The sequence below is a fragment of the Nocardioides sp. genome, assembly GCF_047602075.1.
GTDB lineage: Bacteria > Actinomycetota > Actinomycetes > Propionibacteriales > Nocardioidaceae > Nocardioides.
Genome location: NZ_JASGIF010000002.1, coordinates 1 through 53,183, shown reverse-complemented (window position 1 = coordinate 53,183; position 53,183 = coordinate 1). Strand labels below are relative to the sequence as shown.

General features: G+C 70.0%; 68 protein-coding genes and 3 tRNA genes (1 of these 71 running past the window's edge). 54 read left to right on the top strand and 17 right to left on the bottom strand.

Going from position 1 to position 53,183, the window contains the following annotated elements:
• Positions 1 to 377, bottom strand: the 5' portion of a protein-coding gene (locus tag QM714_RS12950) for a TetR/AcrR family transcriptional regulator (RefSeq protein ID WP_415101214.1). The gene continues 169 nt to the left of window position 1, outside the view; 377 of the gene's 546 nt are visible here — the first part of the coding sequence; it begins with the start codon at positions 375 to 377; its stop codon lies off the left edge, out of view.
• 173 nt (positions 378 to 550) lie between these two features.
• Between QM714_RS12950 and QM714_RS12945 the strand changes: the two genes are divergently transcribed.
• The 4 genes from QM714_RS12945 (at position 551) to QM714_RS12930 (ending at position 6,376) form a co-directional block, all read left to right on the top strand.
• Positions 551 to 2,176, top strand: coding sequence for a carboxyl transferase domain-containing protein (locus tag QM714_RS12945; protein WP_415101212.1), 1,626 nt, complete (start codon positions 551 to 553; stop codon positions 2,174 to 2,176).
• A gap of 5 nt (positions 2,177 to 2,181) precedes the next feature.
• Positions 2,182 to 4,251 carry a biotin carboxylase N-terminal domain-containing protein gene (locus QM714_RS12940; protein ID WP_415101210.1) on the top strand — a complete coding sequence of 690 codons (2,070 nt, stop codon included), beginning with the start codon at positions 2,182 to 2,184 and terminating at the stop codon, positions 4,249 to 4,251.
• Entirely contained in the window at positions 4,251 to 5,189 is a 939-nt protein-coding gene (locus tag QM714_RS12935; RefSeq protein WP_415101208.1) for a hydroxymethylglutaryl-CoA lyase, read from the top strand. Before QM714_RS12940 ends, QM714_RS12935 begins: the two co-directional genes overlap by 1 nt.
• A gap of 89 nt (positions 5,190 to 5,278) precedes the next feature.
• The gene (locus QM714_RS12930; protein WP_415101206.1) at positions 5,279 to 6,376 is read left to right on the top strand and encodes a hypothetical protein; all 1,098 of its coding nucleotides are present in this window, start codon (positions 5,279 to 5,281) and stop codon (positions 6,374 to 6,376) included.
• A 50-nt stretch (positions 6,377 to 6,426) separates the two neighbouring features.
• Here the strand turns inward: QM714_RS12930 and QM714_RS12925 are convergent, their stop codons facing one another.
• The gene (locus tag QM714_RS12925) at positions 6,427 to 7,116 is read right to left on the bottom strand and encodes a hypothetical protein (protein WP_415101204.1); all 690 of its coding nucleotides are present in this window, start codon (positions 7,114 to 7,116) and stop codon (positions 6,427 to 6,429) included.
• 50 nt (positions 7,117 to 7,166) lie between these two features.
• Here QM714_RS12925 and aat point away from each other — a divergent pair, with 50 nt between their 5' ends.
• Positions 7,167 to 7,841, top strand: a complete 675-nt coding sequence (aat, locus tag QM714_RS12920; RefSeq protein ID WP_415101202.1) for a leucyl/phenylalanyl-tRNA--protein transferase — start codon at positions 7,167 to 7,169, stop codon at positions 7,839 to 7,841.
• Here the strand turns inward: aat and QM714_RS12915 are convergent.
• Positions 7,838 to 8,068, bottom strand: a complete 231-nt coding sequence (locus QM714_RS12915; RefSeq protein WP_415101200.1) for a hypothetical protein — start codon at positions 8,066 to 8,068, stop codon at positions 7,838 to 7,840. The two genes, aat and QM714_RS12915, sit on opposite strands and share 4 nt — an antisense overlap.
• A 97-nt stretch (positions 8,069 to 8,165) precedes the next feature.
• Here QM714_RS12915 and QM714_RS12910 point away from each other — a divergent pair, with 97 nt between their 5' ends.
• Positions 8,166 to 9,032, top strand: coding sequence for an Fpg/Nei family DNA glycosylase (locus QM714_RS12910; protein ID WP_415101198.1), 867 nt, complete (start codon positions 8,166 to 8,168; stop codon positions 9,030 to 9,032).
• Positions 9,033 to 9,035: 3 nt separating this feature from the next.
• Here QM714_RS12910 and QM714_RS12905 read toward each other — a convergent pair whose 3' ends face one another.
• A complete protein-coding gene (locus tag QM714_RS12905) occupies positions 9,036 to 9,722 on the bottom strand; it encodes a hypothetical protein (protein ID WP_415101196.1) in 687 nt (228 codons plus the stop codon).
• Positions 9,723 to 9,999: 277 nt separating this feature from the next.
• Here QM714_RS12905 and QM714_RS12900 point away from each other — a divergent pair, with 277 nt between their 5' ends.
• The 3 genes from QM714_RS12900 to QM714_RS12890 all read left to right on the top strand — a co-directional run bounded on the left by QM714_RS12900 (position 10,000) and on the right by QM714_RS12890 (position 13,095).
• Positions 10,000 to 10,206: a hypothetical protein gene (locus QM714_RS12900; protein ID WP_415101194.1), complete on the top strand. Its 207-nt coding sequence runs from the start codon at positions 10,000 to 10,002 to the stop codon at positions 10,204 to 10,206.
• 143 nt (positions 10,207 to 10,349) lie between these two features.
• Positions 10,350 to 11,525 carry an ATP-binding protein gene (locus tag QM714_RS12895; RefSeq protein WP_415101192.1) on the top strand — a complete coding sequence of 392 codons (1,176 nt, stop codon included), beginning with the start codon at positions 10,350 to 10,352 and terminating at the stop codon, positions 11,523 to 11,525.
• Between the two features lie 355 nt (positions 11,526 to 11,880).
• Positions 11,881 to 13,095 (top strand): LssY C-terminal domain-containing protein, encoded by a 1,215-nt coding sequence (locus tag QM714_RS12890; RefSeq protein WP_415101190.1) that lies wholly within the window; start codon positions 11,881 to 11,883, stop codon positions 13,093 to 13,095.
• Positions 13,096 to 13,118: 23 nt separating this feature from the next.
• Here QM714_RS12890 and QM714_RS12885 read toward each other — a convergent pair whose 3' ends face one another.
• Positions 13,119 to 14,222: a DNA glycosylase AlkZ-like family protein gene (locus QM714_RS12885; protein ID WP_415101188.1), complete on the bottom strand. Its 1,104-nt coding sequence runs from the start codon at positions 14,220 to 14,222 to the stop codon at positions 13,119 to 13,121.
• A 79-nt stretch (positions 14,223 to 14,301) separates the two neighbouring features.
• Between QM714_RS12885 and QM714_RS12880 the strand changes: the two genes are divergently transcribed.
• The 9 genes from QM714_RS12880 (at position 14,302) to QM714_RS12840 (ending at position 23,825) form a co-directional block, all read left to right on the top strand.
• The gene (locus QM714_RS12880) at positions 14,302 to 15,087 is read left to right on the top strand and encodes a maleylpyruvate isomerase N-terminal domain-containing protein (protein ID WP_415101186.1); all 786 of its coding nucleotides are present in this window, start codon (positions 14,302 to 14,304) and stop codon (positions 15,085 to 15,087) included.
• A 111-nt stretch (positions 15,088 to 15,198) separates the two neighbouring features.
• Positions 15,199 to 15,696, top strand: a complete 498-nt coding sequence (locus tag QM714_RS12875) for a hypothetical protein (RefSeq protein ID WP_415101184.1) — start codon at positions 15,199 to 15,201, stop codon at positions 15,694 to 15,696.
• The gene (locus QM714_RS12870) at positions 15,593 to 16,495 is read left to right on the top strand and encodes a cytochrome P450 (protein WP_415101182.1); all 903 of its coding nucleotides are present in this window, start codon (positions 15,593 to 15,595) and stop codon (positions 16,493 to 16,495) included. Before QM714_RS12875 ends, QM714_RS12870 begins: the two co-directional genes overlap by 104 nt.
• Entirely contained in the window at positions 16,492 to 16,647 is a 156-nt protein-coding gene (locus tag QM714_RS12865) for a hypothetical protein (protein WP_415101180.1), read from the top strand. Before QM714_RS12870 ends, QM714_RS12865 begins: the two co-directional genes overlap by 4 nt.
• A 3-nt stretch (positions 16,648 to 16,650) precedes the next feature.
• Positions 16,651 to 18,462 (top strand): 1-acyl-sn-glycerol-3-phosphate acyltransferase, encoded by a 1,812-nt coding sequence (locus tag QM714_RS12860; protein ID WP_415101178.1) that lies wholly within the window; start codon positions 16,651 to 16,653, stop codon positions 18,460 to 18,462.
• Between the two features lie 2 nt (positions 18,463 to 18,464).
• The gene (locus QM714_RS12855) at positions 18,465 to 19,898 is read left to right on the top strand and encodes an HAD-IB family hydrolase (RefSeq protein WP_415101176.1); all 1,434 of its coding nucleotides are present in this window, start codon (positions 18,465 to 18,467) and stop codon (positions 19,896 to 19,898) included.
• 288 nt (positions 19,899 to 20,186) lie between these two features.
• Positions 20,187 to 20,966, top strand: coding sequence for a glycerophosphodiester phosphodiesterase (locus QM714_RS12850; protein ID WP_415101174.1), 780 nt, complete (start codon positions 20,187 to 20,189; stop codon positions 20,964 to 20,966).
• Between the two features lie 11 nt (positions 20,967 to 20,977).
• Positions 20,978 to 21,910 carry a DUF5926 family protein gene (locus QM714_RS12845; protein WP_415101172.1) on the top strand — a complete coding sequence of 311 codons (933 nt, stop codon included), beginning with the start codon at positions 20,978 to 20,980 and terminating at the stop codon, positions 21,908 to 21,910.
• 184 nt (positions 21,911 to 22,094) lie between these two features.
• The gene (locus QM714_RS12840; protein WP_415101170.1) at positions 22,095 to 23,825 is read left to right on the top strand and encodes a sulfatase; all 1,731 of its coding nucleotides are present in this window, start codon (positions 22,095 to 22,097) and stop codon (positions 23,823 to 23,825) included.
• 117 nt (positions 23,826 to 23,942) lie between these two features.
• Here QM714_RS12840 and QM714_RS12835 read toward each other — a convergent pair whose 3' ends face one another.
• Positions 23,943 to 24,944, bottom strand: coding sequence for a sulfotransferase family protein (locus QM714_RS12835; protein WP_415101168.1), 1,002 nt, complete (start codon positions 24,942 to 24,944; stop codon positions 23,943 to 23,945).
• A gap of 106 nt (positions 24,945 to 25,050) precedes the next feature.
• Here QM714_RS12835 and QM714_RS12830 point away from each other — a divergent pair, with 106 nt between their 5' ends.
• Positions 25,051 to 25,866, top strand: coding sequence for a CPBP family intramembrane glutamic endopeptidase (locus tag QM714_RS12830; RefSeq protein WP_415101166.1), 816 nt, complete (start codon positions 25,051 to 25,053; stop codon positions 25,864 to 25,866).
• Between the two features lie 13 nt (positions 25,867 to 25,879).
• Here the strand turns inward: QM714_RS12830 and QM714_RS12825 are convergent, their stop codons facing one another.
• Together QM714_RS12825 and QM714_RS12820 are read right to left on the bottom strand one after the other, a co-directional pair.
• The gene (locus QM714_RS12825; RefSeq protein ID WP_415101164.1) at positions 25,880 to 26,470 is read right to left on the bottom strand and encodes a TMEM165/GDT1 family protein; all 591 of its coding nucleotides are present in this window, start codon (positions 26,468 to 26,470) and stop codon (positions 25,880 to 25,882) included.
• 52 nt (positions 26,471 to 26,522) lie between these two features.
• Positions 26,523 to 27,362, bottom strand: a complete 840-nt coding sequence (locus QM714_RS12820; protein WP_415101162.1) for a prephenate dehydratase — start codon at positions 27,360 to 27,362, stop codon at positions 26,523 to 26,525.
• Positions 27,363 to 27,444: 82 nt separating this feature from the next.
• Here QM714_RS12820 and QM714_RS12815 point away from each other — a divergent pair, with 82 nt between their 5' ends.
• Positions 27,445 to 27,852: a DUF4446 family protein gene (locus tag QM714_RS12815; protein ID WP_415101160.1), complete on the top strand. Its 408-nt coding sequence runs from the start codon at positions 27,445 to 27,447 to the stop codon at positions 27,850 to 27,852.
• 13 nt (positions 27,853 to 27,865) lie between these two features.
• Here the strand turns inward: QM714_RS12815 and QM714_RS12810 are convergent, their stop codons facing one another.
• Entirely contained in the window at positions 27,866 to 29,440 is a 1,575-nt protein-coding gene (locus QM714_RS12810; protein ID WP_415101158.1) for a diacylglycerol kinase family protein, read from the bottom strand.
• A 101-nt stretch (positions 29,441 to 29,541) separates the two neighbouring features.
• Between QM714_RS12810 and serS the strand changes: the two genes are divergently transcribed.
• The 4 genes from serS to QM714_RS12790 are packed head-to-tail and all read left to right on the top strand — an operon-like array spanning position 29,542 to position 33,210.
• A complete protein-coding gene (serS, locus tag QM714_RS12805; RefSeq protein ID WP_415101156.1) occupies positions 29,542 to 30,822 on the top strand; it encodes a serine--tRNA ligase in 1,281 nt (426 codons plus the stop codon).
• On the top strand, positions 30,815 to 31,663 hold the full coding sequence (locus QM714_RS12800) for an HAD family hydrolase (protein ID WP_415101154.1): 849 nt from the start codon (positions 30,815 to 30,817) through the stop codon (positions 31,661 to 31,663). Before serS ends, QM714_RS12800 begins: the two co-directional genes overlap by 8 nt.
• Positions 31,660 to 32,484 carry an HAD family hydrolase gene (locus QM714_RS12795; RefSeq protein ID WP_415101152.1) on the top strand — a complete coding sequence of 275 codons (825 nt, stop codon included), beginning with the start codon at positions 31,660 to 31,662 and terminating at the stop codon, positions 32,482 to 32,484. Before QM714_RS12800 ends, QM714_RS12795 begins: the two co-directional genes overlap by 4 nt.
• Positions 32,485 to 32,541: 57 nt before the next feature.
• Positions 32,542 to 33,210, top strand: coding sequence for a hypothetical protein (locus tag QM714_RS12790; protein ID WP_415101150.1), 669 nt, complete (start codon positions 32,542 to 32,544; stop codon positions 33,208 to 33,210).
• Between the two features lie 6 nt (positions 33,211 to 33,216).
• Here QM714_RS12790 and QM714_RS12785 read toward each other — a convergent pair whose 3' ends face one another.
• The 4 genes from QM714_RS12785 to QM714_RS12770 all read right to left on the bottom strand — a co-directional run bounded on the left by QM714_RS12785 (position 33,217) and on the right by QM714_RS12770 (position 35,832).
• Positions 33,217 to 33,831, bottom strand: coding sequence for a bacterial proteasome activator family protein (locus QM714_RS12785; RefSeq protein WP_415101148.1), 615 nt, complete (start codon positions 33,829 to 33,831; stop codon positions 33,217 to 33,219).
• Positions 33,832 to 33,880: 49 nt separating this feature from the next.
• The gene (locus QM714_RS12780) at positions 33,881 to 34,861 is read right to left on the bottom strand and encodes an NAD(P)H-quinone oxidoreductase (protein ID WP_415101146.1); all 981 of its coding nucleotides are present in this window, start codon (positions 34,859 to 34,861) and stop codon (positions 33,881 to 33,883) included.
• Between the two features lie 4 nt (positions 34,862 to 34,865).
• On the bottom strand, positions 34,866 to 35,189 hold the full coding sequence (locus QM714_RS12775) for a DUF6457 domain-containing protein (protein WP_415101144.1): 324 nt from the start codon (positions 35,187 to 35,189) through the stop codon (positions 34,866 to 34,868).
• Between the two features lie 76 nt (positions 35,190 to 35,265).
• Positions 35,266 to 35,832, bottom strand: coding sequence for a molybdenum cofactor guanylyltransferase (locus tag QM714_RS12770; RefSeq protein ID WP_415101142.1), 567 nt, complete (start codon positions 35,830 to 35,832; stop codon positions 35,266 to 35,268).
• 85 nt (positions 35,833 to 35,917) lie between these two features.
• On the opposite strand from QM714_RS12770, the gene QM714_RS12765 reads away from it, so the two are divergent.
• From QM714_RS12765 to QM714_RS12750, 4 genes are all read left to right on the top strand, one after another.
• Positions 35,918 to 36,709, top strand: a complete 792-nt coding sequence (locus QM714_RS12765; RefSeq protein WP_415101140.1) for a carbon-nitrogen hydrolase family protein — start codon at positions 35,918 to 35,920, stop codon at positions 36,707 to 36,709.
• 172 nt (positions 36,710 to 36,881) lie between these two features.
• Positions 36,882 to 37,937, top strand: coding sequence for a hypothetical protein (locus QM714_RS12760; protein WP_415101138.1), 1,056 nt, complete (start codon positions 36,882 to 36,884; stop codon positions 37,935 to 37,937).
• Positions 37,938 to 37,994: 57 nt separating this feature from the next.
• Entirely contained in the window at positions 37,995 to 38,228 is a 234-nt protein-coding gene (locus tag QM714_RS12755; RefSeq protein ID WP_415101136.1) for a biotin/lipoyl-binding carrier protein, read from the top strand.
• Between the two features lie 60 nt (positions 38,229 to 38,288).
• Positions 38,289 to 38,380 (top strand) — tRNA-Ser (locus QM714_RS12750).
• 70 nt (positions 38,381 to 38,450) lie between these two features.
• On the opposite strand, the gene QM714_RS12745 is transcribed toward QM714_RS12750, so the two are convergent.
• On the bottom strand, positions 38,451 to 38,729 hold the full coding sequence (locus QM714_RS12745) for a hypothetical protein (RefSeq protein ID WP_415101134.1): 279 nt from the start codon (positions 38,727 to 38,729) through the stop codon (positions 38,451 to 38,453).
• Positions 38,730 to 38,923: 194 nt separating this feature from the next.
• Here QM714_RS12745 and QM714_RS12740 point away from each other — a divergent pair, with 194 nt between their 5' ends.
• The gene (locus QM714_RS12740) at positions 38,924 to 39,370 is read left to right on the top strand and encodes a hypothetical protein (protein WP_415101132.1); all 447 of its coding nucleotides are present in this window, start codon (positions 38,924 to 38,926) and stop codon (positions 39,368 to 39,370) included.
• Positions 39,371 to 39,472: 102 nt separating this feature from the next.
• Positions 39,473 to 39,562: transfer RNA gene (locus QM714_RS12735), tRNA-Ser, on the top strand.
• A 508-nt stretch (positions 39,563 to 40,070) separates the two neighbouring features.
• Here the strand turns inward: QM714_RS12735 and QM714_RS12730 are convergent.
• A complete protein-coding gene (locus tag QM714_RS12730) occupies positions 40,071 to 41,063 on the bottom strand; it encodes a LuxR family transcriptional regulator (RefSeq protein ID WP_415101130.1) in 993 nt (330 codons plus the stop codon).
• Positions 41,064 to 41,253: 190 nt separating this feature from the next.
• Between QM714_RS12730 and QM714_RS12725 the strand changes: the two genes are divergently transcribed.
• Positions 41,254 to 41,326, top strand: a tRNA-Arg gene (locus QM714_RS12725).
• Here the strand turns inward: QM714_RS12725 and QM714_RS12720 are convergent.
• Complete coding sequence (locus QM714_RS12720; protein WP_415103022.1) at positions 41,285 to 41,602, bottom strand: helix-turn-helix domain-containing protein; 318 nt, start codon at positions 41,600 to 41,602, stop codon at positions 41,285 to 41,287. The two genes, QM714_RS12725 and QM714_RS12720, sit on opposite strands and share 42 nt — an antisense overlap.
• Before the next feature lie 106 nt (positions 41,603 to 41,708).
• On the opposite strand from QM714_RS12720, the gene QM714_RS12715 reads away from it, so the two are divergent.
• From QM714_RS12715 to QM714_RS12605, 23 genes are all read left to right on the top strand, one after another.
• On the top strand, positions 41,709 to 41,891 hold the full coding sequence (locus QM714_RS12715) for a helix-turn-helix domain-containing protein (protein WP_415101128.1): 183 nt from the start codon (positions 41,709 to 41,711) through the stop codon (positions 41,889 to 41,891).
• A 276-nt stretch (positions 41,892 to 42,167) separates the two neighbouring features.
• Complete coding sequence (locus QM714_RS12710) at positions 42,168 to 43,187, top strand: hypothetical protein (protein ID WP_415101126.1); 1,020 nt, start codon at positions 42,168 to 42,170, stop codon at positions 43,185 to 43,187.
• A gap of 22 nt (positions 43,188 to 43,209) precedes the next feature.
• Complete coding sequence (locus QM714_RS12705; RefSeq protein WP_415101124.1) at positions 43,210 to 44,235, top strand: N-acetylmuramoyl-L-alanine amidase; 1,026 nt, start codon at positions 43,210 to 43,212, stop codon at positions 44,233 to 44,235.
• A complete protein-coding gene (locus tag QM714_RS12700; protein WP_415101122.1) occupies positions 44,232 to 44,486 on the top strand; it encodes a hypothetical protein in 255 nt (84 codons plus the stop codon). The genes QM714_RS12705 and QM714_RS12700 overlap by 4 nt, the downstream gene beginning before the upstream one ends.
• Entirely contained in the window at positions 44,486 to 44,647 is a 162-nt protein-coding gene (locus tag QM714_RS12695; protein WP_415101120.1) for a hypothetical protein, read from the top strand. Before QM714_RS12700 ends, QM714_RS12695 begins: the two co-directional genes overlap by 1 nt.
• Positions 44,647 to 45,381, top strand: coding sequence for an endonuclease/exonuclease/phosphatase family protein (locus QM714_RS12690; RefSeq protein WP_415101118.1), 735 nt, complete (start codon positions 44,647 to 44,649; stop codon positions 45,379 to 45,381). The genes QM714_RS12695 and QM714_RS12690 overlap by 1 nt, the downstream gene beginning before the upstream one ends.
• A gap of 95 nt (positions 45,382 to 45,476) precedes the next feature.
• Positions 45,477 to 45,617, top strand: coding sequence for a hypothetical protein (locus QM714_RS12685; protein WP_415101116.1), 141 nt, complete (start codon positions 45,477 to 45,479; stop codon positions 45,615 to 45,617).
• Positions 45,618 to 45,784: 167 nt separating this feature from the next.
• A complete protein-coding gene (locus tag QM714_RS12680; protein WP_415096396.1) occupies positions 45,785 to 45,934 on the top strand; it encodes a hypothetical protein in 150 nt (49 codons plus the stop codon).
• A 26-nt stretch (positions 45,935 to 45,960) separates the two neighbouring features.
• Positions 45,961 to 47,130 carry a hypothetical protein gene (locus tag QM714_RS12675; protein WP_415101114.1) on the top strand — a complete coding sequence of 390 codons (1,170 nt, stop codon included), beginning with the start codon at positions 45,961 to 45,963 and terminating at the stop codon, positions 47,128 to 47,130.
• A 3-nt stretch (positions 47,131 to 47,133) separates the two neighbouring features.
• The gene (locus QM714_RS12670) at positions 47,134 to 47,352 is read left to right on the top strand and encodes a hypothetical protein (protein WP_415096392.1); all 219 of its coding nucleotides are present in this window, start codon (positions 47,134 to 47,136) and stop codon (positions 47,350 to 47,352) included.
• Between the two features lie 22 nt (positions 47,353 to 47,374).
• Positions 47,375 to 47,893 (top strand): hypothetical protein, encoded by a 519-nt coding sequence (locus QM714_RS12665; protein ID WP_415096390.1) that lies wholly within the window; start codon positions 47,375 to 47,377, stop codon positions 47,891 to 47,893.
• Positions 47,894 to 47,992: 99 nt separating this feature from the next.
• Positions 47,993 to 48,289 carry a hypothetical protein gene (locus QM714_RS12660; RefSeq protein ID WP_415096388.1) on the top strand — a complete coding sequence of 99 codons (297 nt, stop codon included), beginning with the start codon at positions 47,993 to 47,995 and terminating at the stop codon, positions 48,287 to 48,289.
• A gap of 31 nt (positions 48,290 to 48,320) precedes the next feature.
• A complete protein-coding gene (locus QM714_RS12655) occupies positions 48,321 to 48,458 on the top strand; it encodes a hypothetical protein (protein ID WP_415096386.1) in 138 nt (45 codons plus the stop codon).
• Position 48,459: 1 nt separating this feature from the next.
• Entirely contained in the window at positions 48,460 to 48,786 is a 327-nt protein-coding gene (locus tag QM714_RS12650) for a hypothetical protein (RefSeq protein ID WP_415096384.1), read from the top strand.
• Positions 48,783 to 49,376: a LysM peptidoglycan-binding domain-containing protein gene (locus QM714_RS12645; protein WP_415101112.1), complete on the top strand. Its 594-nt coding sequence runs from the start codon at positions 48,783 to 48,785 to the stop codon at positions 49,374 to 49,376. The genes QM714_RS12650 and QM714_RS12645 overlap by 4 nt, the downstream gene beginning before the upstream one ends.
• Positions 49,377 to 49,379: 3 nt before the next feature.
• Entirely contained in the window at positions 49,380 to 50,045 is a 666-nt protein-coding gene (locus QM714_RS12640; RefSeq protein ID WP_415096380.1) for a hypothetical protein, read from the top strand.
• Positions 50,042 to 50,782: a hypothetical protein gene (locus tag QM714_RS12635; RefSeq protein WP_415100899.1), complete on the top strand. Its 741-nt coding sequence runs from the start codon at positions 50,042 to 50,044 to the stop codon at positions 50,780 to 50,782. The genes QM714_RS12640 and QM714_RS12635 overlap by 4 nt, the downstream gene beginning before the upstream one ends.
• Positions 50,779 to 51,162, top strand: coding sequence for a hypothetical protein (locus QM714_RS12630; RefSeq protein WP_415100897.1), 384 nt, complete (start codon positions 50,779 to 50,781; stop codon positions 51,160 to 51,162). Before QM714_RS12635 ends, QM714_RS12630 begins: the two co-directional genes overlap by 4 nt.
• The gene (locus tag QM714_RS12625; RefSeq protein ID WP_415096374.1) at positions 51,159 to 51,722 is read left to right on the top strand and encodes a hypothetical protein; all 564 of its coding nucleotides are present in this window, start codon (positions 51,159 to 51,161) and stop codon (positions 51,720 to 51,722) included. The genes QM714_RS12630 and QM714_RS12625 overlap by 4 nt, the downstream gene beginning before the upstream one ends.
• Positions 51,719 to 51,937 carry a hypothetical protein gene (locus tag QM714_RS12620; protein WP_415096372.1) on the top strand — a complete coding sequence of 73 codons (219 nt, stop codon included), beginning with the start codon at positions 51,719 to 51,721 and terminating at the stop codon, positions 51,935 to 51,937. Before QM714_RS12625 ends, QM714_RS12620 begins: the two co-directional genes overlap by 4 nt.
• On the top strand, positions 51,934 to 52,113 hold the full coding sequence (locus tag QM714_RS12615) for a hypothetical protein (RefSeq protein ID WP_415096370.1): 180 nt from the start codon (positions 51,934 to 51,936) through the stop codon (positions 52,111 to 52,113). Before QM714_RS12620 ends, QM714_RS12615 begins: the two co-directional genes overlap by 4 nt.
• Positions 52,110 to 52,265: a hypothetical protein gene (locus QM714_RS12610; protein WP_415096368.1), complete on the top strand. Its 156-nt coding sequence runs from the start codon at positions 52,110 to 52,112 to the stop codon at positions 52,263 to 52,265. The genes QM714_RS12615 and QM714_RS12610 overlap by 4 nt, the downstream gene beginning before the upstream one ends.
• A 166-nt stretch (positions 52,266 to 52,431) precedes the next feature.
• Entirely contained in the window at positions 52,432 to 52,662 is a 231-nt protein-coding gene (locus QM714_RS12605; protein ID WP_415101110.1) for a hypothetical protein, read from the top strand.
• On the opposite strand, the gene QM714_RS12600 is transcribed toward QM714_RS12605, so the two are convergent.
• Complete coding sequence (locus tag QM714_RS12600; RefSeq protein ID WP_415096364.1) at positions 52,659 to 53,093, bottom strand: hypothetical protein; 435 nt, start codon at positions 53,091 to 53,093, stop codon at positions 52,659 to 52,661. The genes QM714_RS12605 and QM714_RS12600 overlap by 4 nt on opposite strands.
• Positions 53,094 to 53,183: the final 90 nt, after the last annotated feature.

Genomic DNA, 53,183 nt, shown 5'->3' with positions numbered 1-53,183 from the left:
CACAGGTCGACGTACTCCCGCTGCAGCGTGCGCACCCGCTCGCGCGCGTCGTCGGGCAGCGACTCCCAGTCGCGGTCCTGGACGACGATCAGCGCCCGGTGGTGCAGGGCGAAGTCGACGTGCCAGTCGACCAACGCGTCGAGAGCCTCCGTTGGTCCGGCGGAGTCGGCGACTCGACGGCTGCCCTCGGCCAGCAGCTCCTCGCTGATCGAGACGAGCATCTCGGCGAGGATCGCCTCCTTGCCGGCGAAATGCTTGTAGAGCGCGGGGCCTGAGATACCGCAGGCGGCGCCGAGGTCGGCCACCGAGACGCCGTGGAATCCACGGGTCGCGAACAACTCTGCAGCCGTCGCGAGGATCTGGTCACGGCGGCTCACCCCGCCACGCTATCGCCGCTCCCGCACCGCTTCGGTGGTGGCCGCCGATGACATTGCGCCGAGGTCCTCGCATCGACAACATCGGACGGGGCGAGGTACCGTGGTTAGCGATCGTTAACCTAACTCGGGGCGCCTCATCCGACGAGGCGAGCACGCTCTTCTAAGGAGGTTCGATGGGCGCCGAGCTGCGCGACCTGGTCGACCAGCTTCGCGAGCGCCTGGCCGTCGCTCGTCAGGGCGGCTCGCAGCGCGCCCGCGACCGCCACGTCGCGCGCGGCAAGCTGCTCGTCCGCGATCGGGTCGATCGGCTGCTCGACCCCGGCAGCCCGTTCCTCGAGCTGAGCCCGCTGGCGGCGTTCGGGATGTACGGCGAGGAGGGCGAGGACTACGCCGTCCCGTCGGCCGGCGTCGTGACCGGGATCGGGATGATCAACGGGCGCGAGTGCATGGTGGTGGCCAACGACGCGACGGTCAAGGGCGGCACCTACTACCCGATCACGGTCAAGAAGCATCTCCGCGCCCAGCGGATCGCCGCCGACAACCTGCTGCCCTGCGTCTATCTGGTCGACTCGGGCGGGGCGTTCCTGCCCCTGCAAGACGAGGTCTTCCCCGACCGCGAGCACTTCGGTCGGATCTTCTTCAACCAGGCCAACCTGTCCGCCCGCGGCATTCCGCAGATCGCGGCGGTGATGGGCTCCTGCACGGCCGGCGGCGCCTACGTGCCCGCGATGTCCGACGAGACCGTGATCGTGCGCAACCAGGGCACCATCTTCCTGGGCGGCCCACCCCTGGTGAAGGCCGCGACCGGTGAGGTCGTCAGTGCCGAGGATCTCGGCGGTGGAGACGTGCACGCGCGCACCTCCGGCGTCGTCGATCACCTTGCCCGCGACGACGCTCACGCCCTCGCCATCGTCCGGTCGATCGTCGACACGTTGCCCGCCGAAGGCTGCCGTTTGGGCCCAAACCGCAACCCGGAGGCCGAAATCTCTGCCGTTTGGGCCCAAACCGCAACACTTTCCGCGGCACCGGAGGAGCCCCACGACGACCCGGGGACGTTGGCGGAGGTGGTGCCGACGGACACCCGGACGCCGTACGACGTCCGCGAGGTCATCCGCAGGATCGTGGACGGGAGCAGGCTGCACGAGTTCAAGAAGCTCTACGGCGAGACCCTGGTCTGTGGCTTCGCGCGCATCCACGGGTACGACGTCGGCATCGTCGCCAACAACGGGATCCTGTTCAGCGAGTCGTCCCTCAAGGGCGCTCACTTCATCGAGTTGTGCAACCAGCGCGGGGTGCCGCTGCTCTTCCTGCAGAACATCACCGGCTTCATGGTCGGCCGGGAGTACGAGAACCGGGGCATCGCCCGCGACGGCGCCAAGCTGGTCACCGCGGTCGCGTGCAGCGTCGTCCCGAAGCTCACCGTCGTCATCGGCGGATCGTTCGGGGCGGGCAACTACGGCATGTGCGGCCGCGCCTACGACCCACGGTTCCTCTGGATGTGGCCTAACGCTCGGATCTCGGTGATGGGCGGTGAGCAGGCCGCGTCGGTCCTGGCGACCGTGCGCCGGGATGGCCTCGAGGCGGCCGGACGGGAGTGGAGCGCCGAGGCGGAGGAGGAGTTCAAGGCACCCATCCGGGAGCAGTACGAACACCAAGGCTCCCCCTACTACTCCACCGCCCGGCTCTGGGACGACGGCATCATCGACCCGGCCGACACCCGGCGCGTGTTGGGGATGGCGCTCGCGGTCGCCGGCCGGACACCGATTCCAGCGCCGTCGTACGGCGTGCTCCGGATGTGAACGCGGTGACGACCGAGCCCCACCCAGCCCCCCACACCCTGGTGATCGCCAACCGCGGTGAGATCGCCAGACGGGTCGGTGCCGCCGTCGAGGACTGGCCCGGGTGGCGGACGGTGGCCATCCACACCGCCGAGGAGCCGGACGCCCCCCATGTGCGAGCCGCCGACGAGGCGAGGCTGGTGCCGAGCTACCTCGACATCGACGCCATCGTCGCTGCGGCCGTCGACGCCGGAGCGACGCTCGTCCATCCCGGCTATGGCTTCCTCTCCGAGCGAGCAGCCTTCGCCCGTGCCGTCGCGGAGGCCGGGCTGACCTTGGTCGGCCCGAGCGCGGACGTCATCGAGCTGATGGGGGACAAGGCGGCCGCCCGACGCGTGGCCGAGCGGGCGGGTGTCCCGGTGGTGCCGGCGTACGACGTCGCCGCCGACCCTGATGACCTCGACTACCCGGTCATGGTCAAGGCCGTCGCCGGCGGTGGCGGCAAGGGCATGCGCATCGTCCGGTCCACCGCCGAACTGCCGGCCGCGCTCGCCGCAGCCGGGCGAGAGGCCGCGAGCGCCTTCGGTGACGACCGGCTGCTCATCGAGAAGTACGTCGAGCGCGGCCGCCATATCGAGGTGCAGGTCTTCGGGGACACCCACGGCAACGTCGTCCATCTCGGTGAGCGGGACTGCTCGGTGCAGAGGCGGCACCAGAAGGTGGTCGAGGAGGCCCCCGCCCCGACCATCACCGACGACCAGCGGCGCATCGTGACCGAGGCCGCCGTGGCGCTGGCCCGCGCGGTCGGCTACGTCAACGCGGGCACGGTGGAGTTCCTGCTCGACACCGCCAGCGGAGCGGCGTACTTCCTGGAGATGAACACCCGCCTCCAAGTCGAGCACCCGGTCACCGAGCTGGTCACCGGACTGAACCTGGTCGAGTGGCAGCTGCGCGTCGCGACCGGTGAGCCGCTGCCGCTGGGGCAAGACGAGATCCACCCGCGCGGCCATGCGATCGAGGCGCGGATCTATGCCGAGGACCCGTACGCCGGCTTCCTGCCGCAAGCGGGCACGGCGACGTACGTCGCGTGGCCCAGCGAGCCGAGTCGCCGCTACGCCAAGCACGTCGACGACGACGCGATCCGGGTCGATCACGCCCTGGAGTCCGCGCAGGAAGTCTCGGCGCAGTTCGACCCGATGCTGGCCAAGGTGATCACCAGTGGTGCGGATCGGGAGGAGGCCCGCCACAGCCTGCTCCGCGCCCTCGACGACACCGTGATCGCCGGGTTGACCACCAACACCGGCTTCGTCCGCGCGCTGGTCGCCTCCCAGGACTTCCGCGACGCCACGATCGACACCGCGTGGCTGGACCGGGGCGATGGCGCGGACCTGCTCGAGGCGGACCAGCATGCCGCTGGACGCGCGGTCGCGGCGGCGGTCGAGGCTGCCGAGGCGCGGGACGCGGGCAGCGGCCCCTTCGCTGCCGACGGCTGGCGGCTCGGCGCGCAACCGGCAGCGATGCACATCCAACTCGACCGATCGGTCGAAGTCACGGGCGACCCCCGCTCCGCAGCTCGCTCGTCAACTTACGCCGCAGGTGACGCCGAGGCGACTGACACTGGGGCGACTGACACTGGGGCGACCGTCGACGGGGTGCCGGTCCGACTGGCCGATGACGCCGGCTGGTCCGCCTACGATCCGGCGGACCGGGACCACGCCGAGGTCGACCTGCGCTGGGGGGACGAGCACCTGTCCGCCCGGATCTGGGAGCGCCGTGGGGGTGTCGAAGTGGTCTGCCGGGGTCAGCGCAGCACTTTCGCGCACGAGGACGCCTTCGCCGACCACCGGACCGACCAGGGCGACGGCACCGTGCTCGCCCCGATGCCTGGCACAGTGCTCGCCGTCCAAGTGGCGACAGGTGACCATGTCGAGACAGGTCAGGTGCTCGGCATCATGGAGGCCATGAAGATGGAGCTCGGTCTCACCGCACCCTTCGGTGGCGTCGTCGAAAGTGTCGCCGCCGTCGCGGGCGAGCGGGTGACGCTCGGCGACGCCCTGTTCTCCGTCGCCGCCGACTCGGCCGAGGAGGGCGAGTGATGCGCAGTCCTCAGGTGGTGTCGGACCCGGCGCTGCCGACCGAGGTGACGATCTATGAGGTGGGCCCCCGAGATGGTCTGCAGAACGAGGCCGAGCTGGTGCCGACCGCGGTCAAGGCCGAGCTGATCGGTCGCCTGCTTGCCGCGGGCCTGCCGGTGGTGGAGGCCACCAGCTTCGTGCATCCGCGTTGGGTGCCGCAGCTGGCCGACGCCGCCGAGCTGCTCGGCGAGCTCGACCGCACGGGGATCGACCACACCGTGCTGCCGGTGCTGGTGCCCAACGAACGCGGCCTGGACCGTGCTCTCGAGCTGGGCTGCCGACACATCGCGATCTTCGGCAGCGCCACCGAGACCTTCGCCCAACGCAACCTCAATCGCAGCCTGGACGGTCAGTTCGAGATGTTCGAGCCTGTGGTGACCCGCGCTCTTGCGGCCGGGATCGACGTCCGCGCCTATGTCTCGATGTGCTTCGGCGATCCGTGGGAGGGCGAAGTGCCCGTCGGCCAGGTGGTGGCCACCGGGAAGCGGCTGCTCGACCTGGGCGCTTCGCAGCTCAGCATCGGCGACACCATCGGGGTCGGTACGGCGGGCCATGTCCGCGCCCTGGTCGCGGCGTTCGGCGAGGCCGGCGTCGGCACCGACCGGCTCGCCATGCACTTCCACGACACCTACGGTCAGGCGTTGGCCAATGCTCACGCCGCCCTCCAGGTCGGCGTGACGACCTTCGACGCCAGCGCCGGCGGCCTGGGCGGCTGCCCCTACGCCAAGAGCGCGACCGGGAACCTCGCCACCGAGGACCTGGTCTGGATGCTCCGCGGACTCGGCATCGAGACCGGCGTCGACCTCGACGCTCTGCTCGCCACCAGCGTCTGGCTAGCGGGAGTTCTCGGACGGCCGAGCCCGTCGGCCGTCGTCCGCGCTCTTGGAGCTGGCGGCTAGAGGCCACCGGTCGGGCGTCATACCCACCGGGCGACCCGAAGCGATGACGTCTCGCGGGAGCGGCGCGGCGGGTGGGGCAGAATCGAGTCATGAGCCGGTCGGTCTATCTGCACATCGGTGCACCCAAGACGGGGACGACTTATCTGCAGGACCGGCTCTCCCGCAACGCCGACCGGCTGGCCGACCGCGACGTCCTGGTGCCGACCGGCTCGCGGTTCGTGAGCCCTCAGGTCTACCAGTTCCGCGCCGCGCTGGACCTGCTCGGCGAGGACTGGGGTGGTCCTCCCGGGCATGCGGACGGGCACTGGGACGGGCTGATGAGGAAGGTACGCCGCGCGCGCGGGTCGGTGATCATCAGTCACGAGATCCTCGCCCCCGCCTCTCCGGACAAGGTGGCGCGGGTGATGAACGATCTGCAGGGCTTCGAGGTGCATATCGTCTACTCCGCACGCGATCTGGCCCGACAGCTTCCGGCCGCCTGGCAGGAGAGCATCAAGCAAGGTCGGAAGTGGCGGTTCCGACGGTTCCTCAGCCAGTTCCGTGACGGCAAGGCCTGGGCCGGGCAGGCCCTCGACCTGCCCAGTGTGCTGAACACTTGGGGGGCCCACCTACCGCCCCAACAGGTGCACGTGGTCACCGTGCCGCCGACCGAGGCACAGCGCAGGAGGGGTGAGGAGCTGTGGCTCCGGTTCTGCCGGGCCTTCGACATCGAGCCGGCCTGGGCGCCGCTGGACAGTGAGCGTGCGAACCGATCCCTCGGGATGGCCGAGACCGAACTGATCCGGCAGCTGAACCGTCGACTCGGTCGTGGGGTGCGCGGCGACTGGGCCTATGACGCCTTGGTGCTGCACCTGCTCGCACAACGCGAGCTAGCCACCCGCGAGGGCGACCCGGTCCGCCTTCCCCCGAAGCGGTATCCGTGGGTCGAGGAGCAGGCTGAGCTGTGGATCGACTGGTTGGAAGGCAGTGGCGTCGAGGTGATCGGCGACCTCGCCGACCTTCGACCCGTGCGGCCCGCTGAGGACACTGAGTGGGACAACCCTGATCGGGTCCCGGCCGCGTCGGTGCTCGACGTCGCGCTGCAGAGCCTCGAAGCGATGACGCGCGAGGCCGCGCGGCGATCCGACCCGGACCGACAACTGGTCAACCTAGTTCGGGATCGAGCCGAGCGGCGTCGGGGACATTGAGAGGTTCCGGCGACGCAGACACCCCACCTCATTCCTGCCCACACACGTTCTCAGTCCGATGACGGAGCGCGCCGGGGCAGGAACTCGCGCTCGGCGTACCTCCCGGCGCGCCAGGTCGCATAGCCGTCCACCCCGAGGCCGACCAGGCCGCCGAAGACCGGCACCTTGCGGGTGACACTGACCGCCATCCGTCGACCGGTGATCCGGGCGAGCAGGTCGGTGGTGACCTCGCTGGTGACCAGGGCGTCGAGGTCGGGGTCGTGCACCGGCGCGGTGGCGAGCGCCATCGGTGGTGCCGGCAGCCGCTGCTCACGGACCAGCTCGTCGACCCGCTTCTCCTCGATCACACAGGCCAGCACCGCGTTGCCGACCCGAGGGTCGGCCAGGTCGTAGCCACGCAGGTGTGCGATCCCGGCGATCATCCTGGTCTCCACCAGGGCGAGTCCGGCGACGTTGGCCGGGATGGTGACCGGCGCGGTGACCACACCACCCAGGCTGGTCAAGAAGCCCTGCGCTCCGGCATAGCGGACGTGGTCGGAGATCAGCTCGGACACCGCGCGCGCGGTGTCACCGTCCTGCCGGCGCAGCCGGTACTCCGCCGCTCGCGCAGCGGCCGGCAACGGCCCGAGTCCGTGGATCGCCCGGTGCAACGCCTCCCGCACGAAGCCGGCCGTGAGCCCCGAGGCCACACCGGCGGTCGCGAGCGCTTGGCTCGCGTCGCGGGTGGGCTGCTGGTCCATGGGATCAATGTACGGCGTCGTTCAGTAGCCGCGCCCGCTACCGTGGCAGCGTGCCCGCGCCCGTCCCCCCGAGCGTCTGGGACTTCGGCGCCCCGGCGCGATTCGACGCCCGCGACGACCTGGTGGCGGTGGGTGCCGACCTCGCTCCGGGCACGCTGATCGCGGCCTATCGTCAGGGCCTCTTCCCGATGCCGTCAGGTGCGCCCGGAGACCCGCCGTACTGGTTCTGCCCGGTGCGCCGCGGCATCCTCCCCCTGGACGGACTGCGGGTCTCTCGCTCGCTGGGCCGATCGGTGCGCCGCTTCGAGATCCGGGTGAACACCGCCTTCGCCGAGGTCGTCGCCGGCTGCGCCGACCCGTCTCGCGACGGGGCGTGGATCGACGCCGACATCCAGGCCGCCTATCTGCGGCTGCACGAGCTGGGCTGGGCCCACTCGGTCGAGGCGTGGCGAGACGGCCGACTGGCAGGAGGGCTGTACGGCGTCGCGATCGGTGGCCTGTTCGCCGGCGAGTCGATGTTCCACGTCGAGACCGACGCCTCCAAGGTCGCCCTGGTCGGGCTGGTCGACCTGCTGCGGGACGAGTACGCCGACACTCGCCTCCTCGACGTCCAGTGGCAGACCGCGCACCTGGCCACGCTGGGTGTGGCCACTATTCCGCGGCGCAGCTATCTCGCCCGGCTCGGCACCGCCGTTGAGTTGCCGCTGCCCGCAGCCTTCGCCTAGGCGGAGCGGGGTGTGTTGACCTGGGCGAGTCCGGCGACGAGCGTCTCGATCAGGTGGGGGACGTCCTCGGTGGCGACGCGGAACGAGCCCGCGCAGACGTTGTCTCGCCACAGCGAGAGGACGACCAGGCCGTCCTCGGGGTGCCAGGTCACCCGCAGCGACCGATCGCCACCGCGCGCGTCCAAGAACGCCGAGCCAGCCGGCGGCAGTGGACGCACACCCTTCATCTACCCATCATGCCCCAACAACCCGTCGAAGAGGAGAGGATCTGGGTGCTGCCTCGCTCGCTGCGCTGGTCGGCCGGGCGCTACTACACTGGCGCGCGTGCCCGAGCTGCCCGAGGTGGAGGCGCTGGCTGTGGACCTCAAGAGTCGGCTGGCTGATCGTGCGATCGCGCGGGTCGACCTCGCAGCGTTCAGCGCGCTGAAGACCTTCGACCCTCCGCTGTCGGCGCTCGAGGGGACGCTGGTCGAGGACGTCATTCGCCACGGCAAGTTCCTCGACATCACCGCCTCGGGGCTGCATCTGGTGCTGCATCTGGCCCGCGCCGGATGGGTGCGCTGGCGCGACGAGGTGCCCGCTCTGCCGGCGCGACCCAACAGCAAGTCGTCGTTAGCGGCGCGGGTGGTGCTCGACGACGGCACCGGGCTGGACATCACCGAGGCGGGGACGAAGAAGAGCCTGGCGCTGTATGTCGTCCGCGACCCCGCGGACGTGCCCGGGATCACCCGGCTAGGGCCCGATCCGCTCGCCGGGACCTTCACCACCGAGGTGCTGGGCGGGATCCTAGAGGAGGCCGGCAGGGCTCAGATCAAGGGAGTGCTGCGCCAGCAGAGCAACATCGCGGGCATCGGCAACGCCTACTCCGACGAGGTCCTGCACGCAGCCGGGATGTCGCCGTTCAAGCCGGCCAACAGCCTCGCCGAGGACGAGTTGGCGACGCTCTACACGGCGATCCGCGACGTGCTCGGCGATGCCGTCCAACGGTCGCACGGCCTCGGCGCAGCCGACCTGAAGAAGGAGAAGAAGTCGCACCTCTCCGTGCATGGTCGGACCGGGCTGCCCTGCCCGATCTGTGGTGACACCGTGCGCGAGGTGTCCTTCGCAGACTCCAGTCTGCAGTACTGCCCCAGCTGCCAGACCGGTGGTAAGCCGCTCGCCGACCGCCGGATGTCCCGGTTGCTGAAGTAGGCGCTAGCGCGTCCGGTCGACGAGCACCTCGGTCTCGCCGCCGATCGACCAGCCGTCGGCGAGCGGGAGGTGGTCGCCGCTCCAGAAGCGGCCGGGGTCGTACCAGTTCACCGGCCGCTCCTCGGTCAGCACCCCCATCGCCTGGTAGGTGATGGCCGCCAACTCCGCGCAGTAGGCGACCTCTGCCTGAGCCTGGATCGACCCGGCGCCCCCGTCCGCGGACCGGTCCACGACGTGGCCGACCGACTCCCGCACCCGAGACACCTCGGATCGACCGGTCGCCCAGCGCCAGGCGAGGGTGGCGGTGCTGGGAAACGAGGTGCCGTTCCACCGGGCGATGGTGCGCAGCACCGCATCGTTCTCCGGCTCGCCCGCCTCCGGGTCGAGCTGGCGCAGCCAGACCCGTTGGCTGCGGGTGCGGGTCCACCGCAGCACCGCCGCACGCAGGTCGTGCAGCTGGGCTCCGCGGTGGTGGGTGCCGGTCCAGAGGTCGACGAGTCGCTTGCCGAGCTCGGCGTGCCACATCATCGGCGGCAGGTCGTCGACCACGACGGCCAGTGCCACATGGTTGACCGGAGCGTTGGTAGCCAGCCGGATCGCCTTGTCGGCACCGGTGTCCCCGCGGAAGAGCCACACGTCGCCGGTGCGGGTGATCTCGACCGCCTGATCCAGCCTGATGCCGTCACTCATGGCGGGCAGTCTGCCCGATCCGGACGGTCAGCTGGGCTTGGGAGTCCCTGGGCGGGCGTACAGCACCCAGGTGATGACCCCGCACACCACCACCGTTGGCCAGGGCCGCCGGGTTGCTTGCCGGGTCGGTGGTGGTGCCTGGTTCCCAGGTGCCACAGCGACAGGAGCGACCACCGCGGGCCGGCAATTCGGGCAGCAGCCGGAGCTCCGAGCCCCGGTAGCCGCCCCGTGGTGGCGAAGCCAAGGGTCCAGCCCGCCCGGCAGCTACCCTGTGCCCATGGCGGGTAGGTGGTGGAAGGCGATCGGGCTGGCGGGGGTGGCTGGCGTCGCCGCGACGGGCGTGGTGGTGGCCCGACGGGAGCGGCAGCGGCGCGCGTACACCCCCGAGGAGGTGCGCGACCGGCTCCAGGCGCGGTACGCCGAGCTCGGTGAACAGGCCCGGCAGGAGGCTGTCGAGTCCTGGAAGACGCGCCGCCAGGACTGAGCGGTCAGGTCTGAGGGGCTGGGTCTGAGGGGCCGGGTCTGAGGGGCCGGGGCTGAGCCCGGACCGGGCTGGGGGTGCGCAGAGGCTACGCCACGCCGTACCACGTCTAGGGCTGACGCTAGAGAGCGCCATACAGTCCTGACATGGATCCGGTCCGCAATCCCTACGCCCCGGGCGCTGGGCAGCGGCCGCCCGAGTTGGCCGGGCGGGACCGGGAGCTGGAGCAGTTCGAGGTGACCTTGGAGCGGGTCGCGGCGGGCCGCCCCGAGCGCAGCATGGTGTTGTCCGGGCTGCGCGGCGTGGGCAAGACCGTGCTGCTCAACGCGCTCCGCGGGCAGGCGGTCAACCGGGTGTGGGGCACCGGCAAGGTCGAGGCGCGGCCGGACCAGTCGATCCGGCTCCCGCTCGCCCAGGCCGTGCACGCCGCGGTGCGTGAGGTCGCCCACCGGCATCGGGACCCGGACCGGGTCGACGGGGTGGCAGGCGTCGTCAAGAGCTTTGCCCAGCGGACCGGCCTGCCGGATCGGCGTGGGCTGCGCTGGATCCCACCCGTGGACGTGGTCGCCACCAAGGGCCGTGCCGACTCCGGTGACCTCGAGCTGGACCTCATCGAGCTGTTCAGTGACGTGGGCTCGCTCGCGCGTGACCTCTCGGTCGGCGTAGCCCTCTTCGTCGACGAGATGCAAGACATCCCGACCGCCGAGCTCGGCGCGTTGTGCGGTGCCGCCCACGAGATGAGTCAGCAGGGCGCTCCCGTCCTGCTCGTCGGCGCCGGGTTGCCGCACCTGCCGACCGTGCTGGCCGCCTCGAAGTCGTACGCCGAGCGTCTCTTCCGCTACGTCGCCGTAGACCGGCTACCGCGCGAGATGGCCGATCGTGCCTGGCGGGTGCCGGCGGCAGAGGAGGGCGTCGACTTCGAGCCCGGGGCACTCGATCTGCTCTATGAGATGACCGACGGCTATCCCTACTTCGTGCAGGCCTACGGCAAGGTCACCTGGGACGCGGCCGTGGGCTCGCCCATCCGCAGCGACGACGTGCGCGCCGGCGCCCCCGAGGCCGAAGCGGAGCTCGCGGTCGGCTTCTTCGGTGCCCGCTTCGAGCGCGCCACCCCTGCCGAGCGCGACTACCTAACCGCGATGGCGGACCTGGGCGCCGACCAGGTGCCCACCGCCGAGGTCGCCGACCACCTCGACCGCCGACCCCAGTCGCTCTCGCCGGCCCGCGACGGGCTGATCAAGAAGGGCCTCATCTACGCCGCCGAGCGCGGCTCGGTCGCCTTCACCGTGCCCCACTTCGGCACCTTCCTGCGGAGTCGGTGAGCTATCGGTGACCGATCCGCAGCGCACCGTTCTGCGACCACCGACCTAGAGGTTCCGCCAAGAGGGTGAATGTCGGCTGGCCGCCGCCCCAGCACGCACCTGGGCACCTTCTCCTCAGTCACCGGGCCTCCGGCCCGTCTCCCTCGTCGGCGGCACTCATGCACGCACTGGAACGACGTCCAACTCGACAGCCCCTATTGGCGGAACCTCCTAGGAAGGTCGGTGTGGATCCAGCTCGACGAGGATCTGCTGGCCACACTCGGCTTGCTCCGTGGTGACGACGCAGTGAGTGGTGGCCGCGGGCTGGGCGGGACGGGCGGTCGCGAGTGAGCACCTCCGGTGACACACTGTCGCTGTGAGCCTCCCGACCAAGGTCCGCACCATTCCGGGTGTCGTCGCTGATCGGGCACACCTGGTCGACCGGATCTTCTTCGGTCTCGGCACGATCGCGGCAATCTGGTTGGCCTATGCGCTGGTGCAGGTCAACGACCGGCTGACCTGGTGGACGGTGGTGGCACTGGTCGTCTTCTGGCTGGTGTTGGCCTATCTGGCCCTGCCCCGGCTGAACAGGATCCTGGCGAGCATCTACGTCCCGGACTACTTCATCGGTCGGACGCGCACCTCGGACGGCCTGCTGGGCGACCCGCTCAACCTCGCCGTGCGCGGCACGGCGGAGCAGCTGGCCACGGTGATGAAGCGCGCCGGTTGGACCCTGGCCGACCCCGTCGACCTGAGCAGCTCGGCGAAGATCGTCGCCGCCACCTTGGCCCGACGCAGCTACCCGGAAGCGCCGGTCAGTCCGCTCTTCCTCTTCGGCAGGGCCCAAGACGCGGCCTACCAACAAGAGGTCGACGGCAACCCCGGGCAGCGTCACCACGTGCGGTTCTGGCGTACGCCGGACGGCTGGCCGCTGCCCGGAGGCCACCGAGTCGACTGGCTCGGCGGCGGCACCTACGACCGCCGGGTAGGGCTCTCGCTGTTCACCCTCCAAGTGACCCACAAGATCGACGCCGACATCGACGTCGAGCGCGACCATGTCGTCGACACCGTCCAGGCAGCGGCGCCAGAGGCCAAGGTGGTGCCGCTGGTGGACTTCACCACGAGCTACCACTCCCGCAACGGCGGCGGCGACGCGATCCACACCGATGGCACCTTGCCGATCCTGGAGCTGGCTGCGGTCGCCCCCGACCCGGGTGCTCCAGATCTGCGACCCGTCGTGTCCGACCGGATCCCGATCCAGGTGGTGCTGCCGATCGCGACCAGCCTGCTGGCCGCGGTGTGGTTCGTCATCACGGCGGTGACGGTGCGATCTGGGGAGAACGGCCTGGCCTGGACGGCCTTGGGGCTCGCCGTCGCGAACGCCGCCTTGGCCATCGCCGTCCTGCGCAGGTCGGCCATCGCGCGTCGGACCCTGCTCGTGATCGCAGTGGTGAGCGTGCTTCTCCGAGCCACCCAGTTTCATGTGGTCGACGACGGCCGCCTCCAGGCGCTGGCGCACGCGGCCGTCTCGGTCCTGGAGCTGATCGCGCTCTCCTCCTCGGCAGCGAGCCGCTGGACCCGCCGCCGCTGACCGTCCGGCGACCGGAGATGGAGTCAGGGGAGGACGACGGCCAAGCCGAGCCAGTCGGCCAGCGCCTCGATCTCGTCGTGGACGGCCGCGCGCTGGGTGGCCGACCAATCGCCATCGTCGTGCAACGCATGCACGATCAGCTCGCCCGCCGGGTGGTCGGCGGTGGCGTCGAGCTTGCCGACCAGACGGTCGCCGTAGAGCACCGGCAGCGCCCAGTACCCCCACCGGCGCTGACGAACCGGCTTGTACATCTCCAGCTGGTAGTCGAACTCGAAGATCTCTGCCATCCGCTTGCGGTCGAAGACCAGGCGATCCAGCGGTGAGAGCAGCGCCGCCCGCCCTCGGAACGGCTGTCCGAGCAGGCCAGGGTCCACCCGCCACCGGCCACGCACGCCGTCGACCACAGCCGCCTCGCCAGCCTCACCGACGTCGTTGGGCTCGGCAGGGGTGACCGCGGCGCGCGCCCGGGCGATGCCCAAGGAGGCGAGCCGGCGTCGGCCCTGCTCGGCCTTCGCCTCATCGAGCGGCACCACCGGATCGTCCGGATAGACCCGCTCCGCCAGGTCCCAGAGCTTCTCGGCGCCCTCCCGAGCCGACAGCGCGACCTCGCCGCGCGCGACCATGAAGGTGAGCAGCTTCTGCACGCTCTTGTTGTTGGTCCAGCCCGACGAGCGCCACGGGCGCACGATCGTGTCTGGTAGCTCGCTCAGCGGAAGCGGCCCGTCGCTGCGGAGCCGGTCGAGGATGTCGAGCCGGCAAGCATCGTTGGCGTCCACCCAGGCGGCGATGCCGACCTGCCAGTCGAGGAGCTCGCCGGCGCCGGGCCAGGCCGCCATCTCCGCCCGGTAGAGGCGGAGATCCTCGGCCGGCCTGATCCGCACGTCCAGCTCCAACAGTCGCTGCTCGTCAAGTGCCTCGCGCATCTCCTCGGGGGAGTACGACGACCCGAGGCGACTCCACGCCACCAGATCAGCGCTGGGCGCGACCACCTTGGTGATGTCGTACTGCACGAAGGTCAGGTGCCGGATCAGCGGCAGCAGCTCCGTGGGTCGATCGGCCGTCAGCCGCTGGGCGGCGACGGCGATCCGTCGAGCCTCACGACGAGTGAGCTGGTGGGGAGCGGCCATGACCGGGAGGCTACGCCGGAGCGTGGACACCGCCGAGGGCGAAGCGGAACAGACTCGCCCACGCGGGGGTTACCTGGGAATGACCACTCTCACCGACCGCACCATCGCCGCGCTCCGACGCCATCACGAAGCGCTTGCCGCGACCGTGCCCTCACTCTCCGACACCGAGTTGGCACTCCGCTCCGGGGCCTCGGACTGGTCGGTGGCAGATGTGTTGTCCCATCTCGGCAGCGGCGCCGAGATCGCCGCGGCCACGCTCAGGTATGCCCTCGGCGAGGGCGACCAGCCCGACCAGGAGTTCAACACCGAAGTGTGGGAGCGCTGGAACGCGCTGTCCGCCCGGGCTCAGGCTGACTCCTTCCTCGTTGCGGACGCCGAGCTGGTCGATCTCTTCGAGAGCCTGACTGCCGAGCAGCGAGCCGGCCTGGAGGTGCCGCTCGGATTCCTGCCGGCGCCGCTGCCGCTGGAGACCTATGCCGGGATGCGGCTCAGCGAGGTGAGCCAGCACTCCTGGGACCTCTTCGTCGCGCTCGATCCGGCCGCAACCCTCGACGCCGAGGCTGCCGAGATCCAGATCGACCACTTCCTGGGTGGACTCGGCTTCTTCCTCGGGTTCACCGGGAAGGCCGACCAGCTGGAGTCCCCGACCGTGCTCGCCGTGGCGGGGACCGACGTCTCACTCGTGATCGACGACTCGGTGCGGTTGACACGCGACCAGGTCGAGCCCACAGCGACGTTCACCGCGCCCCCGGAGGCCGTGGTCCGGTTGCTCGGTGGCCGGCTGAAGGAGCCGTACGTCGGTGAGGTCGAGGTCGCCGGAGCCCTCACCCTGGAAGACCTGCGCCGCGTCTTCCCAGGTTACTGAGAAACCAACGGGCACTACGGGCGCACGTTCCCACGCGGCGATTGCGCCGATCGCCTCCCGGCGGGGTGCCCGCCTTCGTGGGAGGGGCGGGGACCGCCTACGATCGAAGGCATGCCAGGGCTGGTGTCCAATGCCGCGATGCGGGTCCGGCGCAGTCTGATGAAGCGGGCGATGGCCCGCGGCGGGGGAAGCGGCAATCCCGACCTGACCAGCCTGCGCCGGGTGCCGCGCCGAGCGACGTACCCCCTGCGCCGGGACGGCATCGACCCGGTGCAGCGACTCCGGGACGTCCAGGCCAAGGAGCCGGTCACCCGCGTGACCCGGCTGCTGGGCATGAACGTCTGGCTGGTCACGGGCTACGACGAGGCGCGCGCGGTGCTGGCCGACTCGACCAACTACAGCAACAACATCCGGCATCTCCTCGGCGCCGCCGAGCGATCCGGCGCCAACGAGGTCGGCGGTCTCGGCATGACCGACCCGCCGGATCACACCAAGCTTCCGAGCGATGCTCACCCCGGAGTTCACCCGACGCAGGCTCTCGCGGCTGGACCCCCTGATCGACAAGGTCGTCCAGGAGACCCTCGACGAGATGGCTGCCCACGGGCCTGAGGCCGACCTGGTCTTCGACTTCGGCTTCCGGGTGCCGTTCCGAGTGATCAGCGAGCTGCTCGGACTGCCCGAGATCGACTTCGATCTGTTCCACCAGTTGGGGGCCGCGAGATTCGACGTCAGCAAGGGCGGCGACAGCTCGTTCGGGGCGGCCACCTCCTCGCGGGAGTTCCTCATCGCAGAAGTCGCCCGGCAGCGCACCGACCCTGGTGAGGGTCTGATCGGTGCCATGGTGCGCGACCACGGCGACGAGTTCGACGACGTGGAGCTGGGCGGCGTCGCGGACGGCGTCCTGCTCGGCGGCTACGAGACCAGCGCGAGCATGCTCGTGATGAGCACGTTCCTGCTGGCGGGACAGCCCGAGGCCTGGCAGCTGCTGCAGACCGGCAGCGACGACGAGGTGACGGCCATCGTCGAAGAGCTGCTGCGGATGCTGACGCCGGTGCAGATCGCCTTCGCCCGCTTCGCCCGCGAGGATCACGACCTGTTCGGCAAGCAGGTCCGCAAGGGCGACCCGGTGCTGGTCTCGCTGGTGCAGGCCAACCGGGACCCGCGCACCTGGGACGACCCGGACACCTTCGACCCGCACCGCTCGACGACCCCGTCGCACCTGGCCTTCGGGCACGGCATGCACCGCTGCTTGGGCGCCGAGCTCGGCCGGATGGAGTTGAAGGCCGCCCTGCGCGGGCTGGCGCGCCGCTTCCCGGACCTCGAGCTCACCGGTGAGGACATCGACTTCAGAGAGCTCTCCATCGTGTATGGCATCGACAGCCTGCCGGTGCGACTCTGGCAGCCGTGACGGCGGTCGATCGATCAGGGCTGGCCGAGCAACGGCTTCGAGAGCGCCTCGACCATCTCGAGGTCTCGACCCATGTCGAGCCCCTCGAGGATCCACGCGCCTATGAAGCGGACCTGGGGGTGGACCTCCCCGAGTCCTTCGGGGAGGGTTAGGGCGTGCCGACACCCGCTGCGCTCCACCGGACCCCCGAGTTCAACGCAGCCGTCGCCGATCTGGCGGCTCGCACGGGTCGCCCCGAGGGCGACGTATGCCGCGAGGCCCAGCAGTGCCTCGACGAGATGACCGCGCAGGTCGGCAACCAGGCAACCCAGGTCTGGGACCGGTTGGGGCGGTGGCTGACCCGCTCCTACATCGTGGACGTGGACGCCTCGACCCTGCCCGACTTGCGTGAGCTCGATCGACGCCACTCGCTGGTGTTCTTGCCCAACCACCGCTCCTACCTGGATCCACTGGTGCTGCGCAAGGCTCTGGCCGATCACGGTTTCCCGCCGAACTACATCCTCGGCGGGATCAACCTGGCCATGTGGCCGCTCTCAGAACTGGGCCGGCGCAGTGGCCTGATCTTCATCCGCAGATCGACCCGCGACGACCCGATCTATCCGGCGATGATGCGGCTCTACTTCGGCCAGTTGTTGCGAGGGCACGAGAACCTGGAGTGGTACTTCGAAGGCGGTCGGACCCGCACCGGCAAGCTCCGGCCACCCCGGATGGGGGTGCTGCGCTATCTCGTCGACGCCTTCGCGAGCAACGGTGGCCAGGCCGACGACGTCGCGCTGGTGCCGGTGTCGATCGTCTACGACCAGCAGGCTGAGGTGGCCGCGCTGTCCTTCGAGGAGTCCGGCGGCGCCAAGACTCCCGAGAGCCTGGGCTGGGCATGGCGCTTCGCCAAGGACCAGTCACGGCGTCGCGGCCGGGTCTATGTCCGATTCGGCCCACCGGTCTTCCTGCGGTCCGCGCTCGACGAGGCGGCGGAGCGAGCCGGATCCGCAGATCCGACCGAGGTGGTGCCCCGGGTCGCCTTCGAGGTGGCACACCGGATCAACGCCGCCACCCCGATCACGCCCTCCGCCCTGGTCACCTTCGGGTTGTTGGACAACGACGGCCGGGCGCTGACGCTGGCCCAGACGCTCGGCGTGCTGGAGCCGCTGCTGGAGTACGTCCGGCAGCGTCGCCTGCCGATCACCTCCGACGTCGACCTCGGCCGACCGGACGGCATGCGGCGGGCGCTGCGCACCCTGGTCCGGGAGGGCGTCGTGGAGGAGTTCGACGGCGGCGTCGAGCCGGTCTACCGGATCGCCGCCGACCGGCAACACGAGGCGGCGTTCTATCGCAACACGGTGACCCACTACTTCATCACCCGCGCGATCGTCGAGCTCGCCGCGGTGCAGGCCCAGGCGTCCCCGGAGGCAGCCGACGAGAAGGTCAGCTTGACCCCGGTGATCTGGGAGCGGGCGCTGGCCCTGCGGGACCTCCTCAAATACGAGTTCTTCTTCGCCACCAAGGCGGAGTTCGACGCCGACATCCGGGCCGAGACCGCCCTCACCTCACCCGATCTCGACCCCGACCAGGTGACCGTCAGCATGGTCGTCGCCCGTCAGCAGCAGGCGCGGCTCGTCTTGGCCCACCGGGTGGTGGGGCCCTTCTTGGAGGCCTATCAGGTGGTGGCCGACCGACTCGCCACCCGAGAGCCGGCCGCCCCGGTTGCGGAGGACGAGCTGGTTGCCGAGAGCCTCGGGGTGGCCAAGCAGCGCTGGCTGCAGCACGAGTTGCACAGCCCCGAGTCGATCTCGAAGGACCTGATGACCAACGCACTGAAGCTGGCCGGCAACCGGCAGCTGCTCGGCCCGGGAGGCGAGGACCTGCGGACAGCCCGGGAGGCCTTCGCCGAGGAGCTGCGCGCCGCCGTCCATGCCGTGAGTGTCAACCGAGACATGTCGCTGCACGCCGCGACACCCGAAGGGGAGTGACCATGGCCGACATCGACGACCTGCTCGCCGACATCGAGTCCGGCCCCCAGGGCCCCGAGGTCGGCGCGTTCTTCGACTTCGACGGCACCCTCATCGACGGCTACTCCGCAGCGCTCTACTTCCGAGACCGCCTCACCAGTGGGGACATCGGGGTGTCGGAGCTGTTCCAGACGCTGATCGAGATCTTCAACATGCAGCAGCGCGGCCACGACGTCACCCGTCTGGTCGAAGTCGCGCTGGGCTCACTCGCCGGACGCGACCGTGCGGAGATCGAGCGGTTCAGCCAGGAGCTGTGGCGCAGCAAGGTCGCCGCCAAGGTCTACCCCGAGGCGCGTCGCCTGGTGGCCGCTCACCTGGCTGCCGGCCACACCGTAGCGATGGCGTCCTCGGCGACCCGGTTCCAGGCCCAGGACGCCGCCGCGGACCTCGACATCGAGCACCTCCTGGTCACCGAGGTCGAGGACGAGGACGGCGTCCTCACCGGCAAGGTCGCCGGCCCGATCCTGTGGGGCCCGGGCAAGGCCGAGGCGGTCGTGGCCTTCGCGGCCGAGCGCGGCGTGGACCTGGATCAGTCCTATGCCTACGGCAACGGAGCCGAGGACCTGCTCTACCTCGAGACCGTGGGTCGGCCCCGGCCGCTCAACGCCGACGGCGGCCTCACCGCCGCAGCGAAGGAGCGCGGCTGGCGGGTCTATCGGCTGACCCGACACCTGCGCTTCAACCCGGTCGCCGTCGTGCGCAGCGCAGCCTCGCTGGCCGGACTCGGCACCGGTGTCGCGACGGGGCTCGGACTGGGCCTGGTGAACCGCGACCGCCGTACGGCGCTCGAGGTCGCCTCGACGGTGGGCTCCCAGCTGTCGCTGGCGGCCGCCGGGGTCAAGCTGGACGTGATCGGCGAGGAGAACCTCTGGAGCGCACGCCCCGCGGTCTTCGTGTTCAACCACCAGAGCCAGCTGGACGTTGCAGTGCTCGGCTCGCTGATGCGACGTGACTTCACCGGCGTCGCGAAGAAGGAGCTGAAGAGGGACCCCACCTTCGCGGCGATCGGTTGGCTCGCCGACATCGCCTACGTCGACCGGACCGACGTGACCGCGGCCAAGGCTGCGCTGGAGCCGGCGGTGGAGAGCCTGCGCAAGGGCACCTCGCTGGTCATCGCACCCGAGGGGACCCGCTCTCCCACGCCCAGGTTGCTGCCCTTCAAGAAGGGCGCCTTCCACCTCGCCCTCCAGGCCAAGGTTCCGATGGTCCCCGTCGTCATCCGCAACGCCGGCGAGATCATGGCGCCACACTCGTTCCTGATCAACTCCGGCACCGTCCAGGTCGCCGTGCTTCCCCCGATCAGCACCGCCCGCTGGACCACGAGGACGCTGGACCGTCAGGTCGCCAGGGTCCGGCAGATGTTCCTCGACACTCTCGCCGACTGGCCCACGGGCTGATCGTTCAGGAGTAGTTGAGCCCGAACGTGCGGGAGTCGGGACCAGAACCCCGCCAACGCCCAGGCATCCGCGCAGTCGAAGGTGATGTTGCGGATCGTCGTTTGCATGAGCCGTTCCTTCCGATCGGCCGATCCCCTGTGTGGCCCGTGTGTTCTAGGCGCCTGTGTGTCCTGTGTGGTTGCCTTCTCGTGGTTGCCGACCGCAGCCGCAGCTCGGGCCAGACAGGTCGGGGAAGTTCCTCCGCGGTTCGTGCGGCGCCGTCAGGTCGGTTCGCGCGAGAATGCGCGCATGAGGCCGCAGGTGGTCGCGCATCGTGGGGCCAGCCACGAGAAGCCGGAGCACACTCTCGAGGCCTACGTGCAGGCGCTCGACGAGGGAGCCGGGGCCCTCGAGTGCGACGTACGTCTAACCGCGGACGGCCACCTGGTGTGCGTCCACGACCGGGATCTGCGCCGCACCGCCGACCACCACGGCATCGTCTCCACCATGCATCTGGCCGAGCTCGACGAGCTCGACTTCGCCTCCTGGAAGAACCCGTGGGCCGAGATGGACGACGAGGCGCCGACGGTGGATCGCGCGCTCGGCCGGGTGCTGACCCTGCACCGGCTCCTCGAGACCGTCGCCGACTACGAGCGTCGTGTCGAGATCGCTATCGAGACCAAGCACCCGACCAGGTACGGCGGTCTGGTGGAGCGTCGACTCGCGGAGACGTTGCGTCACTTCGGCTGGCATCGGGAGGGCTCGCCGGCGCGGGTGATGAGCTTCTCCTACAACGCGATGCAGCGGATGAGGCGGCTCACGCCGGACCTGCAGCTGGTGATGTTGGTCGAGCGTCGGCGGGCGTGGCCGGTGTTGGCCCCGGTCATCGGTCGCGACTGGATCCTGGGGCCGGGCATCGCACTGCTGGAGGAGAACCCGAAGCTGGCGGCGGCCATGGTCGCGAGCGGGCACGACCTCCATGTCTGGACGGTCAACACCGAGGCCCAGCTCGAGACCTGCCTCCGACTGGGCGTGAAGGCGGTCATCACCGACCGACCGGCGTACATCCTCCAACTGCTGGACGGGTAGGTTCGGGCGCCATGGGAAAGCGCTCACGCACGAAGACCCGCACTCGGCTGGCGACACCCGGTGAGGTGGGTCCGCGGCAGCCATGCCCGTGTGGCTCGGGCCGCCGCTACAAGGCCTGCCACGGGGCGGCCGGAGGTGGCCCGGCGCCGTATGTCGGACGACCGTTCGAGGGGCTGACCTCGGAGTGTGACCTGGTCGCCATGCGGGACCTGGTGCCTGCCGCCACGGCGCCGCTGGCCCTGCAGGATTCGGAGCGTCAGGTCGTGCTCTGTTCGGTCCTTCCCGGTGCGGCGCCGGCACTCGTGCGAGACAGCGGTGCGATCTGGCTGGGCCTGCAGGTCCAGCACGACTTCGGCGACCCGGCCCGCGACCTGGGCGCGGTCCTGGTGCGAGCCCTGGACGCCGAGACCGGCGTGGTCGGGCTCACCGATCCGCCGGGGCCCGGACCGCGGCTGCAGGACCTGGTCCTCGACGAGCCCTGGCAGGTCACCGTCCATGACGGCTTCGACTTCTGGGTGTCCGACCTGGACGAGGTGCCCGAGGCTCTGCAGGCGGCGATCGAGCAGGCCAACGCGGCCGCCAGCCCGACCCGGCGCCTGTCCGGCGTGGGGGCGGCGTACTGGACCGACGTCGGCGCCAAGGAGCATCTGCGCTGGGTGATGCCCCAACCCGAGGACGCGCTGCTCGACGCGCTCGCCCGGCTGCACGCTGCCGGTCAGGATCGGCTGGTGCCCGACGGACGGCTGGTGGGGATGTTCCGTGCCTACGGCCTACTCGCGCCGGTGTGGGACCTCGTTCCCGGGACCGGCGCGGCTGCCCTCCAGGAACCGGCGGCCGCCTTCGCCGAGGCTCTCGAGCAGGCTCTCGCCGACGAGACACCTCTCACCGCGCAGGAGCGGTCGGCCAGATCGGGGCTGGCCAACCGGCAGGTCACCATCCGTTGAATCGTGAAGGGGCCCCCGAAATCTCATATAGGATTCACAGGTAGTGGCGGTTGTCCACGGGTCATGGCCGCAGGTAGATTGCGAGCCGCCCGGCTGTTGTTGCATCCCCCGTCAGCAACAGCCGGGCTTTCACTCTCGGGCTGTCGAGTCGGGCGGAACCAAGCCTGCCAGGAGTGAGAGAGCAATGAGCGTCCGAGGGTTGCTCTCGGTCGCTGTGGCGTCGTTGCTCACCCTGCTTCTTGCCCCGGTCGGAGCCCACGACGCCGACGCCGCGTCGGTGAGTCGGCGCCGCGGCTACACGCGGGTCGAGCCCGGCAGCGCTGACGACCTGCTGACCTGGCTCAGCAGGAAGTCGCCTCGCCACGTGGCGCAGTCCAAGCGCCCGAACATCGTCGTGGTGATGGCCGACGACATGCGCTACGACGACCTGAGATTCGCCCCGCACGTGCGGTCCTTGGCGCGCAAGGGGGTGACCTTCGACAACGTCTTCTCCTCCTACCCCCTGTGCTGTCCGGCTCGCGCCTCGTTCTTCAGCGGTCAGCTGCCCCACAACCATGGCGTGATGGACACCCGCCGGCCGTATGGCTACCAGACCTTTGACGACGCCCGTTCGCTGGCGACGGCGTTGAGGGCTGCGGGCTACCGCACCGGCTTCGTGGGGAAGTACCTCAACGGCTATGGCCGTGACCGGTCGTTGGTCTCCGGCGAGCGCAGCTTCACCTATGTGCCGCGCGGCTGGACGGACTGGGCGGCGACCTTCGCCGGCGCTCACGCCAAGGGGATCAAGGGCGGCACGTATCAATACTTCCGATCGCCGTTCAACGTCAACGGCAAGATCGACGATCGCCGGTTCCGCGGTCGCTATCAGACCGACATCATCGGGAAGTTCTCCCGGGCGCTGGTCAAGAAGTACGCCGCCAAGCGGGCGCCGTACTTCTTGAGCATCAACTTCGTCGCCCCGCACGACGGCACACCCGCCGAGCCGGACGACCCGGCGCCGTTCCAGCGCGGTGACGAGCAGGTCGACCTCACCACGCCCGCTCGGCCGGACTGGGTCAAGGGTCTCTTCGACGACGACGTCACCCGGGCCCCGGGTGTTGCGCTCGACGGGAGCGCGGAGCAGGTCGCCAAGAACAAGCCGAGCCCGTTTGCGAAGCTCCCGCCGCTGCAGCAGGTCGAGAAGGATGCGCTGACCGAGGTGACCCGGCAGCGAGCCGAGGCCATCTATGTGATGGACAAACGCATCGGTCAGTTGGTGGCCCAACTCAAGAGCGCCGGGGAGTGGAGGAACACGGTCTTGATCGTGACCAGCGACAACGGCTTCTTCCTCGGCGAACATCGCTGGCTGACGGGCAAGCGGTGGGGCTACGAGCCGTCTCTGCGCATCCCTCTCATCGTCGCCGGGAAGGGCATCTCGAAACGGGAACACCGGACGGATCCGGTCACCATGGTCGACCTGACCGCCACGATCCTCGACATCGCTGACGCCTCGCCGCCACGGACCCCCGACGGTGCCTCTCGGTTGGCGACGCTGAAGAAGGGAGACCGTGGCTGGACCAGGCCGGTGCTCTACGAGGCGATGGTCCATGGGATCCCCGACGCGGGACTTCCGGAGTTCCACGACGCCCGCGATGCCATCGGGGTGCGCACGGCGCAGTATGCCTACTTCCGCTACATCGACGGCAGTGAAGAGCTCTACGACCTCGCCACCGATCCGCAGGAGTTCTCGAACGTCGCGAGCTGGACTCGCTATCAAGGTGTGCTCGGTGAGTTGCGCGAGGTCTGGGCGGGTCTGGTCGACTGCGTCGGCGCGGAGTGTCGGCGTCCGCTGCCCGCCGACCTGCGGACCGATCCCAAGCGGACCCGCGAGCTGGCCGACCTCTACGCCGCCGGGATCAAGCGCGTCTACGGCTAGTGGCCTGCCGCGGTCTTGGGGTGGCAAAGTGCCCCGTATACCGGTTTCCGACCCGCTACAGGGCCGGGGGAGTTGGGTCAGGGCAACCCGGACGGCGGCGAGTCTCAGAACACGTACTCAGACGCCGGCGAGCCAGGGGTCGGTCGGGGCGGGGAGGTCGGGGCTTCGGCGCTGCTCGAAGGAGCCGCGACTGCGGGTGGAGGTCCAGTCGGAGAAGTCCTCGCCGGTGAGGCGGGAGAGCAGGGCGATGTCGGCCTCGAAGGCCGGGAGCAGGCGAGCTCGCTGCTCGGCGGTGAGTTGCGGACGGTGGCGCTCACCGGGGCCGCCCAACTGGGCGATCAGCGGAGCGCTGGCGCGGCGCCACACCTGGGGCGGAGCGAACTGACCGAGCCAGGCGGTGGCACGCACCACCGGCCCGAGAGTGCGGGTGCGCCAGCCCTCCTCGACGAAGTTGCGGGTGTTGTCGCGCGGGATCGCTTCGACCTGGCCGGTGGCGATGCCCAGGAAGCGGCAGGCTCGATCCACCGCCTCGACCGGAGTGTCGACGAGCTCGCGATAGCGCAGCATCAGGATCCGGTCGGGGTCGACGCACGAGTGCAGATGCGCCAACTGCCCGCCGTAGCGGCCCAGCTCCCGATATCGCCAGAACGGTGCCCAGCCCGCGTCGATGCGCTGCTGCTCGAGGGCGAAGGCCAGCTCGAAGTCGGCCACCGGTTCCAGTCCGTCGCACCACAGGTGCATCCAGTTGGAGTACGCGCGATCGATCGGGTCGCGCACCACGACGATGATGCGCACCTCGGGCAGGTGTTCGGCGATGCGGAGGTGGGCGCCGGTGCTCCACAGGTAGAACGGCGTCGCCTCACCCCTGACCGCGCGCCGGGGCGCATCGGCGAAGAGGGCGGCGTATTCCTCGGCACGCCAGATCCACTCCTGCTGGGAGTGCGCGTCCCCCGGCCCGCGCCAGGCGGGAGGAGGTGCGCCGTCGCAGAGCCAGAACTTCGGCTCCTTGGGCCGGGAGACGAACACCTCGGGATGCTGGGCGAGCGCCGTGTGCAGGGCGGTCGTGCCGGCCTTGGGTGCTCCTGCGATGAGGAAGTCGGGTGCTGGCGGCCTGGACATCACGCCTCCAATAATGAATTAAGTCGAGTTGTCTACAAGACTATAGCGGGCAGAACGGGTGCGACTCCAGATGGTCTGCCTTGGCCCCAGGTGGCACAGTGACCGCGTGTCCGAGATCCAGGCTGGACCCACTGCCACGCCCAGCGCACCACTGACCCGTCGGCTCATCTGGGTGGAGATCGGGCTCGTGCTGGCGCTCTCTTTGGGCCGCTCCGGCGTCTATGCCCTGGTCAACCTGATCGAGGTCGCCACCGAACCCGGCAGGCTCTCGTCGAGCACGGCGGTGATGAACCAGAGTCTGGCACCCGGCCGGGAGTGGTTCGACCTGCTCTACCAGCTGCTCGGCATCGGATTCGGGCTGGTGCCGGTGCTGCTGGCGGCCTACCTGCTGGTGCGATCAGGTGTGCGCCCCGCCGTGGTCTGGTTCGGCGCGGTCGGCCGCCGGGTGTCGGGTCGGCTGGTGGCCGCCGACCTGGGCCGCGGCGCCATCGTCGCTGCGGTGGTGGGGAGCACCGGGATCGCGTTCTACCTGTTCACCCATGCGCTCGGGATCAACTTGACCGTAGTGCCGGAGGCGCTGCCGTCAGCCTGGTGGAAGATCCCCATCCTGGTCGGCTGGGCGCTGGAGAACGCCTTCTTGGAAGAGTGCGTCGTCCTCGGCTTCGTCCAGCTCCGCCTCCGCCAGCTGGGGATGCGACTACCCGTCGCGATCGGCCTTGCCGCGGTGCTCCGCGGCTCCTACCACCTCTATCAGGGCTGGGGCGGCTTCACCGGCAACCTGGTGATGGGCCTGCTCTTCGGGTGGCTCTACGCGCGCTGGGGCCGGGTCACCCCCCTGATCGTGGCCCACACGCTCCTCGACGTCGGCGCCTTCGTCGGCTACGCGCTGCTGGCGCCGCACGTGTCGTGGTTGCCAGGCTGACAGTGGCTGGGGCTCAGCCGAACGTCTCGTACGCCGTCAGGGCCGCCATCAGCAGGCAGACCACCGCCCCGACGTAGTGCAGCACGTGCAGCTGCACGAAGCGGAGCAGCGTCTTGCCGACTACGACAGCCAACCCGCTGACCGCCAACAGTGCGCCCACGGCGCCGATGAAGACGCTGACCGGGTCGTCGTACTTCGCGACCAGGGTCAAGGTCAGCAGTTGGGAGAGGTCGCCCCACTCCGCGGCGAAGAGCACCAGGAACGACGCGAGGATGACGCGGGCACCGTGCACATCGCCGGCCGCGTCGGCGTACTCCTCCCCCGAGTCGGTCTGGTGGCTGCGCCCCTCGCGAAAGAGCAGCACCGCGCCGACCAGGAACATCGCCATCGCGAGCAGCCGCACCGGTGTCGTCGGCAGCAGCGCCACCGCCTTGCCGACGGCGACTGCGACGGTGGTCTGGACGACGAAGGCGAGCCCGACGCCGATCCAGACGAATAGTGGCCGATAGCGGGTCGACAGCACGAGCGTCGCCAAGAACGTCTTGTCGGGCAGCTCGACGACGGCAATGGCCATGAAGGTCAGCGCGATGATCGTGAGGTCCATCAGGCAGCCCTCGTCAGCCGAAGCCGCCGGGTGGACCACAGGCGCGCGTCCATCAGCTGCGGCGGCCCGGGTCGGCAGGGTAGACGCCGAGGATCTTCACGTCGGTGGTGAAGAAGCGCAGCTCCTCCAGGGCCCGCTTCAGGCCCGGGTCGTCGGGGTGACCGTCGACCTCGGCGAGGAACTGGGTCGCCGCGAAATGGCCGCCGACCATGTAGCTCTCCAGCTTGGTCATGTTCACGCCGTTGGTGGCGAAGCCGCCGAGCGCCTTGTAGAGCGCGGCGGGGAGGTTGCGCACGTTGAAGATGAACGACGTCACCACCGGCCCGTCCCCCCGCGGCGCCTGCACCAACGCTCGGGAGAGGACGACGAACCGCGTGGTGTTGTGGTCCTCGTCCTCCACGTCGTCTCGCAGGATCTGCAGTCCGTAGGTGTCGGCTGCCAACGGAGGAGCCAACGCGGCCAGGGAAAGATCACCGGTCTCCGAGACCTCCCGTGCGGCCCCGGCCGTGTCGCCGGCGATGACGGGGCGGAGCTGGAGCTCACGGATCACCTTGCGGCACTGGCCAAGTGCGTGCACGTGGCTGTGCACGGTCTTGATCGAGTCCAGGTCGGCGCCGGGCAGCGCCATCAGGGCGAACTGGATGCGCAAGAAGTGCTCGGCGATGATGTGCAGGGTCGTGGTCGGCAAGAAGTGATGGATGTCGCTGACCCGACCTGCGATCGAGTTGTCGATCGGGATCAGCGCCAGGTCGGCCTCGTTGCCCTCGACGACCGAGAAGACGTCCTCGAACGAGGCGCACGGCACCGCTTCCATGTCCGGGTAGTGCTGCTTGCACACCAGATGGGAGTTGGCCCCCGGTTCGCCCTGGTAGGCGATGCGTCGCTGACTCACCCGGACAGTTTCCCACGCTCGACCACCCGGGCCGACTGCGCGCCCTCGTCGACTCGCGTGCCGAGCCTTCTACCCTCGGGTCATGATCTGGTGGCTCGTCTTGAACCTGGTGCTGGCCGTCGCCGCTGGGGGCCTCGCGGCGATGGCCTGGCGGCGTACCTCACACCGCGGTGCCGATGAGATCGGTGAACAGGCGCCGGGCGATGTGTTGGCGCTGCGGCGCGAGGTCGCGGCGCTGCAAGCGGAGGGCCACAGAGCGCTGCGGCATCTGTCCGTGGTGCGCTACGACGCCTTCCCCGACGTCGGCGGGCACCAGTCCTGGTCGGTCGCCCTGCTCGACGACTCCGGCGACGGCGTCGTGCTCACCTCGATCCACGGCCGCAGCGGTGGTCGCAGCTATGCCAAGGCGGTCGGCTCCTGGTTCAGCGAGCAACCGCTCTCCCCAGAGGAGGAGCGGTCGATCGCCCTGGCTCGCCCGGCCCCCAACTGAGCCGGAGGAAGGATCAGCGGGGCACCCGGACCAGGACCCGGCCGGGCAGACACTCCAGCTGCAGCTCGCGACCGGCGCCGATGGAGTCGCCGTCGAGCTGGCGAGGGGTGTCGCTGTGGGCGCGCAGGGTGACGGTGCGGCCGGTCATCCGGTTGACCAACTCGTCGGTGCGGCGCTGACGGGCGAGCACGCGGACGGCCAACGGGATCCACGACAAGAATCGCTTGGGGTGCAGCACCACGACATCGAGCAGCCCGTCGTCGATGCGGGCGTCGGGGAGCAGCGGCATCCCGGCCTGCAGGAAGCCCACGTTGCCGACCACCACGGTGCGGGCGCGGTGCCGGGTGAACTCGCTGCCGTCGACCGAGATGTCGACGGCGGCGGCCGGGAACATCAGTGCCTTGACCCCGGAGAGCACATAGGCCAGCCAGCCGACCTTCTTCTTGACCTCCTCGTTGACGCCCTCCATCATCGCGGCGTCGAAGCCCATGCCGGCCATCACCATGAAGTGGGTCTCCTCGAACCCGTCACCGCTCACGGCGGCCAGGTCGATGGCGCGGTCCTGGCCGCTGAAGGCCACATCGACCGCGGCTCGCAAGAAGAGGGGGATGTCTAGGTTGCGGGCCAGCAGGTTGCCGGTGCCTGCCGGGATGATCCCGACCGGGATGCCGGTGCCGGCGAGCTCGGCGCAGACCTCCCGCACGGTGCCGTCGCCGCCGCAGACCAGCACCAGGTCCGCGCCGCCCAGGGCGGCGTCGTGCGCCATGCCGGTGCCGGGGTCCTCGATCGTGGTCTGATACCAGAGCGGCTCGGCCCAGCCGGCCTCGGCGGCCATCGTGGCGACGATGGTGCGCATCGCGGCGAGGTCCTCGACCTTGACCGGGTTGACCACGACGGCGACGTTGCGGTCCGACGGCACGGCGTCGGTCAGCCGTTCGGCCGAGACGGCGTGGCTGCGCGGCAGGGGGCTGTACGACGCCAGCCCCAGCAGCACGATCCCCGCGCCCAGGAGAGCCCCGCCGACCAGGTCGCTCGGGTAGTGCCGGCCGAGCAGGATCCGGTCGGCCATCACCACGAGGACCACGAGGATCGCCACGCCGTAGACGATGCGGCGCAGTCCGCGGCGGCGCACCAGCATCAGCGTCACCACCGAGACGACGCCGGCGAAGGCGACCACGCCCGAGGTGTGACCGGAAGGGTAGGCATGGGTGTGGAGCGCCCGGACCGTGTGCTGCCACTCGGGCCGGTCGACGCCCCAGAGCTGCTTGAGCAGTGCGTTGGCGACACCATCGACGGCCATCACCGCGACCACGAAGACGGCAGCGCGCACATGGTGCTTGATCGACAGCGCGCCGGCGAGCAGCGCGGTGTAGATCGCCATCATCAAGGTGTCGAAGCAGAACTCCACCACCAGCAGCACCTGGTCGAGACCGCGGACGTCGCGGGCCCAGTCGCTGGCGGATCGGCCGAGCTCGTCGATCGAGGAGACCACGCCGACGCCGTTCGAGATCAGCAGCGCCAAGACGAGGAACAGCCCGAGGCAGATGCCCGCCCACGTGAACAGCATGGCGCGGGGTCGGTCGAGCATGAGGGCAGTATGCCGCCCCACCCCCACCGTCGCTGGGTTCGCCGCGGGTCGTGCGCGAAACGCCGGTGCTGGCACCGACGACTGGCCGATAGCCTGAAGGCATGATCGATCCACGTCTGCTCCGAGAACATCCCGACCGCGTGCGCGCCGCTCAGGCCAAGCGCGGTCTTTCTGGTGACGTGGTGGAGCGGGCACTCTCCGCGGACGAGCAGCGACGCGCGGCGATCGCGTCGTACGAAGTGCTGCGCGCCGAGCAGAAGACGATGGGCAAGCAGGTGGCTCGGGCGCAGGGAGACGAGAAGGCCGCCCTTCTCGCCCGGACCAAGACACTCTCCGCCGAGGTCAAGGAGGCCGAGGGTCGGCAGACCGCCGCCGAGGCGGAGTGGCGCGCGGCGCTGATGGCGATCCCCAACGTCGCCGCCGACGAGGCGCCGGCCGGTGGTGAAGAGGACTTCACGGTGCTGGAGACGATCGGGACCCCGCGCGACTTCGCGGCCGAGGGTTTCGAGCCGCGCGACCACATCGAGCTCGGCCGGATGCTGGGCGCCATCGACCTCGACCGCGGCGCCAAGGTGTCCGGGTCGCGGTTCTACTTCCTGACCGGGGTCGGTGCTCAGCTTGAGTTGGCGTTGATCAACCTGGCTATGCAGCAGGCCCGTGAAGCGGGATTCACTCAGGTGATCGCTCCGTCGCTGGTCAAGCCTCGGGCGATGGATGGCACCGGCTTCCTGGGTCAGGCCGCCGACGACGTCTACCGGATCGAGGGTGAGGAGCTCTACCTGGTGGGCACCTCGGAGGTGCCGATGGCGGCCTACCACTGCGACGAGATCCTCGACGTGGCGAGCCTGCCGCTGCGCTATGCGGCCTTCAGCCCATGCTTCCGCAAGGAGGCCGGGTCGCATGGCAAGGACACCAAGGGCATCATCCGGGTGCACTGGTTCGACAAGGTGGAGATGTTCGTCTACTCGACCCTCGAGGAGTCCTTCGCCGAGCACGAGCGGCTGCTCGCGTGGGAGAAGGAGTTCCTCGACAAGCTGGAGCTGGCCTATCGCGTCATCGACGTCGCCGCCGGGGACCTGGGCCTGTCGGCACAACGGAAGTTCGACTGCGAGGCCTGGATCCCCACCCAGGGCAAGTATCGCGAGCTCACGTCCACGTCCAACTGCACCGACTTCCAGACGCGTCGCCTGGACACTCGTTGTCGCCGCCAGGACGGTTCGATCGGCCCGATCGCGACCCTCAACGGCACGCTGTGCGCCATGACGCGCGCGATTGTCGCGGTCTTGGAGACGCACCAGCAGGCCGACGGCTCCGTGCGTGTCCCCCAGGCGCTGCGACCCTGGCTGGGCGCCGATGTCTTGGAGCCGGTGATCGGTGGCTGAGCAGATCCAGGCCGACGACTGGCGGCCCAAGCTCGTCGCGCTGGACATCGACGGCACGCTGCTGCGCTGGGTGGCCAGCGGCGCGACCCAGGAGGAGATCTCTCCGGCGGTGTACGACGCCGTGCACCGCGCCGCGGCCGCCGGAGCGCACATCGTGCTGGCGAGCGGGCGGTCGGCGCATGGGATGACCCCCGTCGCCGACCTGCTCGACCTGCCGAAGGACGGGGAGGACCGGCTCTGGGTGGTGGCCTCCAACGGCGCTACCGTCTTCCGCTATCCGCCCGTGGAGCTGATCTACGAGGAGACCTTCGACGCAGCACCGGCGGTCACGGCGGTGCTGACGGAGCACCCCAAGGCCCTGGTCGCAGTGGAGGAGTGGGGCATCGGCTATCGCCTCAACCGACCGTTCCCCGACGGCGAGTTGACCGGCGAGATGATCATCGCCGAGGTGGCCGACCTGGTCGCCGAGGAGGTCAGCCGCGTGATCATCCGCGACCCCGACGCCACCGTCGAGGAGTTCATCGAGCTGGCCGAGCGGCTCGGGTTGCACGGCACCGACTACATCGTGGGGATCACCGCTTGGCTGGACCTGGCCCCGGTAGGAGTCTCGAAGGCGTCCGGGCTGGAGCGGGTGGCGGCCGAGCTGGGCATCGCCGCCGAGGATGTGCTCGCGATCGGTGACGGTCGCAATGACCTGGAGATGCTGGCGTGGGCAGGTCGCGGCGTCGCGATGGGGCAGGCGATCGAGGTGGTCCGCGAGACCGCCGCCGCCGTCACCGCGTCGGTCTACGACGACGGCGCGGCCGTCGAGCTGAACCGCTGGTTCGGATCCGGCCGATGACCGTGGCGCCGGCTTCGCGGACGCCACGGCTGGTCGCCACCGATCTCGACGGCACCCTCGTCGCCCCCGACGGGTCGGTGACTCGACGCACCCGTGACGTGCTCGCGGCCCTGGACGAGCGCGGTGTGGCGATCGTGCTGGTCACGGCGCGTCCCCTGCGCTGGATGGACGAGCTGTGGCCGCTCACCGGCCGAGTCGGGCGCGGCATCGTCTCCAACGGCGCCGTCGTGTACGACGCCCACGCGCGTCGCGTCCTCGACGTGACCGGCATCGAAGCCCCCGAAGGCTTGGCGCTCACCGCTGACATCGGCTCGGCGGTGCCCGGCGCCACCTTCGCCCTCGAGTGTGTCTCGGGCATCAAGCGCGATCCCCGCTTCCACGAGCCGCACTCCGTCCCACCCGGCAGCCCCGTCGCGGAGCTGTCGGAGCTGTGGACCGAGCCGGCCGTCAAGGTGATGGTGCGCGCACCCGAGGCCGACCCGAGGCTCTTGTTGGAGGGCACGGTCGCGGCGGTGGGTGATCGGGGGACGGTGACCTGGACCATCCCCGGGCTCGTCGAGATCGGGCCGCCCGGCGTCACCAAGGCGACCACCCTGGCACACGTTGCCGAGGACCTCGGTCTGAGGGCAGCCGACGTGGTGGCGTTCGGCGACATGCCGAACGACATCTCGATGCTGTCGTGGGCAGGGACGTCGTACGCCATGGCCAACGGCCACCCGAGCGTGCAGGCCTGCGCGGATGCGGTCGCGCCCGCCAACGACCAGGACGGGGTCGCGGAGACGCTGGCCGCGTTGTTCGGGCTCGAGACCTGGGACCGCTGACCGGTGGCGCTCGTCGAGCGGAGGGCTGCTGCGGGCGGGGGCCGTAGGGTGTCAGTCGTGACGGCTCTGGGTGCACCTGTCCTGCGCGCGACGGCGCGGGCATGGGCGCGTGCCCTGACCGTCGTCAGCCTGCTCGGGGCGGGCCTGGTGGTCGCGGGCCTGGGCGCCGTTGCCACCGCGCCGACGGCCTCGGCCGCGCCGGGGGCGGATCGGTGCACCTGCCCGGGAGGCAAACGCATCGATCGGTTGGCCAAGGAGGCCGATGCGGTCTTCACTGCCCGCGTGGTGACGTCGTCGTCCCGGACGCATGGTGAAGGCAAGAAGGCGAAGCAGGTCCGGCTCTACACCGCCGAGGTCGACCGGGTCTTCCAGGGCAAGGTCACCCGGGCCAGAGTGTTGATCCGCTCGGCCCAGTCGGCCGCGTGCGGTTTCGGCAACATCCCGACCGACCAGACCTGGCTGTTCTTCGTGACGGGCGGCGGCGCCAGGTTCGTCGGCAACGTCTGCGGCGGCGCCGGCCGAGCCACCGACGCGAAGATGGCCAAGGTCGAGGCCGAGTTGGGCCAGGGCACCACGATGCAGCCCACCCAGCCCGCGCGAGATCCACTGGCCTTCACCGACGAGCACCCAGCCGCGGTCACTCCGCTGAGCCGCCTGATCGCCCCCGGCGCCGCCGTCACCCTGATCGGTCTGCTCGGCCTGGTGCTGTTCCGCCGCCGAGCCTGACCTTCGCTACAGGTACATCCCGCCGCTGCCCTGGCCGTGCGAGGCCGTCGGTGTGCCCGGAGGCGTGGGCGGCTCGGGCTGTCCCATCACTCCTGGTGGGAGGGCGCGCCGCATCTGCTCAAGCTGGGCGCGGGCGGCGACCTGCTGGGCGTAGATCGCGGTCTGGATGCCATGGAAGAGGCCCTCAAGCCACCCGACCAACTGGGCCTGGGCGATCCGCAGCTCGCTGTCGCTCGGGGTGGAGTCGTCGGTGAAGGGCAGCGAGAGGCGCTCCAACTCCTCGACGAGCTCGGGCGCCAGCCCCGTCTCGAGCTCCTTGATCGAGGCTCGATGGATGTCTCGCAGGCGGGTCCGGCTCGCCTCGTCCAGCGGTGCCGCCTTCACCTCCTCGAGGAGCTGGCGGATCATGCTGCCGATCCGCATCACCTTCGCCGGTTGCTCGACGAGATCGGTGATGTTGCGGGCCTCGTCGTCCTCGTCCGCCTCGCTGCTCTCCTCCTCCGCCTGCTGCAGCAGTGCTGCCGGAATGGTCCCGACCGGTTGCCCGTCGGGACCCACCACGACCACCTGCTCGGTGGCGTCGCTGCCTGCTGGCTCCGCTGCGCTGTCCTGCTCGCTCATGACCTTCAGCCTAGTGTCGTGTGCCTGAGGGGGATCCGCGCAGGTCTCCTCACTCGGTGGTGAGCAGGATCTTGCCGAGGTGGCCACCCGCGTCGAAGGCTGCGTGGGCGGAGCGGACGTCGTCGAGGGAGTACGTCGCCTGCACGATCGTGCGGACGACCCCGTCGCCGATCAGCGGCCAGACATGGTCGACGACGGAGGCGCAGATAGTGGCCTTCTCCTCGACGGGTCTGGCCCGCAGGGAGGTGGCGATCACCGCCGCCCGCTTGCTCAGCAGCAGGGCCAGGTCGAGCTCGGCGCGGGTGCCGCCTTGAAGACCGATCACGACCAGTCGGCCGCCGGTCGCGAGCGTGGCCAGGTTGCGGGAGAGGTACTTGGCGCCGATGTTGTCGAGGATGACGTCTGCGCCGTGCCCCTCGGTCACCTGATGAACCACGTCGACGAAGTCCTCGTTGCGATAGTCGACGGCGACCTCGGCGCCCAGTTCGACACAGGCCGCCCGGTTCTCCGCCGATCCGGCGGTGGTGAGCACACGCGCTCCCACGGCATGGGCCAGCTGGATGGCGCAGGTGCCGATGCCACCCGAGCCGCCATGCACCAAGAAGACCTCCCCCGGTTGCAGATTGGCGGCGAGGAACACGTTGGACCACACCGTGGCGGTGACCTCGGGGATCGCAGCCGCGGTGACCAGGTCGACGGCGTCGGGCAGCGGCATCAGCTGCCCGGCTGGCACCAGTGCCTTGGTGGCGTAGCCGCCACCGGCGAGAAGGGCGCAGGCCCGATCGCCGACCTGCCAGCCGGCGACCTCTTCGCCAACCGCTGCGACCGTGCCGCTGCACTCGAGTCCCAACACCTCGGTGACGCCGGGCGGCGGTGGGTAGAAGCCCCGCCGCTGCATGACGTCGGCTCGGTTGAGGCCAGCCGCTGCGACATCGAGGACGACGTCGCCGGGGCCGGGCTCGGGATCGGGCAGCTCGACCACGTCGAGCACCTCGGGGCCACCCGGCCGGGACGCAACAACAGCGCGCATGAGGTCAGGCCTCGAAGCTCTCGCCGGTGTGGTCGATCCCGCTGTCGTCGGGCACCTCGTCGTCCACGTCGTCGGGGTCGGGCGCACCGGAGGGGCGGTCCCAGCCGTCGGCCAGTGACTGAATCCGGCCCGCCATCTCCTCGATGGCCTCCGGGTTGCTGCCGCTGCTCCCCGCGGCGAAGCCGAGCAGATAGGCGCTGATCGGCGCCGCGGGTCGCTCGACCTGGTGGGCGGTGGACTTCGCCAGATCCAGGATCAGCCCTTCGTCGACCTCGGTGTCCAGGTCGAGCATGTCGCACAGCTCGTCGATCCAATCGTGCAAGTTCACAAGCACCAGATTGTTGGATGAGTGCGCTGCTCGCAAGTCTGTCGGCGTGATCTGTCGGGTTGATCTCTCGGGGTGGTCAGACGAGGTCGGACCAGGTGTCCACGTCGTGGCCCTCGTCATCGACGGCCGCCACCTCGGCCAGGTCGAGCTCACCCAGCAGCCGCCGCCAGGCCAACCCCTGCCCGTCGTCGTCGGCGGTCGCGGCGTCGAGCCGGTCCAGGCGGAGCACGGCGGCCAGATGTCGCCGGCCGTCGGCGCCGACGAGGACGGCGCCGTCGCGTCCAGCCGACGCCGCTCGCAACCGTCGGATGGTCTCCGGGGTCAGCCTGGGCATGTCGACCGCAACGACGGCCACCAGCTCGACGGGGTCACGCAATGCCCGGCGACCCGCGAGCAGACCGGCGACCGGTCCGCCCAGGGGTGGATCCTCGCGGGCGAAGGTGACCGCGCGGGTCACCGGAGTCGGCGGGCCTGCGACGACGACCTCGGAGCAATCGACCAAGGCGTCGAGAACCCGCTCCAGCATCGGCTGACCGGCGTACTCCAGACTGGCCTTGTCCGTGCCGCCGAGCCGGACCGCCGTGCCTCCCGTCAGCACGACCGCAGCGAGACTGACGGACGCCGCGCCGGTGGGCTGGGACATGTCCGGATCCTCCCACGCGGCGGCCCGGCGACCGGCGTCGATGACATCCGTCGCCGGGAGGTCCGCGACGTGGCAGGCTGAGAGGGTGACCGAGCGACTGACCGGGCGACTGACCGGGCGACTGTCTGTGGCCCTGATCCAGCAAGCCTCCTCGCTGGACCCTGCGGACAACCGAGCCGCGTTGGCCGAGCACACCCCGACCGGCCACGACCTGGTCGTCTTTCCCGAGGTCTTCGCCCGCGACTTCGGGGCGCCCGGATCCGATGTCTCCGGGTTCGCCGAGGAGCTGGACGGGCCCTTCGTCACCGAGCTCGAGCGGGTCGCCCAGGCGCGGGGCACGACCGTGGTGGCGGGCATGTTCGAGGTCGGAGAGGACCCGGCCCGCCCGTTCAACACGCTTGCGGTCCGCGGCGCCGCGGCGGCGTCGTACCGCAAGATCCACCTCTACGACTCGTTTGGTTTCAAGGAGTCGGATCGGCTCAGCTCGGGCCCTTTGGGGACGACCGTGTTCGACCTCGCCGGCTTCCGGATCGGCCTGATGACCTGCTACGACCTGCGCTTCCCGGAGATGGCCCGGGCGCTGGTCGAGGCCGGAGCGGAGGTCTTGGTGGCACCCGCCGCCTGGGTTGCGGGCGATCGCAAGCTCGACCACTGGCGCACGCTGGTGCGAGCCCGGGCGATCGAGAACACCGTGTTCGTCGTCGCGGTCGGGCAGCCGGCACCGCGCTACACCGGCCACTCCCTGGCCGTCGACCCCTGGGGTGAGGTGCTGGTCGAGCTCGGCGACGGTCCCGACAGTGGCAGTGTCGAGCTCGATCGCGCCGTTCTGGTGGCGTCCCGACAGACCAATCCGTCCCTGGCGAACCGCCGGATGTAACTCTGGATCCGTGGAAGGCCGCCTACTGCGCGACTCCGGAGCGGCGCCCTGGCTGCGTTGCCGAACGCTCGAAAGACGCCCAGTCTGCCTTCGCGCCGACGCCTTGCCATCGCACCCCTCCGGCGCCGCTCGCAACGGCGCCCCTCCACGGATCAGGGTAACCTTCCCTCCCGTGTCCGAGCGTGGGTCCACCGATCGCCGCCGTCGCGCCAGCAGGCCGGCGTCGCGGCCGCGGCTGACGACGCGCCTCTCTGTCCAGCCGGGGACCAGGCTGATCTTGTGGCTGCACGTCGCGGTGATCCTCGCCGGCCTGGTCGCCCTGGGTCTGTCGGGCGTGGAGATCGGGCCCTCCTGGTTGGACGGTGCCGGCGCGGTCGCGATCGGCACGACGTACGTCTGGATCCTCGCCGCCCGCACCGGTGGCCAGGTGCTGGTCTTCGTGCCGCTCGCCCTCGCGGTAGGGCTGGTCGCGGTGGTCCTGGACAACGGGGTGCTGCGCTCGGGCACGGCGGTGATGACCTCGGCGGCCGGCGCAGCGCTCGGAGTGATGGTCACCGTGCCCGCGCCTCGGTTCTTGAGTGCTGCCCGGGAGGTGGTCGTCGCGCTGCTGGTGGCCGGGGTGGGCGCGGTCGCCTCGGTCGGGTTCGAGCCGCGGCTCACGCTGGAGCGGTTCGACTACGCGACGCTGGCGGTTTCGTTGGGGTTGGTGTTCGCGCTCGTCTATCGCCTCGGCGCGGGTCTGCACGGGCTCGGCACGCGTGGACTCGTGATCGTGGTGGGCGGTGGCCTGACGTTGGCGGTGGCGATGGCGTACGCCGAGCTGTTGCGCCGCTATGGCACCCCCGGCCTGGTGCACTCGGCCTTCGACGCCGTGCACTGGATGCGCGACCACCTCGGTGCCTCGCCCAGGCCACTGCAGGCGCTGCTCGGCATCCCGGCGCTGACCTGGGGCTGTCATCAGCGGGCACGGCGTCGCCAGGGCTGGTGGGCCTGCGCCTTCGGTGTCACTGCGACTGCCCCGGTCGCCACGCTGGTGATGGACCCGGCTCTCCCGCTGGTGGAGCTGGCGCTCATCGAGGTCTACACCCTCCTAGTCGGGCTGGCCATCGGCTTCGTGGTGATCCGACTGGACCTGGCGCTCACCGGCTCCCGCGGCAGGGGCGCCCGTCGGGCGGAGGAGGCCACCGCCGTACGCCCCGAGCCAGTGCGCACCGCCGCTTTGTTGTGACCCTCGCGGGGCTACCGCCTGCGGCATACCCGCCGGTAGGGGATAGCGTCGTCTCCTGTGGCGCGCGTGCAGGTGACCGAGGTCGTGGCGGAGATGGTGGCCAACGTGCTCGCCATCTCGGTCGAGGTCGGTGGCGATGTGTCGATCGGCGACACCGTGGTGTTGCTGGAGTCGATGAAGATGGAGATCCCGGTCATCGCGGAGGCGGCCGGCACGGTGCAGGACATCCGGATCGCCCCCGGTGACGTCGTCCAGGAGGGCGATGTGCTGGTCGTGCTGACCCTCGGCTGACCTCCTGCGGCTCGCCGACGATCTCATAGACTTCTCGGTGTGCCCGCTGCGGCGGCGCACGGAGGGGTGCCGGAGTGGCCGATCGGAACCGCCTTGAAAGCGGTCGCTGGCAGAGATGTCAGCCGCGGGTTCGAATCCCGCCCCCTCTGCCACCGCCCCCTCTGCCAGTGCCACTCTGCCAGGGCCTACTGCGACGTCCGACGTTCCGACGTTGGAGGCGCCCTACTCGGAGCCGCCGATCTCCATCGCCACGTCGTCGTAGGCCATGTCGTTGAGCCGCTGGATGTGGTGGGAGATGTCGGCGAGTAGCCGACGGAGGTCGGTGCGGATCTCCTCGACCTCTTCACCCTCCAGCACCTGGGGGCCGAGAGCACTCAGCCGACCCAGCAGTGCGTTGCGCTCGCGCAGCGCACTACCACCTCGAGCAGCCAGCCACTCCTCCTCGTGTTGGGCACTCTCGGCGATGAGGATGTCTCGGACCCCGGCCATCTGTTGACGCACCGTCCAACGCCAGGTGCCCGAAGGCGGTCCTTGGCGTGGCGGGGTGTCAAGCGCTTGGTGAAGGCTTTGCAAGGCCGCCGTGGTGTTTCGCATGGCGCCTCCCGGGAGGGATGGAGACTACGAGTGTGACCCGGTTCACGCGGGGATTCAAGACCGGTTGGCGCTTGACGAGCGGGTTCGGTTGAATTCGGTCCGTGGCATCTGAGTATCACCTTGCTCCGCCCGTGCTGGCCCGGCTAGTGGGCCTCGCGCTGGTTGCCCTGGCCGTGCTGGTGTTCGTGACCACGCTGGTCGGAGTGTTGGCCGCGTGGTCCCCGGCAGTGACCGCGGCGGTCGGGCTGGCGGGTTTGATCGCCGTGTTCACGTGCGCCGGGTGGTTGCGTCGCGCGGTCGTCGTACGGCTCGACGCGGAGGGCTATCGGGTGCGGCTCGTGCGGGGCGCCGGGGTCACCGCTGCAGCGTGGCCGAGGGTCGAGGACGTGGTCAGTGCCGAAGTAGCTGGCGACCCGTGTGTCCAGTTGCGGCTGGCTGACGGCGGGACGACGACCCTGCCTCTGCGCGCGCTGGCCGTAGCGCCGGACGACTTCGTCACCGATCTGCGCCGGCATCTGCAAGAAGGCCACGGCCTGCGGCCGTTGTAGCTGCCCGCGGCTCGGCGAAGGCGCGGCCAGCCCCTGTCGCTCGGTGGCAGCTTCTGATTCGGCACAACGGGCAGCGGCCTTGTAGCCTGTGCACGCGCATCGGGAGGCGTCGCCTAGTCCGGTCTATGGCGCCCGCCTGCTAAGCGGGTTGAGGGCAAACCCCTCTCGCGGGTTCAAATCCCGCCGCCTCCGCGCTCACGTCGGCCCCGTGTCAGCGAATCGCTGAAGCGGGGCCGACGAATTATAGAGCAATTCGCGACGATTCTGGGGGATTGCCAATGTCTGCATTGCAGGAATTTGAGGCATCGATTGGTTAGTCGACTGCGCTGGTGCCTGGACAATGGAGACAACACGGGGCCACCGGCGGCCCTGTACCAAGGGTTTGGAGAGTCACATGTTCAACATCCGTCGTGCATCGGCTGCTATCGCTACCGTCCTGATCAGCGTCGGCTTCGTCACGATCGCGTCCCCCGCACACGCAAGCGCGGACACCAGTTGGGGGCGCGGCGGCGGTGCCTCGGTCTCCCGTTGACGGACCGACCGGGAGTAGTATCGAATGAGGTTGAGACGTCGACCGGCCAACCCCACACGGTCCGGTCATGAGCCACCCCCCGGCCCGTCTCACCACACGAGGGCAGCGACTAGATCGCTGCCCTCGTGGCATGTCGCGCTGCCGCTACTCGGATTCGGTCGCCGGGTGCTACTCCGACTCCTGACCGGAGACGCCCTTGAGGCCCATGGCGTAGCCGAGCTGGAAGCGGGTCATCACCTGATACTCCTGCTTGAGGTCGGCCACGTAGCCGGCGTAGGTCCGCGGGCTGACCCCGAGACGCTTGGCGCTCGCCGGGTCTGCGTGTCCCTCGATCAGCATCCTGATCGTCATCGCACGCTGCTCTGCGGCGACATGGCGAAGCATTGTGGTTTCTCGGTTGGTGAACGGTCGGGCGCGTTCCCACGTGCGTTTGAACATATCGACCAGGTAGGCCACGATCGACGGCTCGGAAATCGCGAGCGCGGCGTCCAGCCCGGCGCTGCTGGGAATCACCGCGATGCGTTGGTCGACGACGATCAGGCGATTGAAGAACTCGTCAAGCGTGCGCACCTCGGCGCCACGTTGGGTGACCTGGGCGACGTACTTGTGGGTGATCGCACTGCGCCGCGCCGAGTGCTGGTAGAGCGTGCGCATGCGAATCCCGCGATCCAGCGCTGCGACATCGCGAACCGCGGCCGCGGCCAGTGACGGGGCATCCCGGTCGGTCTGCGGTTGCGCGGTGAGCAGCTCGAACTGGGCGTCGGCCACGATCGAGGCCAAGAAGGTCTCGATCGCCTCACCTTGGAGTTCGGTGATCAGATCGCGACCGCCCTGCGGCGACCGGCGCCAGCTCTGGGCCAACGAGGTGAAGGCGGAAGCCCACCGCGACGACTCGGAGAGCAGCTCGGACCCCTCGGTGCTCAACGGGGCGACGATCTGCGACTGCACCGAGCTCGGGTCGACCGGGGTGTACTCCATCGCCTCGGGGTCGAGCAGCAGGAGACCCATCCGCTGGAGGAGCTCGAAGGCACCCCGTGCGTCGCCTTCTTCCGCGATCCGAGGGTCGGCAGCAGAGATGCTGCCCTGTTTGACGACGTCCTCGAACAGCGCAGCACTCTCGGTCTCGAAGAGCTCTCGATCGCTCGCGCTGAACAGCGGCACCGATTCGGCCCTCCCTTCGGTGCTTCCCCAGAAGTGCTAAACCATGGTCGCAGACGAGACTAGATCGCGCCGGGGTTTGCGGCTGGCTGACTGCTCAGTCGAACCCCGGTGTCGAGGGTAGGCGGGTCGCCCAACTGCGGATTCGGCAAGCCTGTAGCGGTCCGGTATCCTCGTGCAGTCGTCACGACAAGCGCCCGTAGCTCAACGGATAGAGCATCTGACTACGGATCAGAAGGTTTGGGGTTCGAATCCCTACGGGCGCGCAACTCATCAACGCTCGGCCGAGTGGGCCGCGGGCCGGGTTGAGCCTCGCCCCACATCAACCAATCGCGATCCACCAGCAGGTGGTCCGAGACCCTCTTGACCACCATCGCGAGGTCTGAGGGCCGGCGGCCGTTCTCCCAGCCCGACCACGACGCATAGTGCAGCCCGCAGCGCTCGGCTGCCTCTTGCACGGTCAGTCCCAGCTGCCGGCGCACCACCAGCAACCGCGACCCAAAAGTGTTTTCAGGGACCCAACCCGTTGCTTCAACTGTCATGCCCCGATGCTCTCACTCGGCTTGCAACGTTTGCAACGAAATCTTAGAGCGACACGCCGAGCGAGTGAGTCACTCGCCTCCGAGATGCATGCTTGAGTCTTTGGCCATGGGTCAAGACGACGACATCCTCACCAGCCGCCAGGTAGCGGATCTGTTCAAGGTCGGCACGTCCACGGTCAAGCGGTGGGCCGACGCAGGAGTGATCCCGTGCTTCCGCACGCCGGGCCGGCGCTACCGGTTCCGTCGCGCGGACGTCGAGGCACTCCTAACCAAGCTGGGGGCATCGTGAACGACGAGCCCACCACCCGCCGCGCTCGAGTCCTGCTAGCGCTCGGCGGGATCTACGCCCTGGTCGTGCTGCTCGCCTCAGCTGTTCACCTGCGGTGACGGCCCGCCGCCGGCGAGCTTGGTGGCTCGCTGAGATGCAGGCACACATCCGCGCGAACGAGCGTGCGCACCGGGCCTACCTCGCCCAAGAGAGCGCTGATCGCATCGCCCCCAAGTGCACCCACTGTGGCCGGCACCGGACCCAGAGCCCGGACGGCATCTGCTCGAGGTGCCGATCGTGAGTCGCCCGGACTGGTGGACCTGGTGCTCGACGGTCCGGCGTGAGGCGCCGGATGAAGGTGCTTGGTCCACCGCGATGGTGTGGGGCCTTCACTGCTGGAGCTGGCAGGCGGGCTCAGCGACCGATGCTGAGCGGTCGCGGCCGATGACGGTGATCCAGCTCGCAGAGTTGCACCCCGGCAAGCTCCGCGAGCAGGCCGTCCGGCGCCGGCTCAAGGCCCTCTGCCGCGCGGAGCTCCTGGTGCGACTCAAGGGGCACTCCCGCCACAACCCCGATGTCTATGCGCCTAGCACCGGTAACTCCGTACCGCTGTTGGGCATTAACACCGGTAATTCCGTACCGGAGTTGGGCATTAACACCGGTAACTCCGTACCGGAGTTGGGGGTTAACACCGGTAATTCCGTACCGCTGTTGGGCATTAACACCGGTCACCAAGTACCTGTGTTGCGCTCGGACACTGTTCCTCCCCTAGCAGAGACCCCCAGCGCGGGCGCGTACGCGTATGTACGCGAGGAGCACCCCGGGGGGCGGGGGGATGATCCGATCGGGCTCGAGACCTACGAGCTGCTGGCGCGCGCGATGGACGCCCGAGATCGAAGCAACGTTTCGGCTCGAGTCGCGCCGGGGTGGCGCGTGCGTGCAGTCCGGGGCCTGGCTGAGCTGCGCAATGCCGGCTGGCCGGCCGACCAGCTGGTGGAGCGGTTGACCGCGCGGGACTGGCGTGGCGCTGGGTCGATCGGGCGCGTGCTGAAGGCACGGATTGATGACCTGGCGCTCGAGCCGCCGCCGATGACCGCGCTCGAGCGGCACCAGGAGCGCCAGGCCGCGGCCGCGGTGGCGCCGTGTGACCACCAGACCCCGGGCGGCTGTGCGGCCTGTCCGTGGTGTGCCCGCGGCCAGGCCGACGACGAGGGCGTGGTCTGCGGCCAGTGCGCCGGCTACCGCGACGGGCTCGACCCTCCGGGTGTGACACCCCCCCTGTTTCCCGAGCCGTCCGGCCCGGGTCACCCCCAGTAACACCAACCAAGGAGATTCCCCCATGAGTGAGACCGCGGTCTATGACCCGACAACCGATGCCGGGCCCGAGGTGCTGGACCTGCCCGACGAGCTGCGCCTGGCCGACCCCGAGGAGGCGGGGTCGTACATGGATTCCCCGCCACACATCCCGACCCCGGACCTGGCCCGGCTGGCCGGCGCCCCGGACTACGTGTGGTTGACCTGGCTGGCCGACGAGCTGCGCGCGGCCGGTTGCTCGGTGGTCGAGCACCCGGGATGGAAGACCCGCGGCCGTCCCCGCTCGGCGGGCCCGTTCATGCCGACCGGGGTGATGTGGCACCACGACGCGTCCGCGATCGGGCCGTCGCCGGCGATGGCGGCATTCATCGCGAGCATCGGCCGGCCCGGTGACGGGATCCCGGCCCCGCTGGCGCAGCTGTGGGTGTGCATGGGGTGTCGGGGCCTGCATCCGGTGGGCACCTGGCACGTGCTCGCCGCCGGCCGAGCGAACCACGCCGGCCTGGGTGACGGGTTCGGCCGGATCGGCCGCGACATGGGCAACACCCGCGCGATCGGCGTCGAGACCGACAACACCACCGGGGAGAAGACCCCGCTGGACATGCTGGCCAGCCTCGAGGTCGGGACCGCCGCGATCCTGCGGCGTCTCGGGTCGGATCCGGCCGACAGCTTGTGCGGGCACAAGGAGTACGCGCACGGCCGGAAGTTCGACCCCGACGACATCGACATGATCCTGGCCCGCAAGTCGGTCGCGGCCGCGATCAACCGGCAGAACCACCCGGGCCGGCCCGAGCTGGTCAAGTTCCCCGGCCGCAAGCACTTCACCATCGGGCACCAGTGCACCCACGGCCACGTCAAGCTGCTCGAGATGTGGCTGCTCGAGCTGGCCCCGAAGTCCACCCACAAGTCGTCGGACACCTTCACCCGGTGGACCCAGCAGCAGGTCGCCAAGTTCCAGCGCAACGACCCGAAGTTGGCCGGCGACCCGGACGGGATCCCGGGCCCCAAGACCTGGCGGCTGATCCAGCTCGCCGCGAGGGCCACCCGATGAGCGCGGCCTACAAGCACACGCGCAACGCTGCCGGTGACCCGGTGTGGGTCATCACCATCACGGGCTGGCACGACATCTTTCGGATGGCGTGGAACCTCGTTCATTGCCAGGTCGAGTTCTGCGAGGCCGGCGCAAAGGCGCTCCAGTGGATGAGGGGGGCCACCGGCGCTGAATCCTTCGACCGCTTCGACCAGTCGATGACCGGTGGCAAGGCCAAGCGATGGAGCATCCGACCCAGGGAGAGTGTGTGATGGCCCGGGCCGTGATGCTGGTCGCGGCGATCGTCTACGGCTATCTGGCCGGCTACCGGCGTGCCCGGGATGAGACGCTGCGCGAGCTGGGTCGCGCGTTGCTCGAGGCCCGCCAGGGCGAGGTCGTCGCCGTACCCGAGACCCTCTTCGAGGGCCGATGATGCCGCTCGAGCACGCCCCCACGATCAACGCCGGGACGTGGAACATCGGCAAGGGCAGCTTCCAAGACCTGGCGCTGATGGCGACGAGGTGCGACCTGCTCGGATTGCAGGAGGCCTCCGACCAGGCCGGCAAGCTCGACCGGCTCGCCCACGACCCGCAGGCAGGCCCGCGGTTCGGGGTGTGGCGACCTCACCACGAGGGCGGGCAGGCCGCGACCCCGGTGATCTGGGACCGGCACACGATGGAGCTGGTGCGGCCCTTCGCGCGGCTGCTCTACGACGGCGGGCCGATCGGGAAGGGCACCGGCCCCGACCACGGCAAGCCCAAGTGGCTGGTGGGCGGGATCTTCCTGCACCGCCGCACCCACACCCGGGTCGCGTTCGGCAACCTGCACTGCTACGCCGGCCAGAAGGACGACAACAAGCGCCAGGAGGTCTCGGCCGGCATGGTCGAGCGCGCCGGCGCCCACCTGGCCAAACGCAAGGTGGCTGTGCGGGTCCTGGTGGGCGACTTCAACGCGCTACCGAACACGCCCACCACCGGCTGGCTGCGAGCACACAACTGGTCGTGCGACCAGCTGCACCACCGGATCGGCACCCACAGGGACTGGTCGCCCGACCACGTGTGGTGGAAGGGCCGCGCCCGGTTCTTCGACCACTACGTCCGACACACCGAGAGCGACCACCACGGCCTGGTCACCACCCTCGAGCTGCACCCCAAGGGGCGGTCGTGACCGCGCCGCGCGGGAGCCGGCCCTGCCCGACTGGTTGTGGTCGGCCGGCCCGGCCGGGGCAGCTGATGTGTTGGCCGTGCTGGTCGGTAGTCCCGGTGGGGCTCAAGGGCGAGGTGTACCGGACCTGGCGGATGTGGCGCCGCGACCTGGCCGACGCGGATCGGTTCATCGCCTACGAGGAGGCGAGCGACGCCGCGGTCAGATCGGTCACTGGTGTGCGACACGTCGAGCAATAGGCGGGTGTGTGCGTGGGGTAACGGCCAGGGTCCGCAGTGGCGGGCTCTGGCCCTACCCATGACCGAAAGAGGGAGATGCACATGTCCACGCGCGGGATTCTCTACACCGCTGCGATCGCGTTGGCGGTCGTGGTGGCTTACGACAAGTACGGCAAGCGGGCCGGCTGATGGCGCGGCGTCCGGGCCGGGGGCTGGCGTTTTGGGCGGCGACCGGGATCAGCGGCGTGATCGCGTTGACGGTCCTCAACGTCGCGGCCGACCGGGCCGGCGGCGGGCTGTCGTCTTTCCGTGACTACCTGGTCCGCCGCAACGGCTGACCCTTCCCCTGAGAGAGAGCACACCCATGACAAATGAGGCTCCGGCCCGCTACATGCAGGGGATCGCGGTCCCCGAGTCGAGCGTGAACCCGCGGGAGTTCTTCCTGCGCACGCGGCGGCGTACCCAGCTCGAGTCGTCCAAGGCCTACGCCGGCCTGGGCCAGACCGACACGTTCGAGCTGAAGAAGACCGACATTCTGGCCGGCCTGTTCATCCGGTTCGATGGCTCCCTGGTGACGGTGAAGGGCACCGGTCAGGTCAACACCCAGGCGCGGTGGCCCTACGACCTGATCAAGCAGCTGAAGTTCACCGCCAACGGCCAGTCCAACATCATCAACTGCTCGGGTCTGAAGCTGAAGGCCCGCGAGGCGATGGGCAAGGGTGATCTGACCGACCGCGGTGTCTCGCAGAACTACAACGGCGCCACGGTCACCCAGGGCACGCTGTCGCAGGCGTGTGAGTCGTGGGGTGTGGGCTCGAGGGCGACCAACGTCCCGGACGGCACCTACGACATCGACCTGTCGTGGTTCGTGCCGGTGGCCGAGGACCAGATCGACCTGTCCGGCGCGATCTTCGCGGCCAGCTCCTCGACGGACCTGACGGTCAACATCGACTGGGCGCCGCCCACCGACGTGTTCACCCTGTCCGGCACCGCGACCGCGACCCTGACCGGCACCGTGCAGGTCGTGGCGCTGCGCTACTCGATCCCGCTCGGCCCGGACGGGCAGATCGTGGTCCCCGACCTGTCGGTGTTCCACTCCCTGATCCAGACCCGCTACACCAACCTCGCCAACGGCGAGAACGAGCTGCGGCTCATCGGCCAGGGCGCGGGCAAGACCGTGCTGCGCGCGTTCTCCCAGCTGTGGAACGGTGCGCCGGCGGTCCCGGTGGTCGTCAACGAAGACAACTTCGGGAAGATGGCCTGGCGGTTCGGCGGCAACGAGACCCCCGATGAGTACCCCGACGCGCAGGTGCTGCGCTACATCAACGAGCGGATGTACTGCTCAGACATCGGCGCGGTGTGGGGGTTCCATTGCCACGAGTTCGCCTCGGAGAACGCCTTCCGCGACGCCGTCGATCTGGGCACCGCCTCGGAGTGGCGGCAGGTGATCAACGTGCTGCCGGCGGTGGTGTTGTCCAACGCCGCGGTCGAGACCACGGTGGAGTCGATCTTCACCGCGGGCGCGGGGAGCTGAGCCGTGAACACCTGGCTCAAGCCCGTCGAGGAGAAGTACGGCGGCTCGCTGGCCGGCCCTGCTCGAGCCACGGCTGACGCGACCGCGACCACCACGGTGGCGCCGGTCGCGACGCCGCGGCTGAGCGGGTTCACCTCGACCTCCGAGCCGTTGTTCTGGTTCGGGGTCGTGGCCGCGCTCGGGGTGGGCCTGATGGCCTACTCCACCGCGGTACCCGCCTGAGTCGGTCGGGGGGTGAGAGGCGATGGCCGCTGATCCGACCGAGCTCGCTGCGCTGACCAAGAAGCTGCGCGGCAAGGGGCTCAGTGATGAGCAGGTGGTCGAGAGCCTCCGCGGGCTCGGGTTCTCCAAGGCCCAGGCAGCCGAAGCGGCCGGCGTGGGGAAGACGCCGCCACCCCCCGCCCGCAAGGCCCGGTCCGGCAGTGCTCCCCCAGCTGCCGGACCGGCACCCGTCCCCACCGGGTCGCCGGCTCCGCAGCTGGGGGTCCCGGACCTGTCCGGGCTCACCTTGACCCCGCCGAAGAAGCTGCGGGCCGGCGACCTCGGCGGGTTCGCGGCCGGCCTGGTGCTCTACGTCCTCGCGCTCAACTACCTGAGGTTCGGCGGGGTCGGGGTGTCGGGGTGGCTACGCGCGAAGTTCCTCAACCAGCCCGCCGACCTCGGCACCAAGAAGAAGACCAACCCCGGCGGCAGGGCCGGCGGGGCCAAGAAGAGCAACACCGACAACGGGCTGACCTCCACCAAGGCAGCCGTGAACGCATAGGGAGGACCCGATGGGTGGTCTGTTCGTGATGGCGCTGGGGGTCTGGGTGCTGGTCCAGGTCCTCGGCGGCGACGCGCTCGGCCGGCTCGGGCTGGTCGCGTGAGCTGGCGCGGCGTGTTCGCCGGGGTGCTGGTGCTGGTCGCGCTCGAGGCGGTGCTGCGCACCAACGCCTCAGCCAACCGGTTCGGCGCGATGCTCAGCTCGGTCGCCGGCGGCATCGAGTGGCTGATGGACCCCAGCGTCCCGGCCATCCCCGACCTGGCCGGCCGCGGCACCCCCGACCTGCTCTCCGGGCTCGGCGGCACGGGCGGGCAGAAGGGCAAGGGCGGATCCGGTGGCTCGGGTGGGTTCGCCGGCGGTGAGGGCGGCGGCGCCGGCGGCGGCGGGTCCTGGTAATCGACAACAACCAAGCAAGAGGGAGGCCGGGATGAAGACGGCACTGAAGTACGGCGGCGGGCTGATCGCGCTCTACCTGGTGGTCGCGCACGGCACGCAGTTCGGCAAGGCCGCGCGCGGCGGCGCGGCCGGCGCGAGCAACATCATCAAGACCCTGCAGGGCCGCTGAGATGGGGTTCCGCAACCAGATCACCCGACCGGTGGCCGACTTCACCGTTGACCCCAACCGGCCGGGCGTGGACGTGTTCCGTGACGTCATCACCCGAGTGCAGGGGTTCTTGGTGCCGGCGATGGTCGGCGGCGACACCGACCCGGGCCTGCAGTTCTTCGGCTATGCCGAGTCCCCCCAGGAGTTCCGCGGGGTCGCTGCCCGGGTCACCACGCCCTCGGTGCTGCCTGACGGCACCGCCGACCTGGCCGACGCCGCGACCGCCGACCCGATGGGTGACCCGGTCCGCAAGATCTTCGCTGACCGACTCCGCCGGCGGATCGCATGAGCGCCGGCCCGGAGAAGGTCTTCCCCGCCGACCCCGCCAGCTCGAGCTCGAGCAGCTCGGGCGGCTCGGGCGCGCTCGCGGGCACCATCGGGGTCGGGAAGCTCCGGATCCGCAAGCGCACCGCCGCGATCGCCGGCGCAGCTGTGGCCGTGGTCGCCGGCCTGATCGCCGCCAACCGCAACCCCGCCGACGACACCGAGGAGGCCGACGGCGAGGGCTCGACCGCGATCCTCGACACCACCGACACCGACGTCTACAACGACCTCCAGGGTGCGATCGAGCAGCTCACCGACGAGCTGGGCGACCGGCCCCGCCCACCCAAGCCCGGCGGCGGCAACGGCGGGAAGAAGCACCGCGGCAACAAGCCCGGCCCCCGCGGCGGATCGGGCACCAAGGGCAACACCTACCGAGTCGGCAAGGGCGACAAGCTCAGCGTGATCGCGAAGAAGTTCAAGATCTCCCCGGTCCGGCTGTACCACCACAACCGGAAGGTGATCGAGGCCGCGGCCCGTGCGCACGGTCGCAAGTCTTCCCAGGCCGGCCGCTACCTCTACGCCGGCACCGTGCTGGAGATCCCGAAGAAGAAGTAGCCGATGGCCAAGCTGTCATACGCCCAGGTCTACGGCCTGGCGCGCGGCGCCGGGCTGGGCCGTGACGCCGCGATCACGGCCACCGCGGTCGCGTTCGCTGAGTCCGGCGGGAACAGTGCCGCGGTCGGTGATGTGAACCTGCAAGACGCCACCTGGGGGCCCTCGATCGGGCTGTGGCAGATCCGGTCGATGAAGGACGACCGCGGCACCGGGAACGTCCGCGACGCCACCCGGCTCAAGCAGCCGAGCTTCAACGCCAGGTCGATGGCGACGATCTCGAGCAACGGGCGCGACTTCGGGCCCTGGTCGGTCTACAAGTCCGGCGCCTACCGGGCCCACCTCGCCGCGGCCAGGAAGGCCGCTGGCGGCTCGTCCGGCCCCTGGCCCGACGTTCCTGCCGCCGGCGGCGCCACGGGCGCCGCAACAGGCTCTGGTGGCGGCTCTGGCGGCATCAGGGCACCGCACCCGACCCGGGGTGATACCCAGACCGCCGGCTGGGACTGGTCCCCGCTGCCCGGCGACGACGGGCTGCCCGGCTACTTCGATGACTTGCTGGGTGCAGCTGGTGACGAGATCCGCGGCGCGGTCCTCCAAGGCGTCGTGTTGGCCTCGCTGGTCGCGCTCGGCGGCACCCTGATCGTGCTCGGCGCCTGGCGGGCGGTCCAATGAGCTGGCAGCTGGGCGGGACCAAGCCGTGGGTGGCGGCCGCGGGCCGCGAGATCGGCCACAAGTTCGGGGTGGGCACCATCTACGGGCTCGGCTCGAGGCCCACCGCCGGCTCGGACCACCCCAAGGGCCTGGCGCTGGACTTCATGACCGGATCCGGGACGCCGATCGCGAACTACGCCAAGGCCAACGCCGGCCGGCTCGGGGTGACCTACGTGATCTGGCGCCAGCACATCTGGTCGGTCGCCCGCTCGAGCGAGGGGTGGCGGCTGATGGAGGACCGAGGTGACCCGACCTCGAACCACATGGACCACGTGCACGTCAGCTTTCAGGCCACGGCCCCAGCTGGCGGCGGTGGGGTGAAGTCCGGGGCCGGCGGCGGCGCCCCCGGTCCCGGCAGCAGCACCGGCACCAGCACCGGCAGCGGGGCTGGTGGCGCGAAGGGCGGCAAGAGTGGGTCGGGGTCGGGACCGAAAGGCGCTCAGAACGCCGCTGACACAACTGTCTCGATGTCGAGCTTCATTCTCGGTGGGGTGGTGTCCCCGATGAGCAACGCGATCGTGCTCGGGGGGGTCTTGTTCACCGGCGTCGCGCTGATCGCGGTCGGGCTGGCACGGATCACCAAGCCGCTGACCGACCAGGCCGCCGAGGCCGGCACCCAAGCCGCCATGGTCGCCGCCCCCGAACTCAGGGCCGCCGGCCTCGCTGCCGGCGCCACAACGAAAGGCACCAGCAGATGAGCGAACAGTCCGAACTCGACGCCCAGATCATGTTCACCGAGTGGCTCGAGACCCTCCGCACCCAGGTCATCGAGTCGGTCAACGGCGTCGCCCTGCGCGGCTCCCGGCCGGTCCCTGTCGGCGCCGGCGTCACCCGACTGGCCACCAGCCCGACCAGCCTGGTCGGGTTCGCGCTCCGCAACACCAACGCCGGCGTGAGCACCCTGCTGCTGCGCGACGGGTTCGACGCCACCGGCGAGGTGATCGTCCCTATCACGCTGGCGCCCGGGGAGTCCGTGCGCGACTGGTTCGGCCCCGCCGGCGTCAACCTCTCGATCGGGCTCTACGCCGAGCTGACCGGCTCCGTGGACGGCGCGGTGTTCCTGCGGGGTGCACAGTGAGCTCGAGCGGCGTCGTCGGCGGCGGTGGCGGCGGAAGCCCCTACGAGCTACGCGGCGCCGGAAGCCCTCAAGGTGTGGTCGCCGCCCCGGTCGGCTTCTACTACACCGACGAGGCTGGCACCAACGGCGCGGTCCGCTGGGCCAAGCTCGAGGGGATCGGGACCACCGGCTGGCGCTGCATCGCCGGCGACACCGGCCGGCGTCAGCTCGACGCGCTCCTGGTCAACGGCTGGACCGTTGACATGCACATCTACGTGCGCCGAATCAACGACCAGGTCGAGTGGCGATTCGAGGGCATCAACGGCGCCGCTCGCACGCACAACGTGGGCGGCGCCGCCGAAGACTTCCTGGCCCACATCAACGGGTTCCGGCCCGCGATCCAGCCCAGCGGCCAAGGCAACGGGTTCGGGATCCCGCTCAACACCGGCTCGTTGGTGCTGCTCAACCACCACCAGTCCGGCTACTGGCGAGCCGATGGCCCGGTCTACAACGCCTGGGACTCCGTGAGGCTGCTCACCGCCGATGACTGGCCTGCCGCGCTGCCCGGGGTGGCTGGGTGACCGCCATGGACGTCTTCTGGGTAGCGGTGACCGTGCTCGTGGGGCTGGCGGTGACCGCGCTGTGGCGTGCGCTCGCGCGGATCGCGCAGCTGCCCGAAGCCGTTGACAAGCTCCGCGAGACCGTCGAGCACGCCGTGGAGCGCTACCGGGACCACGAGGCCCGGCTCCGGGCCCTCGAGGTGCCCGCCCAACAACAGAAAGCAGGACGACGATGAAGTCTCAGCTCGACCTCCTGGTGCTCGCCGCCCTGACCGCGCTCGCGCTGATCGCGGTGGTGGTCCTCGCGCTCGCCGGCGTGGCGGTGCCCGATGTGTTCGGGTACGTGGTCGCGGCCTGCATCGGCGCGGTCACCGGGATCACCATGCCCAAGCGCCGAGGCGGCTCGCAGTGAGCAGGGCCCGCAAGCCGTTCATCCCCGACCGGCAGGTGGCGCTGTGGATCGGGTACGGCGGCATCATCATCGGGGCGGTCGCGCTGTGGGACGCCTACGAGGGCCGCGGCCGGCGGCGCCCGTTCGCGACCAAGCTGCTGCCCGGCGGATAACCCCCGTGCCCCGCACGCACCTGCCCGCCCAGCTCGCGCCGGCCTCGGCGTGGCTGATCGAGGACTACCGCCGCGCCGCGGTCCGCTCCCAACCGGCCGCCGGCGGTCTCGCCCAGGTCGACTGCCCCAAGTCCCGCAAGACGAGCTGTGGCTGGTCGAGCGGATCGTGGTGCACTGCACCTCGAGCAACCAGACCGCCGCGAGGCTCTACCTCGACAGCATCGCTCCGGCCGGCGTGCTCGACGGCTCGAGGGCGGGGAACTTCGACGTGGCCGACCAGGGCTCACCCATCCAGGTCCCTGGCGGGTCGGTGCTGATCTGTCAATGGACCGGCGCCGACAACAACGCGGTCGGCACCATGCGGGTCCAATACGTCGTGCTCAAGCAGCGCCGCTAGGCCAGCGCCACCCAGAAGAACCCGACCGTCTGGCCGGCGTCGGCGACCGCGTTGGTGGTCACGTTGCGGGCCTCGAACCACAGGGTCGTCGCGGTGTTGCTGCCCCGCATGTTCAGCATCCGCCAGTTCGCCGTGGTGGTCACCGGGCCGGTGAGCACCGCCACCGGAGCACGGCCCAGGTCGTGTGCGACCGAGACCTGCCCCGAGGCGTCCGTGGTCGGGTTGACGAAGCCGAAATCGACGGCCCGCAGACCCCTCGAGCCGTTGAGCACCAGGCCGTCACCGGTGGTGTGGATCCCGACCTTGTCGGCGTAGGCGTCGAGCTGGTTCCACGACCCGTCAGCTGCGGCCGAGAGGATCAATGAGGCGTTGCCGGCCGGGTTCTCGCCAGGGCCAGCCAGGAGCAGCTGATAGGAGTCCGGCGCAAACACCCGCGCGGCCGACAAGCTCGGCCAGGAAATCTGAGGCCGGGTACGTGAAGTAGTTGATGATCCCGCGGCCGGCGACCTCAGCGATCTCGA

Coding starts and splice junctions, on each gene's coding strand:
- QM714_RS12705 (WP_415101124.1), top strand. CDS start 43,210: ATGAGTGAGACCGCGGTCTATGACCCGACAACCGATGCCGGGCCCGAG.
- QM714_RS12885 (WP_415101188.1), bottom strand. CDS start 14,222: ATGGCCGCTCCCCACCAGCTCACTCGTCGTGAGGCTCGACGGATCGCC.
- QM714_RS12785 (WP_415101148.1), bottom strand. CDS start 33,831: ATGAGCGAGCAGGACAGCGCAGCGGAGCCAGCAGGCAGCGACGCCACC.
- QM714_RS12645 (WP_415101112.1), top strand. CDS start 48,783: ATGAGCGCCGGCCCGGAGAAGGTCTTCCCCGCCGACCCCGCCAGCTCG.
- QM714_RS12780 (WP_415101146.1), bottom strand. CDS start 34,861: ATGCGCGCTGTTGTTGCGTCCCGGCCGGGTGGCCCCGAGGTGCTCGAC.
- QM714_RS12870 (WP_415101182.1), top strand. CDS start 15,593: ATGCTCACCCCGGAGTTCACCCGACGCAGGCTCTCGCGGCTGGACCCC.
- QM714_RS12845 (WP_415101172.1), top strand. CDS start 20,978: ATGGGAAAGCGCTCACGCACGAAGACCCGCACTCGGCTGGCGACACCC.
- QM714_RS12945 (WP_415101212.1), top strand. CDS start 551: ATGGGCGCCGAGCTGCGCGACCTGGTCGACCAGCTTCGCGAGCGCCTG.
- QM714_RS12840 (WP_415101170.1), top strand. CDS start 22,095: ATGAGCGTCCGAGGGTTGCTCTCGGTCGCTGTGGCGTCGTTGCTCACC.
- serS (WP_415101156.1), top strand. CDS start 29,542: ATGATCGATCCACGTCTGCTCCGAGAACATCCCGACCGCGTGCGCGCC.
- QM714_RS12825 (WP_415101164.1), bottom strand. CDS start 26,470: ATGGACCTCACGATCATCGCGCTGACCTTCATGGCCATTGCCGTCGTC.
- QM714_RS12880 (WP_415101186.1), top strand. CDS start 14,302: ATGACCACTCTCACCGACCGCACCATCGCCGCGCTCCGACGCCATCAC.
- QM714_RS12690 (WP_415101118.1), top strand. CDS start 44,647: ATGCCGCTCGAGCACGCCCCCACGATCAACGCCGGGACGTGGAACATC.
- QM714_RS12640 (WP_415096380.1), top strand. CDS start 49,380: ATGGCCAAGCTGTCATACGCCCAGGTCTACGGCCTGGCGCGCGGCGCC.
- QM714_RS12835 (WP_415101168.1), bottom strand. CDS start 24,944: ATGTCCAGGCCGCCAGCACCCGACTTCCTCATCGCAGGAGCACCCAAG.
- QM714_RS12810 (WP_415101158.1), bottom strand. CDS start 29,440: ATGCTCGACCGACCCCGCGCCATGCTGTTCACGTGGGCGGGCATCTGC.
- QM714_RS12680 (WP_415096396.1), top strand. CDS start 45,785: ATGGCGCGGCGTCCGGGCCGGGGGCTGGCGTTTTGGGCGGCGACCGGG.
- QM714_RS12895 (WP_415101192.1), top strand. CDS start 10,350: ATGGATCCGGTCCGCAATCCCTACGCCCCGGGCGCTGGGCAGCGGCCG.
- QM714_RS12665 (WP_415096390.1), top strand. CDS start 47,375: ATGGCCGCTGATCCGACCGAGCTCGCTGCGCTGACCAAGAAGCTGCGC.
- QM714_RS12715 (WP_415101128.1), top strand. CDS start 41,709: ATGGGTCAAGACGACGACATCCTCACCAGCCGCCAGGTAGCGGATCTG.
- QM714_RS12930 (WP_415101206.1), top strand. CDS start 5,279: ATGAGCCGGTCGGTCTATCTGCACATCGGTGCACCCAAGACGGGGACG.
- QM714_RS12935 (WP_415101208.1), top strand. CDS start 4,251: ATGCGCAGTCCTCAGGTGGTGTCGGACCCGGCGCTGCCGACCGAGGTG.
- QM714_RS12615 (WP_415096370.1), top strand. CDS start 51,934: ATGAAGTCTCAGCTCGACCTCCTGGTGCTCGCCGCCCTGACCGCGCTC.
- QM714_RS12675 (WP_415101114.1), top strand. CDS start 45,961: ATGACAAATGAGGCTCCGGCCCGCTACATGCAGGGGATCGCGGTCCCC.
- QM714_RS12815 (WP_415101160.1), top strand. CDS start 27,445: ATGATCTGGTGGCTCGTCTTGAACCTGGTGCTGGCCGTCGCCGCTGGG.
- QM714_RS12650 (WP_415096384.1), top strand. CDS start 48,460: ATGGGGTTCCGCAACCAGATCACCCGACCGGTGGCCGACTTCACCGTT.
- QM714_RS12630 (WP_415100897.1), top strand. CDS start 50,779: ATGAGCGAACAGTCCGAACTCGACGCCCAGATCATGTTCACCGAGTGG.
- QM714_RS12900 (WP_415101194.1), top strand. CDS start 10,000: ATGGCGGGTAGGTGGTGGAAGGCGATCGGGCTGGCGGGGGTGGCTGGC.
- QM714_RS12795 (WP_415101152.1), top strand. CDS start 31,660: ATGACCGTGGCGCCGGCTTCGCGGACGCCACGGCTGGTCGCCACCGAT.
- QM714_RS12700 (WP_415101122.1), top strand. CDS start 44,232: ATGAGCGCGGCCTACAAGCACACGCGCAACGCTGCCGGTGACCCGGTG.
- QM714_RS12850 (WP_415101174.1), top strand. CDS start 20,187: ATGAGGCCGCAGGTGGTCGCGCATCGTGGGGCCAGCCACGAGAAGCCG.
- QM714_RS12915 (WP_415101200.1), bottom strand. CDS start 8,068: ATGAAGGGTGTGCGTCCACTGCCGCCGGCTGGCTCGGCGTTCTTGGAC.
- QM714_RS12770 (WP_415101142.1), bottom strand. CDS start 35,832: ATGTCCCAGCCCACCGGCGCGGCGTCCGTCAGTCTCGCTGCGGTCGTG.
- QM714_RS12635 (WP_415100899.1), top strand. CDS start 50,042: ATGAGCTGGCAGCTGGGCGGGACCAAGCCGTGGGTGGCGGCCGCGGGC.
- QM714_RS12655 (WP_415096386.1), top strand. CDS start 48,321: ATGAAGACGGCACTGAAGTACGGCGGCGGGCTGATCGCGCTCTACCTG.
- QM714_RS12875 (WP_415101184.1), top strand. CDS start 15,199: ATGCCAGGGCTGGTGTCCAATGCCGCGATGCGGGTCCGGCGCAGTCTG.
- QM714_RS12695 (WP_415101120.1), top strand. CDS start 44,486: ATGGCCCGGGCCGTGATGCTGGTCGCGGCGATCGTCTACGGCTATCTG.
- QM714_RS12905 (WP_415101196.1), bottom strand. CDS start 9,722: ATGAGTGACGGCATCAGGCTGGATCAGGCGGTCGAGATCACCCGCACC.
- QM714_RS12855 (WP_415101176.1), top strand. CDS start 18,465: ATGGCCGACATCGACGACCTGCTCGCCGACATCGAGTCCGGCCCCCAG.
- QM714_RS12720 (WP_415103022.1), bottom strand. CDS start 41,602: ATGACAGTTGAAGCAACGGGTTGGGTCCCTGAAAACACTTTTGGGTCG.
- QM714_RS12925 (WP_415101204.1), bottom strand. CDS start 7,116: ATGGACCAGCAGCCCACCCGCGACGCGAGCCAAGCGCTCGCGACCGCC.